The sequence below is a fragment of the Vibrio sp. ArtGut-C1 genome (genome assembly GCF_002105475.1).
Taxonomy (GTDB): domain Bacteria; phylum Pseudomonadota; class Gammaproteobacteria; order Enterobacterales; family Vibrionaceae; genus Vibrio; species Vibrio diabolicus.
Genome location: NZ_NCTH01000021.1, coordinates 57672 through 99353, shown reverse-complemented (window position 1 = coordinate 99353; position 41682 = coordinate 57672). Strand labels below are relative to the sequence as shown.

At 45.2% G+C, this 41682-nt stretch carries 41 protein-coding genes (1 of these 41 cut by a window edge); 14 read left to right on the top strand and 27 right to left on the bottom strand.

Annotated elements, in window-relative coordinates; translation table 11 throughout:
* Positions 1-303: 303 nt before the first annotated feature.
* Positions 304-1554, bottom strand: a complete 1251-nt coding sequence (locus B7360_RS17165) for a TIGR03503 family protein (RefSeq protein ID WP_085344101.1) — start codon at positions 1552-1554, stop codon at positions 304-306.
* Between the two features lie 8 nt (positions 1555-1562).
* Positions 1563-2285 (bottom strand): DNA polymerase III subunit epsilon, encoded by a 723-nt coding sequence (gene dnaQ, locus B7360_RS17160; protein ID WP_005380385.1) that lies wholly within the window; start codon positions 2283-2285, stop codon positions 1563-1565.
* A gap of 59 nt (positions 2286-2344) precedes the next feature.
* Between dnaQ and rnhA the strand changes: the two genes are divergently transcribed.
* Positions 2345-2809, top strand: a complete 465-nt coding sequence (gene rnhA, locus B7360_RS17155; protein ID WP_012841509.1) for a ribonuclease HI — start codon at positions 2345-2347, stop codon at positions 2807-2809.
* On the opposite strand, the gene B7360_RS17150 is transcribed toward rnhA, so the two are convergent.
* A complete protein-coding gene (locus B7360_RS17150; RefSeq protein ID WP_012841508.1) occupies positions 2806-3552 on the bottom strand; it encodes a class I SAM-dependent methyltransferase in 747 nt (248 codons plus the stop codon). The genes rnhA and B7360_RS17150 overlap by 4 nt on opposite strands.
* 37 nt (positions 3553-3589) lie before the next feature.
* Here B7360_RS17150 and gloB point away from each other — a divergent pair, with 37 nt between their 5' ends.
* The 3 genes from gloB to B7360_RS17135 all read left to right on the top strand — a co-directional run bounded on the left by gloB (position 3590) and on the right by B7360_RS17135 (position 6870).
* A complete protein-coding gene (gene gloB / locus B7360_RS17145; protein ID WP_085344099.1) occupies positions 3590-4348 on the top strand; it encodes a hydroxyacylglutathione hydrolase in 759 nt (252 codons plus the stop codon).
* 255 nt (positions 4349-4603) lie between these two features.
* Positions 4604-6187, top strand: a complete 1584-nt coding sequence (locus B7360_RS17140) for a LysM peptidoglycan-binding domain-containing protein (RefSeq protein WP_085344097.1) — start codon at positions 4604-4606, stop codon at positions 6185-6187.
* Positions 6184-6870, top strand: a complete 687-nt coding sequence (locus B7360_RS17135; RefSeq protein ID WP_046875508.1) for a YIP1 family protein — start codon at positions 6184-6186, stop codon at positions 6868-6870. The genes B7360_RS17140 and B7360_RS17135 overlap by 4 nt, the downstream gene beginning before the upstream one ends.
* A 1-nt stretch (position 6871) precedes the next feature.
* Here the strand turns inward: B7360_RS17135 and B7360_RS17130 are convergent, their stop codons facing one another.
* From B7360_RS17130 to rpsB, 21 genes are all read right to left on the bottom strand, one after another.
* Positions 6872-7717: an endonuclease/exonuclease/phosphatase family protein gene (locus tag B7360_RS17130; RefSeq protein WP_085344095.1), complete on the bottom strand. Its 846-nt coding sequence runs from the start codon at positions 7715-7717 to the stop codon at positions 6872-6874.
* A gap of 139 nt (positions 7718-7856) precedes the next feature.
* Positions 7857-8195: a nitrogen regulatory protein P-II gene (glnB, locus tag B7360_RS17125; RefSeq protein ID WP_005436810.1), complete on the bottom strand. Its 339-nt coding sequence runs from the start codon at positions 8193-8195 to the stop codon at positions 7857-7859.
* 187 nt (positions 8196-8382) lie between these two features.
* Positions 8383-8697, bottom strand: coding sequence for a cytochrome c (locus B7360_RS17120; RefSeq protein ID WP_074191692.1), 315 nt, complete (start codon positions 8695-8697; stop codon positions 8383-8385).
* A 70-nt stretch (positions 8698-8767) separates the two neighbouring features.
* Entirely contained in the window at positions 8768-10078 is a 1311-nt protein-coding gene (gene tilS, locus B7360_RS17115) for a tRNA lysidine(34) synthetase TilS (protein WP_085344094.1), read from the bottom strand.
* Between the two features lie 106 nt (positions 10079-10184).
* Entirely contained in the window at positions 10185-11144 is a 960-nt protein-coding gene (accA, locus tag B7360_RS17110) for an acetyl-CoA carboxylase carboxyl transferase subunit alpha (protein ID WP_005380365.1), read from the bottom strand.
* Between the two features lie 46 nt (positions 11145-11190).
* Positions 11191-14670, bottom strand: coding sequence for a DNA polymerase III subunit alpha (gene dnaE, locus B7360_RS17105; RefSeq protein ID WP_006741668.1), 3480 nt, complete (start codon positions 14668-14670; stop codon positions 11191-11193).
* 81 nt (positions 14671-14751) lie between these two features.
* Complete coding sequence (rnhB, locus tag B7360_RS17100; protein WP_005380361.1) at positions 14752-15387, bottom strand: ribonuclease HII; 636 nt, start codon at positions 15385-15387, stop codon at positions 14752-14754.
* A 9-nt stretch (positions 15388-15396) separates the two neighbouring features.
* The gene (lpxB, locus tag B7360_RS17095) at positions 15397-16536 is read right to left on the bottom strand and encodes a lipid-A-disaccharide synthase (RefSeq protein ID WP_017636041.1); all 1140 of its coding nucleotides are present in this window, start codon (positions 16534-16536) and stop codon (positions 15397-15399) included.
* Between the two features lie 119 nt (positions 16537-16655).
* A complete protein-coding gene (gene lpxA, locus B7360_RS17090) occupies positions 16656-17444 on the bottom strand; it encodes an acyl-ACP--UDP-N-acetylglucosamine O-acyltransferase (protein WP_005380357.1) in 789 nt (262 codons plus the stop codon).
* A 1-nt stretch (position 17445) separates the two neighbouring features.
* Complete coding sequence (gene fabZ / locus B7360_RS17085) at positions 17446-17898, bottom strand: 3-hydroxyacyl-ACP dehydratase FabZ (RefSeq protein WP_005380349.1); 453 nt, start codon at positions 17896-17898, stop codon at positions 17446-17448.
* A 232-nt stretch (positions 17899-18130) separates the two neighbouring features.
* Positions 18131-19162, bottom strand: a complete 1032-nt coding sequence (lpxD, locus tag B7360_RS17080) for a UDP-3-O-(3-hydroxymyristoyl)glucosamine N-acyltransferase (RefSeq protein WP_065645509.1) — start codon at positions 19160-19162, stop codon at positions 18131-18133.
* Between the two features lie 6 nt (positions 19163-19168).
* A complete protein-coding gene (locus tag B7360_RS17075; RefSeq protein WP_005391804.1) occupies positions 19169-19678 on the bottom strand; it encodes an OmpH family outer membrane protein in 510 nt (169 codons plus the stop codon).
* A gap of 13 nt (positions 19679-19691) precedes the next feature.
* Positions 19692-22106 (bottom strand): outer membrane protein assembly factor BamA, encoded by a 2415-nt coding sequence (bamA, locus tag B7360_RS17070; protein ID WP_047008880.1) that lies wholly within the window; start codon positions 22104-22106, stop codon positions 19692-19694.
* 44 nt (positions 22107-22150) lie between these two features.
* A complete protein-coding gene (gene rseP / locus B7360_RS17065) occupies positions 22151-23509 on the bottom strand; it encodes a sigma E protease regulator RseP (protein ID WP_085344093.1) in 1359 nt (452 codons plus the stop codon).
* Positions 23509-24714, bottom strand: coding sequence for a 1-deoxy-D-xylulose-5-phosphate reductoisomerase (ispC, locus tag B7360_RS17060; RefSeq protein WP_085344091.1), 1206 nt, complete (start codon positions 24712-24714; stop codon positions 23509-23511). Before ispC ends, rseP begins: the two co-directional genes overlap by 1 nt.
* A 50-nt stretch (positions 24715-24764) precedes the next feature.
* Positions 24765-25607, bottom strand: coding sequence for a phosphatidate cytidylyltransferase (locus tag B7360_RS17055; RefSeq protein WP_085344089.1), 843 nt, complete (start codon positions 25605-25607; stop codon positions 24765-24767).
* Positions 25608-25619: 12 nt separating this feature from the next.
* Positions 25620-26375, bottom strand: a complete 756-nt coding sequence (locus B7360_RS17050; RefSeq protein WP_006741661.1) for an isoprenyl transferase — start codon at positions 26373-26375, stop codon at positions 25620-25622.
* Positions 26376-26471: 96 nt separating this feature from the next.
* A complete protein-coding gene (gene frr, locus B7360_RS17045; protein WP_005380330.1) occupies positions 26472-27029 on the bottom strand; it encodes a ribosome recycling factor in 558 nt (185 codons plus the stop codon).
* A gap of 99 nt (positions 27030-27128) precedes the next feature.
* Positions 27129-27854 carry a UMP kinase gene (gene pyrH / locus B7360_RS17040; RefSeq protein WP_005380329.1) on the bottom strand — a complete coding sequence of 242 codons (726 nt, stop codon included), beginning with the start codon at positions 27852-27854 and terminating at the stop codon, positions 27129-27131.
* Positions 27855-28001: 147 nt separating this feature from the next.
* Positions 28002-28847, bottom strand: a complete 846-nt coding sequence (tsf, locus tag B7360_RS17035; protein ID WP_012841502.1) for a translation elongation factor Ts — start codon at positions 28845-28847, stop codon at positions 28002-28004.
* Between the two features lie 132 nt (positions 28848-28979).
* Positions 28980-29708 (bottom strand): 30S ribosomal protein S2, encoded by a 729-nt coding sequence (gene rpsB, locus B7360_RS17030; protein WP_012841501.1) that lies wholly within the window; start codon positions 29706-29708, stop codon positions 28980-28982.
* 384 nt (positions 29709-30092) lie between these two features.
* Here rpsB and map point away from each other — a divergent pair, with 384 nt between their 5' ends.
* From map to B7360_RS17015, 3 genes are all read left to right on the top strand, one after another.
* A complete protein-coding gene (gene map / locus B7360_RS17025; protein ID WP_005380326.1) occupies positions 30093-30971 on the top strand; it encodes a type I methionyl aminopeptidase in 879 nt (292 codons plus the stop codon).
* 108 nt (positions 30972-31079) lie between these two features.
* Positions 31080-33704, top strand: a complete 2625-nt coding sequence (gene glnD / locus B7360_RS17020; RefSeq protein WP_085344087.1) for a bifunctional uridylyltransferase/uridylyl-removing protein GlnD — start codon at positions 31080-31082, stop codon at positions 33702-33704.
* 142 nt (positions 33705-33846) lie between these two features.
* The gene (locus B7360_RS17015; RefSeq protein ID WP_005380322.1) at positions 33847-34230 is read left to right on the top strand and encodes a DUF3461 family protein; all 384 of its coding nucleotides are present in this window, start codon (positions 33847-33849) and stop codon (positions 34228-34230) included.
* A gap of 91 nt (positions 34231-34321) precedes the next feature.
* Here the strand turns inward: B7360_RS17015 and truC are convergent, their stop codons facing one another.
* Entirely contained in the window at positions 34322-35092 is a 771-nt protein-coding gene (gene truC, locus B7360_RS17010) for a tRNA pseudouridine(65) synthase TruC (protein WP_046874970.1), read from the bottom strand.
* Positions 35093-35096: 4 nt separating this feature from the next.
* Positions 35097-35411: a YqcC family protein gene (locus B7360_RS17005; RefSeq protein ID WP_005391784.1), complete on the bottom strand. Its 315-nt coding sequence runs from the start codon at positions 35409-35411 to the stop codon at positions 35097-35099.
* A gap of 76 nt (positions 35412-35487) precedes the next feature.
* On the opposite strand from B7360_RS17005, the gene B7360_RS17000 reads away from it, so the two are divergent.
* Complete coding sequence (locus tag B7360_RS17000; protein WP_085344085.1) at positions 35488-36525, top strand: DUF3549 family protein; 1038 nt, start codon at positions 35488-35490, stop codon at positions 36523-36525.
* A 13-nt stretch (positions 36526-36538) separates the two neighbouring features.
* Entirely contained in the window at positions 36539-36838 is a 300-nt protein-coding gene (locus B7360_RS16995; protein WP_012841498.1) for a DUF3301 domain-containing protein, read from the top strand.
* On the opposite strand, the gene B7360_RS16990 is transcribed toward B7360_RS16995, so the two are convergent.
* Positions 36798-37283: a GNAT family N-acetyltransferase gene (locus B7360_RS16990; protein WP_080936742.1), complete on the bottom strand. Its 486-nt coding sequence runs from the start codon at positions 37281-37283 to the stop codon at positions 36798-36800. The two genes, B7360_RS16995 and B7360_RS16990, sit on opposite strands and share 41 nt — an antisense overlap.
* A gap of 934 nt (positions 37284-38217) precedes the next feature.
* Between B7360_RS16990 and B7360_RS16985 the strand changes: the two genes are divergently transcribed.
* The 5 genes from B7360_RS16985 to B7360_RS16965 all read left to right on the top strand — a co-directional run.
* Positions 38218-38511, top strand: a complete 294-nt coding sequence (locus B7360_RS16985) for a hypothetical protein (RefSeq protein ID WP_012841496.1) — start codon at positions 38218-38220, stop codon at positions 38509-38511.
* Positions 38508-38957 carry a YaiI/YqxD family protein gene (locus B7360_RS16980; RefSeq protein ID WP_012841495.1) on the top strand — a complete coding sequence of 150 codons (450 nt, stop codon included), beginning with the start codon at positions 38508-38510 and terminating at the stop codon, positions 38955-38957. Before B7360_RS16985 ends, B7360_RS16980 begins: the two co-directional genes overlap by 4 nt.
* A 194-nt stretch (positions 38958-39151) precedes the next feature.
* The gene (locus B7360_RS16975; RefSeq protein ID WP_173670005.1) at positions 39152-40141 is read left to right on the top strand and encodes a ketoacyl-ACP synthase III; all 990 of its coding nucleotides are present in this window, start codon (positions 39152-39154) and stop codon (positions 40139-40141) included.
* Positions 40138-41124 carry an NAD(P)-dependent oxidoreductase gene (locus B7360_RS16970; protein ID WP_085344084.1) on the top strand — a complete coding sequence of 329 codons (987 nt, stop codon included), beginning with the start codon at positions 40138-40140 and terminating at the stop codon, positions 41122-41124. Before B7360_RS16975 ends, B7360_RS16970 begins: the two co-directional genes overlap by 4 nt.
* On the top strand, positions 41093-41682 hold the 5' portion of the coding sequence (locus tag B7360_RS16965; protein ID WP_085344082.1) for an MBL fold metallo-hydrolase. It continues 274 nt past the right edge of the window; the window shows 590 of its 864 coding nt (coding positions 1-590); its start codon is at positions 41093-41095; the stop codon falls past the right edge of the window. Before B7360_RS16970 ends, B7360_RS16965 begins: the two co-directional genes overlap by 32 nt.

Here is a 41682-nt window from a genome sequence, read left to right as displayed (position 1 = left end):
CAGTTTCTGTTGAGGAGTCAGTGTAATTTTCATAGTTCGTAGCATGATCCTGATTCTAAAGAAAATCAAGCATCTTCAATGATCACGGGTATATCTTTAATTGATTATTTTGAAAGTTAGTCACATTAAAAATGCAACCAATTTAGAAAGTAAAAATGATATATTATTTATATAAAATCCCAAACATATATTTGAGTACAGTAAACTTAAATATTCATAATTTATCCATTTTTCTTCTTCCAATTTGGTAACTTGAAAAAAAACGGAGCCGATTGGCTCCGTTTCTCGCTTCATGTGTTACTACTATTTCTTTGGCACTTCTAACTGCATCTCTGGCATGGCATCGCGCTTCGCTTTAATTTTGCGCCAGACTATCCATGCAATGATCACAATCAGCAGCATTATCACGTTACCCACCGCGATAATAATCATGCTGCGCTTACGCTCAGCCTCCCGCTCAGCAATAATTTGCTTTTCCATTTCAATACGGCGCTGCTCGGCTAATTCAGCTTCTTTTGCAATTCGAGCGGCTTCTAGATCAACTTCATCAACAACACTGAAGGTTTGCTCTGGAATAGGAAACACTAGTGGACGTTGCGTCGCTAAATCAGTGGCAAAGATCTCGCCGCGCCATGCGTACTTACCAAGCTCAGCGTCGTTATTGAGATTCAGCGTGGTTCTCATTCCATCTTTAGAAACCTGGCCTTGGCTGTAGCTAACAAAGCCATCGGGTGCATCTTGTTCCACCGTGACTGCGATTGAGCCTGGCGCGATCATACCTTGCTCACCACTCACCACCAATTGGTGTGGTTTGTCAGGATTGCGCGCCTGAATAAAAGTACGAGAAATTGGGTTCGGATAAACCAAGATGACTTGCTCTTGCGCTCGTAAGAATACGCCATTACCAGAGGTGATTCGCGCACGGTACTTACCGGGCTCAACGTCTATTGGTAGTTGGACAGTGAACACACCATCCCCTGCTTTTTCATCCAAGCCGCGGCCATCATCAGCAAACTCACCCACAACCATCGGCACTGGACGTGCTTCTTTGATCAACTCATCTTCATTTTCGACAAACTTGGTAAATGTCACGCGTAGATTCACGCGGTCAAGGAAGTCGCGCAGTACGAGAGGTTTGTCGTCGGAGGTTAGGCGAGCTGTAAACTTAAGCGCTTCCCCATTATATAATCGGTTTGGGAACACATCCGTGCTGAGCTTTAAGTGAGAAATTAAGCGGATGTTATTTTTAGGAGTGACTTTCCCCACAGCCTGCCATGGGCCTGGCATAGGGTTGTCAACGGAGATAATATCGAGTGAGGCTTCTTGGTACCAACGTACATTGTCGTAGGCGTCCCAAGCATAGTACTTTTTACCGTCAGGGCGCACTAAAACAACTGGCTGAGAACTTTGCTCACGATAAACTAAAAAAGTGATCTGCTCGATGGTTGGATCCACTCGAAAGCGATTGTCTAACAAAGACATAGCAGATTCACTCGATGCACTCGAGAGACTACTCCATATCGCTAAAAACGCGACCAACAAAGCCCTCAGCATAGCTTCTCCTATTGATGCCAAATACAGTCGTTCACCAACTCTAATCTTTTTTGGTGAGCTTCTAGTTCATCGGCACTTGCGCGCAAAACCTTTAGCGCTTTTCTTCCTTCAATACGGCGAATGGTTTCTACCCCACCCTCTTGTTTATTCGCGTTAAATTCTAGACTCGTTTGACCACCCGTCATAAAGAGGTAAACGTCGGCTAGAATCTCCGCATCGAGCAAAGCTCCGTGGAGTGTACGGTGCGAGTTATCAATACCGTAGCGTTCACATAAGATATCAAGGTTGTTTCGCTTGCCAGGGAAGATTTTCTTCGCCATAGCAAGGGTATCGGTCACCTTGCAGTAGTCGTCCGTTTTGCCGATGTTAGGATCGAGCATGCCAAACTCGTAATCCATAAAGCCCGTATCGAAGGGCGCATTGTGGGCAACAAGTTCGGCGCCTTTAATAAACTCAAGAAACTCTTGGTGCACGCTCGCGTATTCCGGTTTATCAACCAAGAATTCATCCGTAATACCGTGAACTTCAACCGCTTCTGGTTGGATTTCACGATCGGGTTTTAAATAAACGTGGAAGTGACGACCAGTCAGCTTACGGTTGATGATCTCCACGGCACCGATTTCAATAATGCGGTGTCCCATGTAGTGAGGACCACCCTCGCGGTTCATACCTGTGGTTTCGGTATCGAGAACGACAATGCGGTTATATTCAGAATTGCTGCTGGTATTCATAAGGTTATGTATGTCAGACTATGCTTTATTAAATGTTTCGGCTAATAGTACCAAAAAATATGACCAAACACGTTGAGATTTTCACTGACGGTTCTTGTTTAGGTAACCCAGGACCAGGTGGTTACGGCATTGTATTGCGTTACAAAGACGTAGAAAAGACGCTTTCCAAAGGCTACACGTTAACCACCAACAACCGCATGGAAATGTTGGCGGCTGTCGTCGCGCTGCAGACGTTAAAACAACCTTGCAAAGTCACTTTAACGACTGACAGCCAATATGTGCGCCAAGGTATTACTCAGTGGATCCATAACTGGAAGAAGCGTGGCTGGAAAACAGCGGATAAAAAACCCGTGAAGAATGCCGATCTATGGCAAGCTCTAGACAAAGAAACTGCACGCCATCAAGTTGAATGGCACTGGGTAAAAGGCCACGCTGGTCATCGTGAGAATGAAATTTGTGATGAGCTAGCCCGTACCGCCGCAGAAAACCCAACCGAGGAAGATACTGGTTACCAACCCTCTTAACGAGATTCTTTCCTCATAGTATTGCCCTCTCGATTCATCACCCCTAGTGGTGTGAGCTTTTTCTTCAAACGCCAATGCGGTTTGATAGGCTTGAGAGGGTATGTTCGTTTCCGTGCCACAATGTAATACAAACTCCCTGCAGGTGACGCCCAATCACCGAGACTGTTTTCCAACCATGTCCACATCGTGCGGTAACGCTTCATCGGAAACAGCGCGTAACGATCGCAATGAATCACTTGATAATTAAGTAACCCTAACCAGTCGTTGATGCGGTTCGACGTAAACATTCGTCCACTCCAAGGCAAATTATGTTTACGCCATGGAAGCAAACTCGCTAATCCAGTCAAACTTAGTGGGTTAAATCCAGTGATTATCAAATAACCATCATCCATCATCACTCTATCGACTTCCCGTAGCAAACGGTGTGGATCGCTTGCATAGTCGAGCTGATGAGCGAGTATCACAACATCAAAGCTTTTTTCCAAAAAGGGCAATTCGTAACCATCTGCAATCACATTATGCAACGGGTTCTGGATATCTACGTTGACTTGGTGTTGAATGTTACAATTACAGCTGGTTAGCTCACAGCTCAACCCGCCCAGTTTGAGCATATGGTAACCGAAGAGTTTCGGACACCATTCATCAAGTCGGGTCTGGATTGACTCAAGCACCCACGGACCGTTGTTCATTGCTGACCAAGTCGACGGGTGTGGTATAGTTTTGTTGCTGAGTGCTGGTTTCATTAACCACCTGACTAAAATGGGTGACGGAGAACGAATCGTGTTAGAGATCAAAAGCATACCCGCATTTAATGATAATTACATCTGGCTGATACAAAATAGCGATAAGCGTTGCGCAGTCGTTGATCCGGGCGATGCGAAGCCAGTGTTAGAATACTTGCAGGCTAACGAATTAACTTTAGAAGCGATTTTAATTACGCACCACCACAACGATCACATTGGTGGCGTTCCAGACTTAGTGCGTGCCTTTCCTGAAGTCGCCGTTGTGGGCCCGAAATCTGAGCCAATTCCAACCCTAACCACCCCCATGGAAGAAGGCGACAAACTGGAGTTATTTGGCGAAATCTTTTTGGTGCTAGGTTTACCAGGCCATACCTTAGGTCATATCGGTTACGTTGGAGACGGAAAACTGTTTTGCGGTGACGTGTTGTTTTCCGCAGGCTGCGGTCGTATTTTTGAAGGTACGCCAGAGCAAATGTTTGAGTCACTAAACAAGCTAACGTCTCTACCAGAAGAAACTCAAGTCTTCTGCGCGCATGAATACACCGCGAGTAACGTGGCGTTTGCTTTAGCGGTTGAGCCTGATAATGAGCAGCTCCGTCAATATCGCGATGATGTAAACCGACTGCGAGCTCTAAACATTTCGACACTTCCAACAACAATACGCAAAGAAAAGTGGATTAATCCGTTCTTGCGAACCACCAATCCTGACGTGGTTCAATCTGTTGCTAGTCGCATTAAAAATAGCGATCCATGCTCGGTTTTTACTGCTTTGCGTGAGTGGAAGAACGAATTTTAACCATTTTCTGCTTGTAAGTTTGCAAGACCCCAGTATTATCAGGGGCTGATTTTTCGAGAAGCGCCACTGGCGCTTCTCTTACGTTTGGGGTTGATATAAATCTATTTGAATTTCTCCCCATTGCATAATTTAGAAGCTCTTTGCCTCTATTAATTAGTTAGTGTTTAAAAGATGTCTATTATCTTGCGACTGCCACGCACATTGTGTTGCGCGACAGGCAGGTGAAGATAAAAAGGCCCTAAATAGGCTGAATCCATGCGTTTGAAGTATACCTGGGCGTTGGCGTTGTTATTATCTGGCTGTCAATTGACTCAGTCAGACTCAACGTCTTCTACACCAGAAACCAATAAATCTGAGCAGACTGCAAAACAAAATGCAGCGAAGGCTCAACCGGGCAACACATCGTCTTTAGCAAAAAAATCCGCTAACGACGCGCCTAAAGTTCTTTCCCCTCAGGAACAAGAAGATGTATGGCAACGTATCGCCATGCAACTTGAAATGGATATCCCAAACCATAAGAAAGTGGACTACTACCGTACGTGGTATCTAAAGCACCCGAATCACCTTTACACAGTGTCTAAGCGTGCGACTCCTTTTCTATACATGATCACAAAACGTATCGAAGAGCGTGGACTCCCAATGGAGCTTGCTTTGCTTCCTGTGGTGGAAAGCTCATTCGATGCCTTTGCCTACTCACACGGTAGCGCGGCTGGATTGTGGCAATTTGTCCCTGGCACCGGAAAGATGATGGGACTAGAGCAAAACTACTGGTATGACGGTCGCCGAGATGTGGCAGCAGCAACGGATGCCGCACTGGACTACCTTGTACAACTAAACGAGCGTTTTGATGGTAGCTGGGAGCATGCAATTGCTGCTTACAACAGTGGTGGTGGCCGTGTTTCTAGCGCAATTCGTAAGAATAAAAAGCTCGGTAAACCTACTGATTTCTTCTCATTGGACTTACCAAAAGAGACCAGCAGTTACGTACCTAAGCTGCTAGCTTTGGCTGATGTCATCGCAAACCAAGACAAGTACGGACTTAATATTCCTGCGATTCCAAACAAGCCTGTTCTAACGCTTGTCGATCCGAAAGAACAGCTTGACCTGGCCATTGCAGCAGATTATGCCGGCATTAGTGTGAAAGAGTTACAAAGTTACAACCCTGCATACAACCAATGGTCGACTGCGCCTGAAGGTCCGCACCAACTTTTGATTCCGGTAGAGAAAAAAGAGACTTTTCTCACTAAGGTGGAGAAAAACCGTGGTAAAGGGATGAAGGTCGCTCGCTACAAGGTGAAGTCTGGTGACTCTTTAAGTGTGCTAGCTAATAAATACGGCACAACCACAAAAGTGATTCGACGTGCAAACGGCCTGTCGAATAACAATATTCGTATTGGCCAATACCTACTGATTCCGACGTCAACAAAAGACGATGCGAAATACGCACTAACGGCACAAAATCGATTAAGCAAGACTCAATCACGTGCTCGTGGACAACTCAAGCTCACTCATGTCGTTCAGTCTGGAGAAAGTTTGTGGTCAATCGCACGTGAAAATAAAGTGTCGTATAAATCGTTAGCAAAATGGAATGGCATGGGCCCTAAAGATCCATTGCGCGTTGGTCAAAAGCTCGTGATTTGGAAGGACTCAGACAAAGGTGCTGTGATTCGTACCGTTTTCTACAACGTTCGCTCCGGTGACACCATTAGCGGCATTGCAAGCAAGTTCAAAGTAAAAACGAACGACATCGTGAAATGGAACTCGCTACACAAGAAAAAATACTTACAACCAGGTCAAAAACTTAAGTTGTACGTTGACGTAACGAAGGTAAGTGTATGAACCCATCAAGCAACCCACTTGTGATGCTGTTGGACATTTTTCGTTCTCCAACATCTTGCTTTCTAGCGCTTTACCAACGCGGCGGATGGGGATGGCAACCGTTCATCTTCTTGATGCTTAGTCCGTTTTTATTCTGGGGCGCTTACTTTTCGAATGTCGATTTCACGTGGCTTAGTGACCAACTAGCCGCGCAGTTTCAACAAATCGACCCAAAGCAGATTGAGCTATTAGAGCCAAACACGCTAATGGCAAGTGCGATCATCAATGATGTATTCAACCGCTTTGCCACCTTACTGTTGCTTGCGCTTTGGTTCTTTCTTGCAACGAAGGCAAGCAAGCAACAATATGGTTACTGGAAGTGGTTTGCCGCGTCGTGTGCAATCTTATTCCCAGCAGTATTGGGCGATATCGCAAGCTACGCGAGCCTGTTACTCAAGCATGGTCAGGTGATGACTTACGCAGCAGATTTAAACAGCCTCAATGGTCTATTAAAACTGCCGCTTACCAGCGAGTGGTCGCATTTTGCCAGCTCACTACCACTACTGCTGCCTTGGTACATTGTATTGGGCTACGGTGTTGTGCTTACTTGGACTGAGTTTGAACGTGGGCAAGCCTTGGTGATTGCAAGCCTGCCATGGGTATTCTTCTACGTTATTTGGGCGCTTTATATTGTAGTGACCTAAGCTAGTCATCTAACGTAAATGACAGTAACAATGGGTTATGATCGGAAGCGTCGCTCTGCGGCGCTTTCGCGTATTTGAGGGTCAGTCCTCGGTAAAATACATGATCCAGCGGTAATCCCGTTATAAATTGGACTCGATGATCAGGCGAGAACGTCACTTCTTGCAAGTCCGCGGCTTTTAAGGCCTGTCGCATCGCATTAACGCGAGATTCACTCCAACTATTGAAGTCTCCAGCGAATAGGATCGGCCCTGTATGATGCTTTAAAAGCATTTCAAGAGCCGTTAACTGAGAGACATACTCTTGCGTGCCAACCGTGAAGTTAATCGCATGTACATTCACCACAGCGAGCCTCTCGCCATTGCTTAAGTGATACTGACTGTATAGTGCAGACTTGGGTAAACGCAGCCAAGGCTCTTTAGACGTATAAGCACAGGCTTTTTCTGGTTGCCCTTTAGCGATACTAATCACACCGGCACCGCTGCCCAATGCCTTAAAGGCACTCACTTGATTGCTGACCCAGTTGCCATCCACCAACCATTGCTTAAAAGATGGTGTCATGCTGGCCTCTTGCAATAACAGCAGTTGTTTCTCAGCAGAGAATTCATTGAGTGCGCTTTGCCAATTAGTTCGGTTCTGTTTGTAGATATTCCAGACAAGTACATTGATTTCACCGCCCTGATCCAGAGCTTTTGAGCCGCTAAATTCGATGCACCTAATATCCTGCGTCAGCTCTGAACCTGTTTGAGTAATGATTTGCGGCTGATCTGGTACGGTGAAAATAACCTGGAAGCCGACCAATACCGCCATAATAAGAAAAGCTAACGCCAGAAAAAAACGCTTAAACATACGACAAACCTGAATATACGCACCCTAAAACTGGAACAACCAACCTCGGGTTATTTGATTTCACTGAAAGTAAAAAACAAAAAAGGAGCCACTTGGCTCCCTTTTAGCATAATAAATACGAGAAAGGTAACAAGAAACCTTAGATCGCGTCTTCGTCTTCTTCACCAGTACGGATACGAACCACACGCTCAACATCAGTAACAAAGATTTTACCATCACCAATTTTGCCGGTTTGCGCGGTTTCAATGATCGTCTCTACGCATTTATCAGCCACATCTTCCGTTACAACGATTTCGAGCTTCACTTTAGGCAGAAAGTCCACCATGTACTCTGCACCACGGTAAAGCTCGGTGTGACCTTTTTGGCGACCAAAGCCTTTCACTTCAGAGACGGTCATCCCTGTAATGCCAACTTCAGCTAGCGCTTCTCGAACATCATCCAATTTAAATGGCTTGATAATCGCTTCAATTTTTTTCATGTTCATCCCTTAAGCTTCAATCGATTGCGCTTATTATCGTTTAGCGTTTCGCAACATTCAATGTTTGTCTCTGATCCACCAGCGAAAATCCAGATTGAGCAAATTAACATGGCGAATATCGTGAGTTGATAAAACCCCAATGAGGACAGCTCAATGCCCAATCGTCCAAGCTTTTTCAGACTCGCGTTTACTTCAAACTTGCGTAGTAAGCCGCTAGATTTGCGATATCTTCATCAGACAACAGTGAAGCTTGAGCTTGCATAACAGCAGCAAGACCACCTGTTCGCTCTTTGTTTTTATAGGCTTTAATTGAGCTGATAATGTATTGCTCGTTTTGCCCTTTCAGGTTTGGGTAACCCGGAATGACAGCAATGCCGTCGGCGCCATGACACGCAGCGCATACTCCTGCCTTTGCTTGACCTGCTGTGGCATCTCCCGCTGCTAGAGCCTGCCCACTGAACATGGTTAGCGCCACCATTGCGCCCATGATTGTTTTCTTCATTGCTTCACCTAATCAATTATTATTTAAGGATTTTTATATTTTATAATCGACATTGTGGCATGAATTTTCATTACCTGCGCCAAATAAGTTCACAATCTTGACCATTAAACGCCAGATCAACGAACAGATCTGCCACAGCAACGACTCGGTCTTGATACATCAAAATCGGAATTTGACGACGCAGCCAGCTTGGCACATTGTATTCTTGGAATAATTTCTTCAGTTTTCGACTGTTATTACGCGTGGTTGGATGCGCTGATAAGCCTTCCGGATTGAAGGTCACGCGAAGCAATTCTGGCTGACTCGGAAGCGCAATCGTTGCGTTACTAGAACTCGTCGTTAAGGTCAGTTCCCCTAGCCGCTCTGGAAGCGATAAAACGGTATCGACTTGAATCGTACTTTGCCACTCAGTGACGTCAGCGATTTCTGTTACCCAGTAGAGACGATTTCGAAAACGGCGCACTTCACCTTGTTTAAGTTGTAGTTTGGGGTTGGCATCTTGCTGAGCTAATGCGACTTCATTCCAGATAAGATTGAGTTGTACCTGAGTCGGCATACTAGTATTAAGCTTAGCCAGCCACATACGAATCAAGCGCGCACGCGCTAATTCACTGTGCTTAGCCAGTTCTTTAATACTTAAACTTAGATCCGTTTGTAAAGCGCGTTCAAACACCGCGCTCAATAGTTCATCCAATAGCGCTTCTTGTTGAGCACATAAGCTTGCACTGCGCTGAACCGCTTGATGGATACTAGGCCAGCGACCAGACAGTTCAGGGATAACACAATGACGAAGAAAGTTACGATCATAACGAGTATCTTGGTTGCTTTCGTCTTCCACCCACTCCAAACCTAATTTAGTAGCCGCGTCTTCGATGGTCTTCCGCTTGATAGTAAGCAATGGTCGAACTAGGGATCCACCAGAAAACGGCATACTCTCCGCCATCGAAGATAACCCTTTTGGCCCGCTGCCTCGCTTAAGAGCAAGGAGAAATGTCTCTAGTTGATCATCAGCATGTTGGCCGGTCAACAGTATATCGCCTTCTTGAATGTACTTAGTTAAGGCTTGATAGCGAGCTTCACGAGCAAGAAGTTCAATACTTTCACCATTGCTGATGTCTAAGCTCACTCGCTCAATCGAGCATGATATGCCCACTTGTTTTGCCCAAAGTAAGCATTTATCGGCCCAATCATCGGCATTCGAGCTCAAACCATGGTGCACATACACAGCGTGACACTCTATCGAATGCGCTTGTTGATAGCGACTGAGTAATTCGAGTAAAAGACGTGAATCCACTCCTCCGCTAAACGCCAAGACAACCTTAGTGCCTGATTGATAGTAGCGGCCGAGAACTTGAGCAAAATGCGGGTAAAGCGATTCCATAAGCGATCCGATAGGTACAAAAAAGGGCTGGACTCTCATCCAACCCTTTCTATTTTAACTGTTATCACTTGAGATATCAGCTAACGCTTAATAGCAATCACCGAAATTAACAGTAACCGTAGCTCATTAGGCGCTGGTAACGACGTTCACGTAGCGTCTCTTCATCCAATTGTTCTAGATCTTCTAGCTGACGAAGTAGTGTTGCTTTCATATTCGCTGCCATTTGAACATGATCGCGATGAGCGCCGCCTAGTGGCTCTTCAATGATTTCGTCGATCAGTTCAAGCTCTTTAAGACGAGGAGCAGTTAGACCCATCGCTTCTGCAGCTTGCGGTGCTTTGTCAGAATCACGCCATAAGATTGAAGCACAACCTTCAGGAGAGATTACTGAGTATGTAGAGTACTGAAGCATGTTCACGTAGTCGCCTACACCAATTGCTAGTGCGCCGCCTGAACCACCTTCACCAACAACGTTACAGATTACTGGCACTTTAAGACCAGACATCACTTTTAGGTTTTTCGCGATAGCTTCAGATTGACCACGCTCTTCTGCGCCCACACCTGGATACGCGCCAGCCGTGTCGATAAATGTGATGATCGGCATGTTGAAACGCTCTGCCATTTCCATCAAACGTAGCGCTTTACGGTAACCTTCTGGTTTTGGCATACCAAAGTTACGTTTCACTTTCTCTTTGGTTTCACGACCTTTTTGGTGACCAATGATCATCACAGGGCGGCCTTCAAGGCGAGCCATGCCACCCACAATCGCTTTGTCGTCTGCAAACGCGCGGTCACCCGCTAATTCATCAAACTCCTCAAAAGCGTGTTGGATGTAATCCAGCGTGTAAGGACGTAGTGGGTGACGAGCCAGTTGAGCTGTTTCCCATGCGCCTAGGTCACTGAAGGTTTTTTTCTTCAGCTCTAAGCTTTTCTTCTCAAGCTGTTCGATTTCTTTATCCAGGTCAATCGCAGAATCACCACCGTGACGAGAGACATCACGTAATGCTTCAATTTTCGCTTCTAGTTCTGCGATTGGCTTTTCAAATTCAAGAAAGTTTAGGCTCATCTATGAATCCTTGTTTACTCAGCGTCTAACATATTGCGCTGAATTTTTAGTTAAATTCGAGTTCTACCTGGCTTTTGCCAAGCAACTGTTTTAAATCGTCGAGTAATGTATCACTTGGCGTTACTCGCCACTCGGTGCCCAATGTTAACCGCGCTCTGGCGTCGGCACGCTGGTAGTATACATTGACGGGTACGGTTCCGGCTTTGTGCGGTTCTAAAATACGGCTGAACTGCTCAAAAAACTGATCGTTGATCTGAGTTGCATCTATCGATACCGACAAACCACGAGCGTATTTCTCGCGCGCACTGCCGAGATCCATAACTTCACGCGCCGACATTTTAAGGCCACCGTTGAAGTCATCAAAGCTGACCTGTCCAGAAACGACCAAAATTCTGTCTTTTTCGAGAAGTTCAGCGTATCGATCCAGTGCATCTGAGAACAACATCACTTCCATGCGACCACTTCGGTCATCCAGTGTCATAATGCCAATTCGTGTACCACGCTTGGTCGTCATTACACGAGCGGCAATAACCAAACCAGCCACCGTGACAGATTGGTCGCGACGCGTTGGCGTTGCGTCTTTTAGTCGACAACTGGTGTATTTGTTTAGTTCCTTTACGTAGGCGTTAATTGGGTGCCCTGTCAAATATAGACCTAGGGTATCACGCTCGCCCTCTAACCACACTTTTTCTGGCCAAGGCGGAACCTGCGTATACTTATGCTCTACTTCTTCAGGCGCATCCGTTAACACACCAAACATATCCGTTTGACCAAACGCCTCAGCTTGGTGATGTTGACTTGCTGCTTTTACCGCATCATTGAGTGACGCCATCATCGCCGCGCGGTGTGGGCCTAGTCGATCCAACGCGCCCGCGTAAATCAGCTTCTCTATCACTCGTTTATTGACGCGTTTTAGATCAACTCGAGCACAGAAATCAAACAGGTCTTTAAAGTGACCACCTTTATTTCTCGCCTCAAGAATCGCATCGATAGGGCCCTCACCAACCCCTTTTATCGCACCAATACCGTAAACAATTGCGCCATTTTCATCAACATTAAAGCGATATAGGCCAGAGTTGATGTCTGGTGGCAGCACGGTAAGCTTCATACGGAAACACTCATCGACCAAGCCAACGACTTTTTCCGTGTTATCCATATCGGCTGTCATTACCGCAGCCATAAATTCGGCAGGATAATGTGTTTTCAGCCAAAGAGTTTGATAAGAAACCAATGCATAAGCAGCAGAGTGCGATTTGTTAAAACCATAACCGGCGAACTTTTCTACCAAGTCGAAGATTTTCATCGCCAACTCGCCATCTATACCGTTCTTTATCGCACCTTCTTCAAAGATAGCACGTTGTTTTGCCATCTCTTCTGGCTTTTTCTTACCCATTGCACGACGAAGCATGTCCGCACCACCTAGCGTGTAACCTGCTAAGATCTGCGCAATCTGCATTACCTGCTCTTGATACAGGATGATGCCGTAGGTTGGATCAAGCGTCTCTTTTAGCGACTCGTGTTGCCACTTTTCATCTGGATAAGAGATCGCTTCTCGACCATGTTTACGGTCGATAAAGTTATCTACCATGCCCGATTGCAAAGGACCCGGACGGAAGAGTGCTACCAATGCGATAATGTCTTCGAAACAGTCTGGCTGAAGTCGTTTGATCAGCTCTTTCATGCCTCGAGATTCAAGCTGGAATACTGCTGTCGTTTCAGAGTTTTGCAACAAACGGAAAGAGGCAGGGTCTTCTAACGGTATGGATTCAATTTGAACCGGTTCTTTCCCTTCTCGCTCTAGGCGTGGGTTAATCAGCCCTAACGCCCAGTCAATAATGGTTAAGGTACGTAAACCCAAGAAGTCAAACTTAACTAGGCCAGCGGTCTCAACATCGTTTTTATCAAATTGAGTAACCGGAAAGTGACCTTCAGCGTCTGCATAAATTGGCGCAAAATCGGTAATTGTTGTAGGTGAAATTACAACACCACCAGCGTGTTTACCGGCGTTTCGCGTACAGCCTTCCAAAATATGACACATGTCGATGAGTTCTTTAACTTCCTCATCGGCCTCATACAATTCAGGTAGTGCAGGTTCAGCTTTAAACGCTTTATCTAGCGTCATGCCTGGATCGGGCGGGATCAGCTTTGAAATACGATCAACAAAACCAAATGGGTGGCCCAATACGCGGCCAACGTCACGGATTACCGCTTTTGCCGCCATGGTACCAAACGTGATGATCTGAGATACCGCGTCGCGACCGTACATTTCCGCAACGTGGTCAATAACCTGGTCACGTTTATCCATACAGAAATCGACGTCGAAATCGGGCATCGAAACACGTTCTGGGTTCAAGAAACGTTCGAACAGCAAGTCATATTCTAGTGGATCCAGATCGGTGATTTTTAGTGCGTAAGCCACCAAAGAACCAGCACCGGAACCACGTCCAGGACCTACAGGAATTCCATTATCTTTTGACCACTGGATGAACTCCATTACGATCAAGAAGTAACCAGGAAATCCCATTTGGTTGATAACATCTAGCTCTATCTGAAGACGTTCATCATATTCAGGGCGGCGACGTTTTCTCTCTTCTTCATCTGGAAATAGGAACTCTAAACGCTCTTCCAACCCCTCTCGGGATTTCATGACTAGGAACTCAGTCTCTTTCATCCCTTCGGTTGGGAAGGCTGGTAGGAAGTACTCCCCTAAGCGCACAGTCACGTTACAACGCTTCGCTATCTCGACACTGTTTTCTAACGCTTCAGGAATATCAGCAAACAGCTCGCACATTTCTTCTTCTGTACGAAGATATTGCTGCGGACTGTAGTTTTTTGGCCTGCGCGGATCTTCTAATGTGTAACCATCGTGAATCGCTACGCGTATTTCATGAGCATCAAATAGGTCAGGACTCAGGAATACAACTTCATTGGTCGCCACTACTGGCAAGTCTTGCTGCTCTGCCAATTCAACCGCAAAGTGAAGATAAGTTTCTTCATCTGGACGACCGGTACGAAGTAGCTCAAGATAAAAGCGATCTGGAAAATGCTGTTTATAGAAATCAACACACCCTTGCACTATTTGACGGTTGCCTTTCAAAAGGCCGCGACCAATTTCCCCGCTTTTACCGCCGGATAATACAATCAGGCCTTCAGACATTTCAGCCAACCAGGCTTTATCAATCACAGGGTGGTGTTGAACATGTCCACGTAAGTACGCTTTTGATATCAATAACGTCAGGTTCTTATAACCTACATTATCCGCCGCAAGCAAAGTCACTTGTGTCAGCTCTTCACCAAACTCGTCCGACTGCATTTTAAAGTCAGCACCGATGATCGGTTTAACACCACTGCCATGCGCCGTACCGTAAAACTTCACCAAACCACATAGGTTGGTAAAGTCGGTCAACGCCATTGCGGGCATACCGAGCTCAGCAACTTTCTTTACGATTGGCGGAACTTTGTTGAGGCCATCCACCATCGAGAAGTCACTATGAACACGCAGGTGGATGAATTTGGGATCTGACATTAACAGGTACCGTGTAACTCTATTTTGTTGGGGATTCTAACCTAAAGAGGTTGGGTTTATAACACCAATTAGATCGTTTGATTATTCTATGCCTAACGCTTTTTTTACTGGCTTGAAACTCTTGCGGTGTTCACTGATCACTCCGTGTTGCTCAATCGCTTCAAAGTGCGCTTTAGTTGGGTAACCTTTGTGCTTCGCGAAGCCAAATTGTGGATGAAGTTTATCCAACTCTTCCATCTCTTGGTCACGCACGACTTTGGCAATAATTGAAGCCGCACTGATTTCGGCAACACGTAGATCGCCTTTTACTACAGCTTGAGCATCCATTGGCAGCTCCGGACAACGGTTACCATCAATCAACACCAAATCAGGTTGAACCTGTAACCCCGCCACTGCACGCTGCATCGCAACCATAGTCGCCTGTAAAATATTCAGTTGATCAATTTCTTCAGGAGAACAACGCCCGACCGCCCACGCCAATGCTTTTTCTTTGATTTCAGGAAGCAACGCCATGCGTTTCTTTTCGGTCAATTTTTTCGAATCGTTCAACCCTTCAATAGGATTGTTAGGATCAAGGATAACCGCAGCGGTGACGACGTCTCCTACCAAAGGGCCACGTCCGACCTCGTCGACTCCGGCCACAAGCTGATAACCTTGCGGATATTCAAACGGAGGGAGTTCAACTTTGGTTTTGGTCGCTTTTGGTTTAACAGCCATGATAAATCTCTATTTTTCAATCAGTTTTAGAACTGCGTTTGCGGCTTGTTGGTCCGCATCTTTACGAATCCAATGATGCATTTCCGTAAACTTATCTAACATCGGTTTATTGTCGCTTTCCAATAAGCGAGAAACCTCAGTAAACAAATTGTCTGGTGTGCACTCATCTTGTAGATATTCTTTGACGAGCTCATCATCCGCCAAGATATTCGGCAATGACACATACTTCGTTTTCAATAGACGTTTAGCTAAAAAAGCAGTAAATGCATTCACACGATAACCCACCACCATTGGACGCTTGAGAAGCATACACTCCAACGCTACGGTACCGGAGGCCAACATCACGGCATCGGATGCGGTGATGACGTTGCGTGCAGTATCATCAACTAACTTGAAGTCCAACTCTGGCGCTAGCTCTTTCCATGCTTGTTCAAACTGCTCACGGCGTTTTTGATTAACAAGCGCGACAACAAACCCCAGTTCTGGAAATTTTTTATGGAGTAACTTGCAGGTTTCAATAAATGGCTCTGAGAGCATTTTTAACTCGCTACCACGACTGCCTGGCAGGACAGCAAGCCACTTTTTATCTTGTTCTAAACCAAGCAACTCACGTGCAGGCGCTTGTTCTGATTCTAGTGGGATGGCATCAGCCAAGGTATGACCAATGAACTCGCAAGGTACATTAAATTTGTCGTAGAACGCTTTCTCAAACGGAAGAAATGCTAGCACCAAGTTCGTTGCCGCTTCTATTTTAAAGATGCGCTTCTGACGCCAAGCCCAAACAGACGGACTCACGTAATGAACGGTTTTAATGCCCGCTTGCTTGAGGTCAAGCTCCAGGCGTAAGTTGAAGTCAGGAGCATCGATCCCGATGAAAACATCAGGCGGATTCTGAGTAAAATACTGAACGAGCTCAGCTTTCACTTTAAGAAGTCTCGGTAAGCGGCCTAAAACCTCGACTAATCCCATCACCGCAAGCTCTTCCATATCAAACAGAGACTCGCAACCTTGGGCTATCATTTTCGGACCACCAATGCCTACGAACTCTGCGTCTGGATATTGTTGCTTTACTGCTTTGATAAAGCCTTCACCTAGCGTATCGCCAGACAATTCTCCGGCAATGATGCCAATACGTAATGGTCTTTCCATATCTACTTCGCTATTTTTCCTGTGCGCTATGGATAACGGTTTGCCTTATCCATAAAACACAAAAAGATCGTAACCTCAAATTTGGTCACGATCTTTTTATTTATTGGTTCATTCGCCAATTAACGAATAATGCCACGTTCCGTCGTTTCCAGAATATCTGAGAAACGCTTCACAGCCGGCCACTCTTGAGCCATTTCAGCCAGAATAGGCTTCACTTCTTCTAGCGTCTTACCTGAACGGTAGATTTCTTTATACGCTTTTTGTAGCGCACGAATCTCTGGTTTCTCAAAGCCATTACGCTTCAAGCCAACAAGGTTCAAGCCGAATGGAGTAGCGTGGTTACCTTGCGCGAGTACATAAGCTGGGACATCTTGCACCACTGCTGAGCAGCCGCCAATGTACGCGTAAGCGCCCACTGTACAAAACGGGTGAATCGCAGACAGCGCCATCACACCAGCATAATCATCAACAGTAACGTGACCACCAAGAATCGAGTTATTACCGATATGAGTGTGGTTACCAATAACAACATCATGCGCAACGTGTGCATTCACACACAATAAGTTGTCATCACCAATGATCGTGGTTGCTTTGTCTTGCACTGTGCCGCGGTGAACTTGGACCGCTTCACGAATGACGTTACGGTCACCGATAACCACAGTTGTGTCTTCACCACCGTATTTTTTGTCTTGGTTTTCTTCACCAATGACAGCATGTGGGAAAATACGGTTATCTTTGCCAATAGTTGTGTGACCTTTGATCACAACGTGAGACATCACTTCTGTGCCTTCACCAATTTCAACCGTAGAGGTGATGTACGTAAAAGGACCTACTGTTACGTTAGCACCAATTTTGGCGCCCTCTTCTACCACCGCTGCCGGGTGGATTTTAGCGGTTTCATGAATCATATTAAAACTCTCGACGAGCACACTTCAGTTCTGCAGAACATACCACTTCGCCGTCAACTTTTGCTACACCGCTAAATGCAGCAATGCCGCGACGTTCTTTCAGAAATTCTACCTCAATAACCAATTGGTCGCCCGGAACCACTGGTTTACGGAATTTCGCGCCGTCTACGCTTGCAAAGTAGTACAGTTCATTTTCTGTTGGTGCACCAAATGATTTAAATGCAAGTAAGCCTGTTGCCTGAGCCATTGCTTCTAAAATCAAAACACCTGGGAATACTGGTAGTTGAGGAAAGTGACCTGTGAACTGAGGTTCGTTAACCGACACGTTTTTAATCGCGTGAAGGTACTTCTCTTCTTGGAAGTCTATCACTCGGTCGATCAATAAGAATGGGTAGCGATGAGGTAGTAGCTCTTGAATTTCAGAGATGTTCATCGTTTTCTTTTCAGTAGTCAAAGTCGTCTTCCTATATCAATTTTTTGCCGCCAAGATGGCAAACGTGGCAACAGGTCGTAAAGCCGAATCGCTTTGCAATATACTAGCAAAATACGCACCATCTTGGAGTTAAATCTACTTAGAGCGCGTCATTATAGAAGAAAAAGACCCGCATTTCGCGAGTCTTCGTACAGAATATGGAACTAGAGCCTGTTAGCTTTCACGTTAAATACAGAGCGAAAGATAACTTGTTCTAAATTTCTTCTTTCTGTTCCAGCTGTTTTTCAACCGCTTTCAGGCGCTTATTCATCTCATCAATACGGTGAACTCGAGTTGCAGTTTTACGCCACTCTCTGTTCGTTTGTAGTGGAATACCTGATGAGTAAAGGCCTTTTTCTTCGATACTGCGCATTACCATGCCCATACCTGTAATAGCCACACCATCTGCGATAGTGATATGGCCATTCAGAACAGACGCGCCGCCAATCTGGCAGTACTTACCAATTTTTGTACTGCCCGCGACAATAGTACCACCAGGCATCACGGTACCATATCCGATCTGCACGTTGTGCGCGATTTGAAGTTGGTTATCCAGAATGACATTGTCTTCAATGATAGTATCTTCGAGTGCACCGCGGTCAATCGTAGTACAAGCACCAATCTCAACGCGGTTACCGATACGCACTGAACCAAGCTGAGGAATTTTAATCCACTCGCCTTTGTCATTCGCATAACCGAAGCCATCAGAGCCAATGACGGTGCCCGATTGAACAAGACAGTCATCACCCAATGACACTTCATGATAGATAGTGACATTAGCCCAAAGCTTGGTGTTATTCCCTAGCTTGGCGTTCTTACCGATAAAACAACCAGCGCCAACGCTTACGTTGTCGCCGAGTTCCACGCCCGTTTCAATCACGGCGTTAGCGCCGATTGTAACGTTCTCACCCATCTTAACGTCAGCGGCAATCACAGCACTTGGTGCAATATCGTCTGCCGGTTTTGGTGTGGTATCCATCGCTTGGACCACACGAGCAAATGCGACATAAGGGTCCGAAACCACTAGCGCGTTTCCAACGCATTGCTCTTTATGCTCAGCCTTTACCATAACAACGGTAGCTTGGCACTCAGAAAGGTGTTTTGCGTATTTTGGGTTAGACAAGAAGGTTACATCACCTTCTTGTGCTTTATCCATTGGGGCAACACGGCTTACAACGAGAGACTCGTCACCAAACAGCTCACCCCCGGTAATTGTCGCCAATTCGGCTAATGTTAATGTCTTCATAACTTCTTATTTTAGAGCTTTAATTACGTCTTCAGAGATATTGTATTCTGGCTTGCCGTACTGCAAAGCAGAGATATCAATCACAAGATCGTAACCATTTTTGTCTGCGACTTTCTTAACTGCATCTTGAATCGTTTTGAAAAGCTTCGCTTTTTCTTCAGCTTCACGACGCGCACTTGCTTTTTCAAGTGCTTGTGCTTTCACTTTGTACTCGCTGTCTAGCTTCGCGATATCGATACGTAGCTTTTCAACTTCGTCTTGACCCAAAAGCTCACCGTCACGTTGTAGCTTTTCGATCTTTGTTTTAGCTTGCGCTTGGATTGACTTCAGTTCATCAGCTTTGCTTTTGAAGTCTTTCTGCATTTTTTGTAGTACAACTTCACGTTGAGGAAGAGCTTGGAAAACTTGAGCTGTATTTACATAAGCAATTTTCTGTGCAGCTTCTGCCGCATTTGCAAACATTGAAGAGCTCAGTACAAGAAGGCCAATCCCAGCCGCTTTGATCATTTTATTCAAAATATTTTCCTCTTTAGAAAGTTCTACCGATAGTGAATGTGAAGAACTCTTCATCATCGCCATCAAATTTCTTAATTGGTTTCGCTAGTGAGAATACTAGTGGCCCCATTGGAGACATCCACTGCAACGCCGCACCGTAAGAAGAGCGGTAGTTGGTTGGATCTGAGTAATCGTAGTAGTAGTTAGCACCCGAAATGTTGCTATTTTCTCGATAATCAAACTCGGTATCCCAAACACTTGCCATATCAAAGAAGATACTGGTACGAATTTGGTTTTGTACTTCCTCTGATGCGAACGGCGTTGGAACGATCAACTCAATACTTGCTAATGCGACTGCGTTACCACCCACTGAATCATCTGTCGCAATATCTGTACCATTGTTAGAGCCGGATGTATCGCGGTAAACCGCTTTAGGGCCAACAGAGTTTGAGCCAAAGCCACGAAGCGATGTAAAGCCACCTGCGTAGTAGTTTTCGTAGAATGGGAACAAGTTATCGTTACCATCCGTTTGACCGTAACCATTACCGTAACCCAAGCGGCCACGGAACAAGAGGGTAAACTCATGCTTTTTAGTTAATGGTACATACTGGCGAACATCGTACTGCAGTTTAAAGTATTGAACGTCAGAGCCAGGTACGGTCATTTTATAGAATGCACGTTGGTGGTTACCTGCCGTTGGGAAGTAACCACGGTTTAAGTTATTACGTGTCCAAGAGATATTGAAGTCGAAGTCGTTCGTATTCAATGCCCCACTTGAATCTATATTATCTTTTTGCGCTTCTAAGAACTGCTCTACCTGCAAGTAAGGCGATAAGTTACCGATCTTGTTGTGCGTATAACCGACACCGAATTCAAAACGGTTCAACTCATCGAATGGGAAGCCCCACGTTAAGCTCGCACCATAGCTTTCGTTGGTATAGTCAACGATATTAGCTTCTTTCGCTTCAAATTCGTTGTAGAAGACCTTACCACCTAAGCTAACACCGTCTAAGTTCCAGTACGGGTCTCGGTAATCTAGACTGATGTTTTTCTGGTAGTCATTCATCATCGCGTTGATACCAACACGGTTACCGCTACCAATAAAGTTATCTTGTTGCAGGCCAACCTGGAAGCTCACACCCGATTCTGTACCGTAGCCAACACCGAAGTTAACGCTACCAGAGTTCGCTTCTTTGACAGAGTAAACTAGGTCAACTTGATCATCACTACCAGGAACTCGAACCGTCTGTACTTCAACATTTTCAAAGTAGCCCAAACGGTTTAGACGAGTTTTACCCGTTTCAATCGATTTCGAGTTTAACCAACTGCCTTCCATCTGACGCATTTCACGACGAAGGACTTCATCTTTGGTTGAGTTGTTACCCGTGAAGCGGATATCACGAACGTAAATTCGGTTACCTGGATCGACGTTAACGACCAAAGATACTTCTTGATTCTCATCGTCAAACTCAGGAATGGTATTCACTTGAGGATAAGCGTAGCCGGACTCACCAAGCACACGTTTAATACCCTCTTCCATTGAAGTGACCAACGAGCCGTTGTACGTCTCATTGTCTTCAAATGGTACAAGTCGTTCGAACGTCGCTTCCTCACCAATCAAATCACCACGGAACTTTACGTCCTTGACGGTATAAACCTCTCCCTCTTCTAAGCCAAGAGTAATGTATACCCCTTTCTTGTCAGGAGAGATTGCAACTTGTGTCGAATCAACGTTAAATTTTAAGTAACCGCGGTCCAGATAGAATGATTTGAGCGCTTCAATATCACCTGCAAGCACTTGTTTTTGGTACTTTTCGTCAGACAGGAAATTCCACCACGGCACATCAACATTCAAGTTAAAACGAGAAAGAAGGTCCTCATCGCTGAAAACTTCATTGCCGATAAAATTGATTTGCTGAATTTTTGCCGACACGCCTTCAGTAAAGACAAACTTTAGGTCAGAACGATTACGTGGCAGTGGAGTCACCACCGCTTTTACTGTGGCGTTGTATTTACCTACGCTGTAATAAAAGTCTTCTAAGCCTTTTTCAATGTTGCTTAGCGTGGTGCGGTCAAGCGCTTCACCTTCACGAACGCCAGATGCGTTCAGGTTTTCCTGTAGCTGCTCGTCCTTGATTGCTTTGTTACCAGAAAATGAGATGCTGGCAATAGTAGGACGCTCTTTGACTTGAACCATCAGAACGCCGCCGTCACGTAACACTTTCACATCTTCAAAGTTACCAGATGCATACAGTGCACGGATAATCTCTGCAACATCGCCTTGGCCAATGGTATCACCGACACGTACAGGCATTTTCAACAACGCAGCACCCAGTGCTACACGCTGCAATCCATCGATTTCAATATCTTGAACTACGAAGTTCTCTGCTCCATTTGCAGATACACTGGTCGCCAGTAAACTTGCAAATAGAATTCGCTTAATCGCCATACTTGTTCTAATTATTCCTTGCTACTGCTTTTGTCTCTGAACTATCACAGACGAGTAAAATCATTAAATAGCGCTAACGCCATGAGCGAGAAGATGATCGCACCACCAATTCTAAAGCCCATTTCCTGCACTCTCTCAGGAACAGGACGTCGAATGACTGCTTCAATTGCAAAAAACAACAAATGACCGCCATCCAACATTGGTAAAGGAACGAGATTAATAATACCTAGGTTAACACTAATTAGAGCGAGAAAACCTAAAAAGTAGACCAAGCCATAATCAGCCGTCGCACCTGCGCCTTTGGCTATTGATATTGGACCACTCAGATTATTCAGACCAACGTCACCAACAATCAGTTTCTTAAGCATGCTGATTGTCAAGCCAATGACTTGGCCGGTTTTGTCTACCGCCTTACCTACTGACTCGAATACACCAAACTGAAGGTCGAAGCGATAACTTTCTGGCCATTCTGCGACTTTAGGTGCAATACCTGCAAAACCAACGACTTCTTTGTTAGCTAGCTCACGGCTACCAGGCGTCAGCGTTAATGTTTGCTCATAGCCCTGACGCAATACCGTTAATTCAATCGGTGTATCAGGATTAGAGCGAACCGCTTCAACAACTTGCTTCCACTCCGTGATGCGTTGTTCACCAATAGCGACAATCTCATCACCTGGAAGCACACCTGCTTTTTCCGCCGCTCCACCTTGCGAAACCTGTTCGATAACGCGATACACCTCCGGTGTATACGGCGCAAAACCTAATGACTGCATCGCAGACTGAGTTTCAGGGTCGAACTCCCATTCGCGCAGATCGAGCGTTTTCGTTACTTCTGAACCAACTTCATTCGCTGACGTCAGTGTTACTGTCATCAAATCATCGCCAATATGAGAAATCAATCCCATATTTACCGATTCCCAATCCGGAGTTTTGATACCAGATATCGATTTAAGTTCCATTCCAGATTCAATTCCGGCTTCTGCGACGATCGAATTGGGCGTAACTTCACCAATTACTGGCTTAACTGCTGGGATACCAATAAGAAATACGAGCCAATAGGCGAAGATTGCGAAAAGGAAGTTAAAGATAGGGCCTGCCGCAACAATAGAGGTTCGCTTCCATAGCGGCTTCTTATCAAACGCTAAGTGCTTCTCATGTTCTGGCACCTCATCAACACGGCTATCAACCATTTTTACATAGCCGCCGAGAGGGATCATTGAGATGCTGTACTCCGTTCCGTCTTTGCCTACCTTACTCCAGATAGACTTACCGAAACCGATTGAAAACTTTTCAACTTTCACGCCGCAACGGCGAGCAACCCAAAAGTGCCCAAACTCGTGCACAGCGACAAGAATGCCCAGTGCGACGATAAAAGAAATGAGATTCCACAATATACCAGTCATCAGATACGCTCGCGTATGGTTTCTAGGGCAATAGTTCGTGCCATTCTATCTAGCTCTAACAAGCTTTCCAAGCTATTCGCATTCTCAGCTTTGCAGCTTGCATTGATTTTATTCAACACAGACTCATTGATGCGAGCGATATCCGTAAAACCTAGGCTGTTATTTAAAAATGCATCAACAGCGACTTCATTCGCTGCATTCAGTGCCGTTGTTGCATGTTGACCTTCATAACAAGCGTCAATTGCTAGTTTTAAACATGGGTAACGAGCAAAATCAGGTTGCAAAAACGTCAAGTCGCCAATTTGCGTGAAGTCTAGTGGCTTAACCCCAGCTTCAACCCTTGATGGGTATGACATAGTCAGTGCAATAGGAGTCGCCATATCCGGCTCACCCATTTGTGCCAAAACCGAACCATCGCGGTATTGAACCATTGAATGAATAACAGACTGCGGATGAATAATAACCTTTAGCTGCTCGCGAGCCGCATTAAACAACCATTTAGCTTCGATATACTCCAAGCCTTTGTTCATCATCGTGGCTGAGTCAACGGAAATCTTTGGTCCCATCGACCAGTTTGGATGGGCGATCGCCTGCTCAGGAGTCACCTTTTCCAGTTCTGCGATATCAGTGTAACGGAAAGGACCACCAGAACCAGTCAGCAAAATATGAGAAATGCCATGTTCTTGTAAATTACAACGACCTAAATTGGTTTGTACTTGCTGTGGTAAGCACTGGAAAATAGCATTGTGTTCACTATCGACGGGAAGTAGCTCCGCACCAAACTCTTCTACGGCATCAATAAATAACTGGCCTGACATGACCAGTGCTTCTTTATTTGCCAACAATACTCGCTTACCAGCTTTCACAGCAGCCATGGTAGGCAGTAGACCAGCCGCTCCGACAATAGCAGCCATCACACTGTCAACTTCGTCCAATGAAGCAATATGGCATAGAGCATCCACACCACCTAATACTTCGGTGCTTGGAGAAAACAAATGTAACTCAGATTGGAGTTGAACCGCTGCGGCTTTGTCCGCCATGACCGCGTATTTAGGTTGCCACTGACGACATAGCCCGATCATCTTTTCAACGTTGGTGCTTGCCGCTAAGGCAACGACAGAAAACAGCTCTGGGTTTTGTTCGACCACTTTAAGCGTGCTTGCACCAATGGATCCAGTAGCACCAAGAATCGTTAACTTTTGCATGTTGTAAGACCGTTAGAAAGCTCAGGAGCGACAATGCCGCTCCTGATAAATTAGAATACGTAGTAAAGAAGAGCAAAAACTGGGAATGCTGCGGTTAGGCTGTCAATACGATCGAGCACACCGCCATGTCCTGGGATAATGTTGCTGCTGTCTTTAATGCCTGAGACACGCTTGAACATACTTTCCACCAGATCGCCGAGCACTGATATAACAACAGTAACCAACGTAATCAACACCATATGGACAGGACTGGTGAACTGAATATCAAACCAATCAGCAAATGCCCACGCCACGATCAATGCCGTGATAATACCGCCAATAAGCCCTTCAATGGTTTTATTCGGACTGACATGTGGCGCCATTTTACGTTTGCCTAAGCTTTTGCCTGAAAAGTAAGCACCGCTATCTGCAGCCCATACCAAGAAACAAACGTATAACACGAGCTTTGCTCCGTGGTATGGATCTACCGTAATGTCATGAGCTCTAAGAATAACTACACTCCAAAGGAATGGAATTAATGTCAGAAAACCAAACACATGGCGTAAAACAAAATTATTTTGCCAAGATTTCGTTGTTTTGGGATAAGTAATCGCCATTAAGCTAGCAATAATCCACCAAACAAAACCAAGGCCCAGCACAACATAATGAGGCGTTGCTAAATGGTTGAGGCTATGTGCGTCAGGCGAAATATATAGAAAACTAAGTCCGGTAACAATGACTGCCGGAACGAGGGCAGCAAAGCGAGAGTTGCTTCCTGTAAATTGAGTCCACTCCCAAAAACCTAATAGGGTAATTGCAGTTAAAGCGGCAATAAAGCCCATTAGGGGTAATTTAAAAATGCCTAAAATAACCAGGGGAGCTAAAATTAGTGCTGTTATTATTCTCTGTTTCAAACTAACTAGTCCTTATTGAGCTGCCATCAATGCCTTTATTTGTTCACCTGTACAGCCAAAACGACGTTCTCGATTGATAAACCAAGTTACAGCTTCAACTAAGCTGTCTTCGTCGAATTCCGGCCAATACTCGGGTGTAAAGTACATTTCTGCATAAGCCATTTGCCACAACATAAAGTTGCTGATGCGACACTCTCCACTGGTACGAATCAAAAGATCCACTTCAGGTAAGTCTGCCATGGTCAAATGCTCAGTGATTAGCTGCTCATTGATATCCTCTACACGAATCTCACCGTTACGTGCTTTTAACGCTAACGTTTTGGCCGCTTCTGTGATGTCCCACTTACCGCCATAATTGGCTGCAATGTTGATCACCATCCCCGTGTTACCTGCCGTTAGATTTTCAGCTTCTACAATCTTCTTTTGTAGACGCTCACTAAATCGACTGGTATCACCGATCACGCGCAACCGTAAATTATTTTTGTGTAGTTTTTTTACTTCACTAGACAGGACCGTGATAAACAGTTCCATCAAAAGACCCACTTCTTCCTCCGGACGACGCCAGTTTTCACTACTAAAAGCAAATAGCGTCATGGCTTTAATGCCAAGCTTTGAAGCAGCAGCCACGGTCTTACGAACGGCATTAACGCCTTTTTTGTGACCAAATACGCGAGGTTTTCCTTTGGACTTAGCCCAACGGCCATTACCGTCCATAATGATGGCAATATGCTTAGGAAGGGAATCAGAGAAGGCTTGAGAATTTTGCATAGGGAGTTAATTGAGTTCCATCAGTTGGATAGACTAACATAAAAAAACGCTGAGCTGTGAGCACAGCGTTTTCCAACAGTGATGTGTGTGGGAGTATTAAACTTCCATCAACTCTTTTTCTTTTGCAGCAAGAACTTCATCGATCTTCTTAACTGCAACGTCAGTTAGTTTTTGAATTTCGTCTTGTGCTTTACGATCTTCATCTTCAGAGATTTCTTTATCTTTTAGAAGCGCTTTTAGATCGTTGTTTGCGTCACGACGGATGTTACGAACAGCAACACGACCACCTTCAGCTTCACCACGAACAATCTTAACTAGGTCTTTACGACGCTCTTCCGTTAGTGGTGGAAGTGGAACACGGATGATAGTACCAGCAGACATAGGATTTAGACCAAGATCAGACGTCATGATCGCTTTTTCTACTTTCGGAGTCAGCTCTTTATCGAAAACCGTGATTGCAAGTGTACGTGCATCTTCAGCAATAACGTTTGCTACTTGGTTTAGAGGTGTTGCTGCACCGTAGTATTCTACAGAAATACCAGATAGTAGGCTTGGGTGTGCACGACCTGTACGAATTTTAGAAAGGTTGTTCTTAAGCGCTTCAACGCTTTTATCCATGCGCTCTTGCGCGTCTTTTTTGATTTCGTTAATCACAGTTTCACCTTAAAAATGTCATCTTTCCTGAAGAAAGCCTAAAACGGTTGAGCAAAGCAAACGCCACCCTAACGCTTTGGGTGGCACCTTGGGACAAGCTTATTCGTTGATTAGCGTGCCTTCTGCTTCGCCCATAACCACGCGACGTAGTGCGCCTGGCTTGTTCATGTTAAATACGCGGATTGGCATTTTGTGGTCACGAGCTAGCGTAAACGCCGCCAAGTCCATCACTTTCAGCTCTTTATCCAGAACTTCTGCGTAAGATAGCTTATCATACAGCTCTGCGTCTGGGTTTGCTACAGGGTCAGCAGTAAATACACCATCAACTTTCGTCGCTTTTAGTACAACATCCGCTTCGATTTCAATACCACGTAGGCAAGCAGCAGAATCCGTTGTAAAGAACGGGTTACCCGTACCAGCAGAGAAGATGACAACACGGCCTTGGCGAAGCTCACGGATCGCATCAGCCCAATTATAGTCGTCACATACGCCTTTTAGAGGAATGGCAGACATAACGCGCGCATTCACGTATGCACGGTGAAGAGCATCGCGCATCGCTAGGCCATTCATTACTGTAGCAAGCATACCCATGTGGTCACCAACTACGCGGTTCATACCAGCTTCAGCAAGGCCTGCACCACGGAACAAGTTACCGCCACCGATAACTACACCAACCTGAACACCCAGTTCAACCAGTTCTTTAACTTCTTGTGCCATGCGATCAAGGACCGCAGGATCAATACCAAAACCGTCTTCACCTTGAAGAGCTTCACCACTCAGTTTTAATAGAATACGTTGATACGCTGGTTTAGGGTTCGTAGTCATGGAGTTTACCTTCCAAAGAGAGTTGTTGATTAACAGTCATGAATAGACACAAATTCAGTTATGGCTATTCATCACGGCTAATCGTTCACTGCTCATAAAAAGACCGCAGCCAAGGCTACGGTCTAATCTTTATACAGTCTCTAAGGATTAACCTTTTTGAGCTGCAGCAACTTCTTCAGCGAAGCTCATTTCTTCTTTCTTCTCGATACCTTCACCTACTTCTAGGCGAACGAATGTAGAAACTGAAGCGCCTTTTTCTTTCAGCATTTCACCTACAGTTTTCTTAGGTTCCATGATGAAAGCTTGACCTGTTAGAGAGATCTCGCCAGTGAATTTCTTCATGCGGCCAACAACCATCTTCTCAGCGATTTCTGCAGGCTTGCCTTCGTTCATTGCGATTTCAACTTGAACCGCTTTCTCTTTTTCTACTACGTCAGCTGGTACGTCTTCTGGGTTAACGAACTCAGGCTTAGAAGCAGCAACGTGCATTGCAACGTGCTTAAGAGTTTCTGCGTCGCCTTCACCAGCAACAACAACACCGATTTTCTCACCGTGACGGTAAGAAGCAATTGCAGTGCCTTGAACGTATTCTACGCGACGGATAGTGATGTTTTCACCGATTTTAGCTACAAGAGCTACACGTGCGTCTTCGAATTGTGCTTGTAGCTCTTCAACAGTCGCTTTTGAAGCTAGAGCTGCAGCTGCAACTTCTTCTGCGAATGCAGTGAAGTTACCGTCTTTAGCAACGAAGTCAGTTTGGCAGTTAACTTCAAGAAGAACAGCAACGCCGTTTTCTTCTTTGATGATGATTGCGCCTTCAGCTGCAACGTTACCAGCTTTCTTAGCTGCTTTCGCTGCGCCAGATTTACGCATGTTTTCAATTGCTAGTTCGATGTCAGCGTTTGCTTCTACAAGCGCTTTCTTACATTCCATCATGCCAGCGCCAGTACGCTCGCGAAGTTCTTTAACTAGAGCAGCAGTTACAGTTGCCATTCTGTATTCCTCGTTTGATTCGAAATAAGGTAAAAAACAGGGGCCTAACATTGTCGGCCCCCATTGCTAACTATAACTTAGTTTATGCTACACAAAGGTTTCACATAGACCAAGTGTGACACAGAGCCGCTATTATTCAGCTTCTACGAAACCGTCTTTTTCAGCAACTGCAGCTACGTCTTTGTTACGACCTTCAGATACTGCTGAAGCAGCAGCGTTCAGGTATAGCTGTACAGCGCGGATCGCGTCGTCGTTACCTGGGATTACGTAGTCAACGCCGTCTGGGTTAGAGTTAGTATCTACCACAGCGTATACTGGAATACCTAGGTTGTTAGCTTCTTTAATTGCAATGTGTTCGTGATCAGCGTCGATTACGAATAGAGCGTCTGGTAGGCCGCCCATGTCTTTGATACCACCAAGAGATTTCTCTAGCTTCTCCATTTCGCGAGTACGCATTAGAGCTTCTTTCTTAGTTAGTTTGTCAAAAGTACCGTCTTGAGATTGAGTCTCTAGATCTTTTAGACGCTTGATAGACTGACGAACTGTTTTGTAGTTTGTAAGCATACCGCCTAACCAGCGGTTGTTTACGTAAAACTGGTTGCTTGCGATTGCAGCTTCTTTAACAGCTTCAGATGCAGCGCGCTTAGTACCTACGAATAGAACTTTACCTTTCTTCTCGCCAACTTTAGCTAGTTCAGCTAGAGCGTCGTTGAACATTGGTACAGTTTTTTCTAGGTTGATGATATGAACTTTGTTACGAGCGCCAAAGATGAATGGCTTCATTTTTGGGTTCCAGTAACGAGTCTGGTGACCGAAGTGAACACCAGCTTTTAGCATATCGCGCATTGATACAGTTGCCATTTTAAATTCCTCTATGGGGTTAGGCCTCCACATTCCCCATAACTCCGACCAAGCTTCTGCTCAGCACCCCGGAATATGTGACGGAATGTGTGTGATTTAAAGATAAAAGGTTATTCGGATGAAGCTTGCTTCGCCGCTTAGCTTAGTTAAACGAAGAGAACAGTCCTCTATTCCGGCGCGCTTTATACCATATTTTAGCTCACTGTGGCTAGTAAAAATTATTTCTTCACCGTGCCACTTTCTCCTATTTATAAGCAAAACTTTAAACATACGATCGAATTAAGAATGATGCCTATTCCTATCTAACTTGGGTTAACACCCCGATGTCTGATAGAATGCGGCCATTCGCACGTTTACGTGCTTAGGAATAAGTAGAGAAAGCCAATGTCAATCAAGATTAAAACTGCTGAAGAAATAGAACGCATGCGCATTGCGGGCAAGCTGGCCGCAGAGATTCTAGAAATGATCGAACCACACATCAAAGTTGGTGTGACGACAGAAGAGTTGAACAAAATCTGTCATGAGTACGCTCTAGAAAAAGGCGCATACTCTGCTCCGCTTGATTACCATGGTTTCCCTAAGTCGATTTGTACTTCAATCAACCATATCGTATGCCACGGTATTCCAGCAGAAAAAGACGAAATCGGTAGCAACGGTCAAATGAAGCCAGCGGTACTAAAAGATGGCGACATCTTAAACGTTGATATTACCGTAATCGTTCCAAATGACGAAAATGCGGATCTGAGCGTGCGTCCTCAAGGTTACCATGGTGACACTTCTAAGATGTTCCTAGTCGGTGATGTTTCACCTGCAAACAAACGTCTATGCATGGTTGCTCAAGAAGCACTGTATGTTGGCATGCGTACCGTAAAGCCAGGTTCAACGGTTGGTGACATCGGCACAGCTATCGAGAAGTACATCAAAGAGAACAACAAAAACAACCCTCGCAACAAGTTTTCTATTGTGAAAGACTTCTGTGGCCACGGTATCGGCGATGAGTTCCATGAAGAACCACAAGTGGTTCATTACAAGAACAAAGACCGCCGCGTACTAAAAGAAGGCATGTGCTTTACTATTGAGCCGATGATTAACGCAGGTAAATTTGGTTGCTCTGTTGACGCTCAAGACGATTGGACCGTTTACACAGGCGACGGCAAGAACTCTGCGCAATGGGAACATACCATTGTTGTAACAAAAGAAGGTTGTGAAGTACTGACGCTTCGTAGCGACGATACGATTCCTCGCCTAATGAAAAACGCGTAAAGCTAACGACCACTCGTTGTTTACTATATCCCTGCTTCGGCGGGGATATTTTTTATCTGCCACAAATTTGTTAGATTGTAACTAGATTAGCTTGCACGGATGGCAAATATGACACTTCAGTCCCCTCTTACCTTTTCCGATGAACAAATCAATATCGGAGAACTCAAACAAGAGTTAGAGAAATTTAGCTCCGATCAAAACCAAGAGTTTCTCAATCATCATCCGGTAACAAGCTTGGTTTTAGCCAGAGCAGAATACATGGATCTGCTTCTGAATCGTTTGTGGCAACATTTTGGCTTCAAAGATATTTACAACATTTCCCTAGTTGCCGTGGGTGGCTATGGACGTGGCGAGCTGCATCCGCTCTCCGATATCGATATTTTGATTCTGTCGAACAATAAGCTGCCGACCGCGCTAGAAGCAAAAATCAGCGAATTCATTACGCTGTTGTGGGATTTAAAACTCGAGGTCGGACACGCAGTTCGCACCGTTAACGAATGTGCGGAAATTGGTAAAGCCGATCTAACGGTCGCGACAAATCTTCAAGAAGCGCGTCTGCTGTGTGGCAGCGAGGATACCTTTCAGGCACTGAAGAAAGTCGTATTGTCAGACTCCTTTTGGCCAAGTGAAACGTTTTACCGCGCGAAAATTCAAGAGCAGCGCGAACGCCATGCCCGTTACCATGATACAACCTACAACTTAGAACCAGACATTAAGTCGACCCCTGGCGGACTGCGCGATATTCATACATTAAGCTGGGTCGCCCGACGTCACTTTGGTGCCACGTCATTGCTGGAAATGAGCCGATACGGATTTTTAACTGACGCAGAATACCGAGAATTGGTTGAATGTCAGGACTTCCTTTGGCGAGTGCGTTTCGCTCTGCACATGGAGCTTCGCCGCTATGACAACCGCTTGACCTTTGCCCATCAAGCACAAGTTGCGGAAAATCTAGGCTACGTCGGTGAAGGCAACCGAGGCGTAGAAATGATGATGAAAGAGTTCTACCGCACACTTCGTCGTGTGGCAGAGCTCAATAAAATGCTACTCAAACTTTTTGATCAAGCGATCATTAATGGTGGGGCGACAGAAAGTGCCGAGATTCTCGATGCCGACTTCCAACGTCGTGGCTCTTTGATTGAAGCGCGGAAACCCGCATTGTTTCAAGCTCGCCCAGAAACTATTCTGGATATGTTCTTACATATCGCGAACGACTCAACCATTGAAGGGGTGAGCCCACCAACACTACGTCAGCTGCGCACCGCGCGCCGTCGACTCAACAAATTTTTGCACACCATTCCTGCTGCGCGTGAAAAGTTCATGGCGTTATGTCGTCACCCTAATGCTCTGCATAAAGCATTCAGCCTGATGCACCGATTAGGGGTTATGGCGGCCTATTTACCGCAATGGAGCCAAATAGTTGGTCAAATGCAGTTTGACTTATTCCACGCCTACACGGTTGATGAGCACAGTATTCGCTTACTGAAACACATTAATACCTTCAGTGACCCAGACAATCATGCGAAGCACCCTATTTGTTGTGACGTCTACCCACGTATGCAAAAGAAAGAACTGCTGATTATTGCCGCTATTTTCCACGATATCGGTAAAGGACGTGGTGGCGATCACTCTGTTATAGGCGAAGGTGAGGCTTACGACTTCTGTATTGAGCATGGCTTATCAAAGCCCGAGGCCAAACTTGTCGCTTGGTTGGTAAGGCATCATCTATTAATGTCCGTCACCGCACAGCGCCGAGACATTTATGATCCCGATGTGATTACCGAATTTGCCAAAAAAGTCAGAGACGAAGAATCTCTCGATTATCTTGTGTGCCTGACAGTTGCAGATATTTGTGCAACCAACCCAGAACTTTGGAATGCTTGGAAACGAACCTTACTCGCAGAGCTGTATTACTCTACACAACGTGCTTTACGTAGAGGGTTAGAGAATCCTGTCGATGTGCGTGAGCGAATTCGCCACAACCAACAAATGGCCTCTGCAATGCTGCGCAAAGAGGGGTTTGCCGCGCGCGAAATTGAAGTATTGTGGCAACGCTTCAAAGCTGACTATTTCCTTCGTCATACCCATACGCAAATCGCGTGGCACTGCGAACACTTACTTCGCATGGAAGATCCGACTAAGCCTTTGGTGTTGATCAGTAAAAAAGCCACTCGTGGCGGCACTGAGGTGTTTGTATACACGAAAGACCAGCCTGCTTTATTTGCGACGGTCGTGGCGGAGTTAGATAGGCGTAATTTTAATGTACACGACGCGCAAATCATGACTAGCAAAGATGGGCACGTGATTGATACCTTTATGGTGCTCGATCAACATGGCGAAGCGATTGATGAGTCTCGTCACGCCGCGGTGATTAAGCACCTCACCCATGTACTAGAGGCGGGCCGACCAACCAAGATTAAAACACGCCGTACTCCGAACAAACTTCAGCACTTTAATGTGAAAACCAAAGTCGACTTCTTACCAACCAAAGGTAAAAAACACACGTTGATGGAGTTTGTCGCGCTAGACACACCAGGGCTGTTGGCCAAAGTAGGCCGTACGTTTGCTGATTTAAATATCAACCTTCATGGTGCAAAAATCACCACCATTGGTGAGCGAGCAGAAGACTTGTTTATTTTAACCAGTGATGCAGGGGGAAGATTAAGTGAAGAACAACAAGATGAGCTAAGAGAGAGATTGATCGAAAAGTTATCTGATGAGGTCGCTGCTTAGATCAAACCTGCCAATCTTTTCGGTTCAGGGCGAGAGCGATCTTGCCCACAAGTTAAGCATTTTGGCTAAATATCAGCTATCTAGCTCATACATAGGCTGCTACAGTTATATCAATATCAATTCGATGTAATAGAGGTAGCCTATGTATCCCCACCTCACTGGTTTGGGTATTCACGACCCTAAGCAGATTGAACGTTATTCCCTACGCCAAGAAGCACACAAAGACGTGCTCAAGATCTATTTCCACAAGCAAAAAGGCGAGCTGTTCGCCAAAAGCGTTAAATTCAAATACCCGCGCCAAATCAAAAATGTTCTTGTGGACAGTGGCAGTCACAAATATAAAGAAGTAACGGAAATCAACCGTAACCTCACATTGGTCATTGATGAACTGAATAAAATCACTAAGCCAACGAAACAACCTGAGGTTGATGTCAAAGAGAAAATTCTTTCAGACCTTCGTCATTTAGAAAAAGTCGTTTCGAGCAAGATCGCAGAGATCGAAGCGGATCTCGAAAAACTAAAGTAAAACGTTAAGTCTTAAATATTAAAAAAGGGTTAGCATTGATGCTAACCCTTTTTATTTGTACTCAATCATTATCTAGATCTAACTGCGCCGATTATCGGTTGATCATCGATTCATCCCACTCAAATCGAGTAAACAATTGCTGCCAAGTCTCATCAATATTGGCCGTCATGACAATCTCTTGATCGGTAAATGGATGGACGAACCGTAACTCTGAAGCATGCAGTAGCAAACGATGAGAATCAAACTCTGTGCGATACAGCTTGTTGTGCTTTCCATCTCCGTGCGTTGTATCACCCACGATCGGATGGCGTAGATGTGCCATATGACGACGAAGTTGGTGCTTACGCCCCGTTTTAGGTTTCATCTCAACTAAGCAATAACGCGTTGTAGGAAATTTACCCGTCGAATAGGGAACTTCCACTTTAGCCAACGGTTTATATTCCGTCACCGCTTCTTGCGCTTCTTTTTCTTGTGAAGCGAACTTATCCGCAATCTTGTCTAACTCGACTTTGAGCGCGTAATCTAAGACGCCCTCTTCCTCAATCCAACCGCGTACTATCGCGTGGTATGTCTTTTCCATTTTATGTTCAGCAAACATCGGCATGACTTGTGATGCGACTTCACTCGACAACGCAAACACGAGCACACCAGATGTTGGACGATCCAGACGATGCAATGGGAAAACATGCTGACCAATTTGATCGCGCAAAGTTTGCATGACAAATTGAGTTTCATGCTTATCTAACCAACTGCGGTGCACCAGCATGCCGGCAGGCTTGTTAACCGCAACAAAATATTCATCCTGATAAACGATCTCCAGTTCCACTGGTTCTGAAGATCGCGCTATTTCTTGTTCTAACATTTGGTTACTTACATAGTTCATCAATGGTTCGGATTGTAACAAGCAGCTCTGCGAACTGCGGTTCCTGCTTCCACGCTTCTGAAAAATAGGGCTCGAGAGAAAACCCTCTTGGCAATGGTTGGTTGTTTTCCACTAGCACGTGCATTCTGTCTATAAAGATCCACTGCAACCACTCATGAGGATGCAACGTATCAATCGCAAATGGCTCCACGCTTTGTAAGGCTTGCTCTGAAGGCCTAGTGTGTTGCCACAACTTATGTTCTTTAAGCTGCGTTTCAAGTTGGTGAAGTAAGTCGACCAATTGAGTATTTGTTACCATTAATTCTATCTCGAACCTTGAATTAGCCGAGAATGATACCATTTCTTGTGAAAAGAACGTTAGGACGTCGTATTTAATGGAAAACATTCAAACCCTCACTCAACTGTTGAACAACAGCCGCTGTAATTATCAAATCTTCGATCTTGGTCGTCGTATCAAAACCATCGCTAAGAAAGAGTTTGCCGATGTAGAAAAAGGTCAAGCACCGTACCCATTTCCAATGCAGCGTAAAGCACACCTTGCCATCGCTTATTGGAATGAACAAAAGCAACCTTGGATTTGGTTTCTAAAGTTTGAATTGGACGAGCGCGGTTTGTTAAAGCAAGCGGATATCGGCAATTTCATTAAATACGTAGTGGAAGCCATGGGAACACGCCTCAATGATGATATCACTGAAGAGCAACAGCAAAAGCTGTCTAATAACCCATATACGTTCAAACCTTCCGAAGACAAAATGGCCGTGTTCCATAGCCAGGTCCGCGCGAATCTCGATCTTCCTACCAGCCAATATTATGAGCACACTCAGCATTACTTTTCAGGTGGCTTAGGCTGGGATAATTGGCAAACCGTAGGTCTGCAAGGAATCACCGACATGGCCGCTCGTTTGGACAAAGAGCAAAACGGGGTAATGATACGCAAAGCATTGAACCACCTACCGAATGAACCACTTTATGCTCTGTTGGGTGCGCTTGAGCATGTAGAGTTACAAGAGCGTTTAGCTGAGCGTATCGCCGACAAAGCACAACAAGAAATCGCAAGTAGCGAACCGGATCTCTTCCTACTTTCAGCGCTTATCCGAGCTTTGGCTGGCGCACCAACAGCCATTGCCTCGCCAGTGTTAGAAGCGATTTTACAAAGCCCTCGTTTAAGCCATCAGGAAGTACTGATTGGCGTGGCTGGCCGAGCTTGGCACTTACTAGCCAATGAAAAGGTAGCAGAACAGTTTTTGCTGCGTTTAGCTCAAACCGGTAATCAAGCCCTATTTAATCAGTTATTTGCCGATTTAGTGATGCTACCAGAGTTAAGAATGGTGCTATTGCCCTTGCTACATTCAAATCCATCTGAAGAACTAGCAAACGCGCTAGTAAGCTTACAACAAGCAACAAAGGGATAATAAAGGTTCAGGGATGATTGGTGATCTTTTAGCAATTTTAGGGCTATGCTTTTTCTGTTATCTGTTTTGGCAACAACGTCGTCAAGCCGAACTCGCAAAAGTGGCAATCACGCGTAAATGTGAGCAATTGGATCTCCAATTAATCAGCATCGCCTTTGGTGCCCATAAACTAAAAACGCCAGACGGAGTCTGGCGTTGGCATACGGTGTATCAATTTGAGTTTTCATCTCTTGGTGACGATTGCTACCAAGGGGAGTTAACCATGGTCGGTTTCAGGCCGCAGAACTTTCACCTACCACCGCATCGCTTGTAAATTCCATTTCAAAGTAAGGGCCATATAGATCCTTACTTTCTTTTGTTTCAACAAATCCCAGTTTTTTCAGCACCGCCATAGAAGCTTGATGGTTGCTATTCACATTAGCTTTCACCTTATGTAGCCCCAGCTCACGGCACGCCTTTGGGAAAAACGCTTTTAGAGCTTCTGTCGCTAACCCTTTACCCCAATAAGATTTATCAAAAATAAACCCTAACTCAGGCTCGGAATCGAGATGGGAAATGAACACGTGCCCCATATAGTCACGACTGGTGCTTTCTAGCACCGCCATACTATAAATATTTTCATCATCCAGTATTTTCTCAAACATCTGTTTGGCAGACGCGACAGTATACGGACCGTTCATTTCAGCACGGTTTTTCGCACAGCAATTCAGCATGACGAACTCTAGTTGCAACGACTCATTGTAGGGTAGAAGAAGCATTCTTCTGGTTACTATGGCCACATCTGTTCCTTGATTACAACAAACTTTATTTATCCGCAGATCACAAACTCGATGAGCTTGAATATGCTCAATAGCTGCGGGGCATAACACCTTGTAGAGAAGCCGAAAGTTAAACCAACTGATTGGAAAGGATATTGATCTGGATTGTTTTTTATTAAGTGTTATTAGGAATTTATAAATTTTGTGATATTGATATACCCAAGTCACCTCGAGGTGCTTAATTCAACGAGAACGACTAGGTATCTTTTTATATAAGAAAGACCCCGACACATAAGTATCGGGGTCATGGTCTTACTCGCAGCAGTCCGGCTACTAAAAGTGCTCCATGCATCATCCATAATAGTGGCTGATTCCGTCAGCTTATTCCTTACGTCGCCGTCCTAGCGGTGTCCTTATCATCCTGATAGCTAACATTCCCCGTTAGCACACATCACTTGTTCCTTGAGCGGTGTCCCTTGCATCTTCCTGACGCTGTCCATAACCTCTATCCTAGAGGGGTCCATTGTCTATCCTTAGTCATCAACATCCTATTGATGATAGTGTCCTTACAATGTCCTACGCTCCATGCTTGATTAATCATCCTGACCAACCAAATCGTCTTCCTGACGATAACCAAATCCTTGGTGCTTTCCTGTTCCATGTCTGCTTCCTGCTGACAACTCTCAATTTACGCCTTTCCTAAAAATTGACAATCTATACTAGATAAATATTTATACGCCACATTGGTTAAATAGTTGTTAAATCATTATTTATCAATAACTTGATGTTTGTAATTTCTATTTTTCCGCTCACGAAATCGTTTTCTCTCACAACCCATGTAAGAGATCTCTCACACCACACATTCCAAATTGCTATTCGCCAAATTAGGGGACTCAACGTATGATGATAGATATATCGTTGTTAAGGATTAAAAATGTTAACTCAAGACGTTACTAAAGAATTAGAAGCGGTAATGGAACAACTGCAACAACAAGGAAAAGAACCAACCGTAGCGTTAGTGAAAGCACGCTTGAAAACGCCCGTCCCAATGCCTGCATTAATCACCGCAATAAAAAGTTGGAAAAGCGCTCAGCGTGTTCCCAAGGTTGAAGTCGCAGCGCAAGCGCACACCGATAATGATCGTCTTGCAGCGCTAGAAAGCACGGTGAAAAAACTAGTCGCTCGCATTGAAGAGCTAGAAGCCAAGCTAAGTGAGAAGTCATCATGAAGTTATGGGTAGATGCAGACGCGTGTCCGAAAGTCATCCGCGAAACCATTGTGCGTGCCGCCGAACGCACGGGGATTGAATGTACGTTTGTCGCCAACCACGTTGTCCCGGTGCCCAAAAGAGACAACATCCACTCGCTGCAAGTTCCAGCTGGATTTGACATCGCTGACAACGAAATCGTTAAGCGTGTGGAGGCCAACGATTTGGTGATCACATCAGACATTCCGCTTGCAGATGAGGTCATCTCTAAAGGTGCTCAAGCCCTCAGTTCACGTGGCGAGCTTTATACGAAAGACACCATCAAAGCACGTCTAAATATCCGCGACTTCATGGAAACCATGCGTTCAAGCGGAATTCAGACTGGTGGTCCCGCTGCGCTTTCCCAAACCGATCGCCGCGAATTTGCGAACCATTTAGATCGTATTTTGGCTAAATTTAGGAAGTAATCCTCACTCTATTCATATTGAGCCAGCAAATCAAAGCCTGGCTCATTCCTGAAAATTCATTTTCAATATTGCACCCAAAGCGTGCTCTTACTCCCATTTGTTTTGTTCTGTTTATTTTTCATCTCGCTCGCCATAGCTTCAATATGCAACGTGGTTTATTTTGAACGACGTTTTTAATAAATGTATAGAGAATAATGGGCTTTAACATCGTTTCCAGTGGAAGCTACCTGCCAACGAATCAATGGTCAGATCGAGAGATGGATCGCTTCCTAAAATTGGCGCCTGGGACCTGCCGAAATAAATTCGACGTTGAATATCGTCATGTAGCCAATACAAAAGAGACCGCTATTTACATGGCGGTGCAGGCGATAGAGCAGTGTTTAGGAAACATATATACCTTGGGCTCCATTGATCTCCTTATCTACGCCAGCGGCACTCACCACCAGTCTCTGCCCTACGACGCCTCAGCGGTTCTCGCCGCGTTAGACGCTCCAACATGGCTAGAAAGTTTTGATTTGAACAGCACCTGTTTATCATTTCTTTCTGCGCTTGATCTTGCTCAGAGTCTATTCTTCGCAAAACGATACCGTCGGATTCTCATTGTCACCAGCGAACTCGCTACTGGCATCACACTGAATCGAAATTTCACGCTCAGACCAGAAGTTGCAACCTTATTCGCCGACGGTGCCGCCGCGTTTTTGCTCGAAGAACAAAACGGTGATGGATTACTCACCAGTCACTTTGAAACGCATCATACCGGATATTCATTTTGTCAGATAAAAGGCGGAGGTAGTCATGTCAACCCTCACACCTCAGAGCATCAAGCCTATTTAAAAAGCTGCCAGTTTGAGATGGAGGGCAAAGCACTGTTTAAACATGTGCGTAAAACCTTACCGGCGTTTCTAAAAAAAGGCTTTGACGCCTCTCCGGTAACGCTCAGCGATATTGATTATTTTCTTCCGCATCAAGCCAGTGCGCACGGATTAAAAAAACTGCCCTCACTCACCGGGTTACCAACCGAGAAAACAGTTAATCACTTTTCGACTTTGGGAAACCAAGTCGCAGCCTCACTCCCGATTAACTTACACTGGCTGCGTAATCAACCAGAAACAGCAGGAAAACATGTGTTATTAGCTGGCACCGCCGCAGGGTTGTCACTAGGGATGGGAGTGCTAAAACTATGAAGATATTAGTCACTGGCGGCAGTGGGATGTTGGGTAGCGCAATTCTAAGAATGTTTCACCAGCAGCATGAACTGCATTTTACAGCACGAAACACAGTCATCGCTAAACAACTCGCCGAGCAATTCGATGTTATCCCACATATAGTCGATTTAAGAGACCACTCAGCAGTTCATGCGGTATGCCAAGGTATGGATGCAATCATCCATTGCGCCGCTCTCTCAAGCCCATGGGGAAAGTGGCAGGCGTTTTATCAAGCCAATGTAGATGCCACCAAAAACCTCGTCAATGCGGCTAATACGCATCAAATCTCGCGTTTTATCCATATTTCCTCCACCAGCGTCTACTTTGACCATCAAGACCGTTGGAATATTCGAGAAACCGACGCCATTGCTTCACACTGGTGTAATGATTACGCACACACCAAATACCTATCTGAACTTGAAGCCATAAAAGGCCAAAGCAAAGCGATCATTTTAAGACCGCGTGGCATTTTTGGTCCCAACGATCGCGCGATTATCCCAAGAGTGCTTAAGGCGATAAAAAACAACACTCTGCTTCTGCCATCGGGTAGAAACCCAGTGGTTGATCTAACTTATGTCGACAACGTTGCCCATGCGGCGATGCTCGCTTGCACTCAGGCAGACCTGCTTCAGCATGGTGATGTCTTCAATATTTCCAACAACGAACCAATGCCAATTGAGACTGTTCTACAAGCTTTATGTGTGGGGTTGAACCTAAAAGTAACGTTACAATCATTACCATACGGTGTGGTATCACCATTATTAAAGCTCAGTGAGCAAATACGAAGGCGCTTACCACATCAGCCAGAGCCAAGGCTCACTTCATACAGCGCAGGATTGTTTAACTATCATCAAACTCTGGATATCAGCAAGGCGATAAAAAACCTGAATTACCAACCGCTTTTTTCAATTCAAGAAGGAATACAGCAGTATGCAAACTGGTCTAAAAATAAAAATCTTTGAGGCTGGACACTGCGTACACCCAGGCTTTGTTGTCAAACCAGGCTCTGGTATAAAGCCTAGAGCATTTCCTGCAGCCGTTGCGTTAATTCAGCACCCGACACAAGGCAACATCCTGTTTGACACGGGATATCACGAGCATTTTTTTAGCGCTACTCGTCCCTTCCCTGAACGCTTTTATGCTTGGACAACACCTTGCCGCTATAAAAAAGAACACGGAATTGTTGCGCAGTTAGCGAAAGAAAGTCTCAAACCTCATGATATTGAACACTTAGTGCTCTCCCACTTCCATGCTGATCACATTGCTGCCGTGTCTGAGTTTTCCCACTCTCAATTACATTGCCAACAAAAAGGGGTAGATGCGATTACTAAAAGTGGTCGAATTGGAGGCGTAAGAAAAGGCTACCTAAAAGCTCTGCTCCCTCCACAACTAGAATCTAACTTCATCATTCATGGTGATTTTTCTGTGCCAATCAGCCAAATTCTTCCTCAGTGCCAAGGGGTTAACTTGCTCTGTAAAGACATGTTCGACGATGAACTTATTTATATGGTTAGCTTGCC

Excerpts from the sequence above, each read along its gene's own strand:
- B7360_RS17165 (WP_085344101.1), bottom strand. The coding sequence starts at position 1,554 with ATGCTGAGGGCTTTGTTGGTCGCGTTTTTAGCGATATGGAGTAGTCTC.
- dnaQ (WP_005380385.1), bottom strand. The coding sequence starts at position 2,285 with ATGAATACCAGCAGCAATTCTGAATATAACCGCATTGTCGTTCTCGAT.
- rnhA (WP_012841509.1), top strand. The coding sequence starts at position 2,345 with ATGACCAAACACGTTGAGATTTTCACTGACGGTTCTTGTTTAGGTAAC.
- B7360_RS17150 (WP_012841508.1), bottom strand. The coding sequence starts at position 3,552 with ATGAAACCAGCACTCAGCAACAAAACTATACCACACCCGTCGACTTGG.
- B7360_RS17140 (WP_085344097.1), top strand. The coding sequence starts at position 4,604 with ATGCGTTTGAAGTATACCTGGGCGTTGGCGTTGTTATTATCTGGCTGT.
- B7360_RS17135 (WP_046875508.1), top strand. The coding sequence starts at position 6,184 with ATGAACCCATCAAGCAACCCACTTGTGATGCTGTTGGACATTTTTCGT.
- B7360_RS17130 (WP_085344095.1), bottom strand. The coding sequence starts at position 7,717 with ATGTTTAAGCGTTTTTTTCTGGCGTTAGCTTTTCTTATTATGGCGGTA.
- glnB (WP_005436810.1), bottom strand. The coding sequence starts at position 8,195 with ATGAAAAAAATTGAAGCGATTATCAAGCCATTTAAATTGGATGATGTT.
- B7360_RS17120 (WP_074191692.1), bottom strand. The coding sequence starts at position 8,697 with ATGAAGAAAACAATCATGGGCGCAATGGTGGCGCTAACCATGTTCAGT.
- tilS (WP_085344094.1), bottom strand. The coding sequence starts at position 10,078 with ATGGAATCGCTTTACCCGCATTTTGCTCAAGTTCTCGGCCGCTACTAT.
- accA (WP_005380365.1), bottom strand. The coding sequence starts at position 11,144 with ATGAGCCTAAACTTTCTTGAATTTGAAAAGCCAATCGCAGAACTAGAA.
- dnaE (WP_006741668.1), bottom strand. The coding sequence starts at position 14,670 with ATGTCAGATCCCAAATTCATCCACCTGCGTGTTCATAGTGACTTCTCG.
- rnhB (WP_005380361.1), bottom strand. The coding sequence starts at position 15,387 with ATGGCTGTTAAACCAAAAGCGACCAAAACCAAAGTTGAACTCCCTCCG.
- lpxB (WP_017636041.1), bottom strand. The coding sequence starts at position 16,536 with ATGGAAAGACCATTACGTATTGGCATCATTGCCGGAGAATTGTCTGGC.
- lpxA (WP_005380357.1), bottom strand. The coding sequence starts at position 17,444 with ATGATTCATGAAACCGCTAAAATCCACCCGGCAGCGGTGGTAGAAGAG.
- lpxD (WP_065645509.1), bottom strand. The coding sequence starts at position 19,162 with ATGAAGACATTAACATTAGCCGAATTGGCGACAATTACCGGGGGTGAG.
- bamA (WP_047008880.1), bottom strand. The coding sequence starts at position 22,106 with ATGGCGATTAAGCGAATTCTATTTGCAAGTTTACTGGCGACCAGTGTA.
- rseP (WP_085344093.1), bottom strand. The coding sequence starts at position 23,509 with ATGACTGGTATATTGTGGAATCTCATTTCTTTTATCGTCGCACTGGGC.
- ispC (WP_085344091.1), bottom strand. The coding sequence starts at position 24,714 with ATGCAAAAGTTAACGATTCTTGGTGCTACTGGATCCATTGGTGCAAGC.
- B7360_RS17050 (WP_006741661.1), bottom strand. The coding sequence starts at position 26,375 with ATGCAAAATTCTCAAGCCTTCTCTGATTCCCTTCCTAAGCATATTGCC.
- pyrH (WP_005380329.1), bottom strand. The coding sequence starts at position 27,854 with ATGACTACGAACCCTAAACCAGCGTATCAACGTATTCTATTAAAACTG.
- tsf (WP_012841502.1), bottom strand. The coding sequence starts at position 28,847 with ATGGCAACTGTAACTGCTGCTCTAGTTAAAGAACTTCGCGAGCGTACT.
- rpsB (WP_012841501.1), bottom strand. The coding sequence starts at position 29,708 with ATGGCAACTGTATCAATGCGCGATATGCTAAAAGCTGGTGTTCACTTC.
- map (WP_005380326.1), top strand. The coding sequence starts at position 30,093 with ATGTCAATCAAGATTAAAACTGCTGAAGAAATAGAACGCATGCGCATT.
- glnD (WP_085344087.1), top strand. The coding sequence starts at position 31,080 with ATGACACTTCAGTCCCCTCTTACCTTTTCCGATGAACAAATCAATATC.
- B7360_RS17015 (WP_005380322.1), top strand. The coding sequence starts at position 33,847 with ATGTATCCCCACCTCACTGGTTTGGGTATTCACGACCCTAAGCAGATT.
- truC (WP_046874970.1), bottom strand. The coding sequence starts at position 35,092 with ATGTTAGAACAAGAAATAGCGCGATCTTCAGAACCAGTGGAACTGGAG.
- B7360_RS17005 (WP_005391784.1), bottom strand. The coding sequence starts at position 35,411 with ATGGTAACAAATACTCAATTGGTCGACTTACTTCACCAACTTGAAACG.
- B7360_RS17000 (WP_085344085.1), top strand. The coding sequence starts at position 35,488 with ATGGAAAACATTCAAACCCTCACTCAACTGTTGAACAACAGCCGCTGT.
- B7360_RS16995 (WP_012841498.1), top strand. The coding sequence starts at position 36,539 with ATGATTGGTGATCTTTTAGCAATTTTAGGGCTATGCTTTTTCTGTTAT.
- B7360_RS16990 (WP_080936742.1), bottom strand. The coding sequence starts at position 37,283 with ATGCTTCTTCTACCCTACAATGAGTCGTTGCAACTAGAGTTCGTCATG.
- B7360_RS16985 (WP_012841496.1), top strand. The coding sequence starts at position 38,218 with ATGTTAACTCAAGACGTTACTAAAGAATTAGAAGCGGTAATGGAACAA.
- B7360_RS16980 (WP_012841495.1), top strand. The coding sequence starts at position 38,508 with ATGAAGTTATGGGTAGATGCAGACGCGTGTCCGAAAGTCATCCGCGAA.
- B7360_RS16975 (WP_173670005.1), top strand. The coding sequence starts at position 39,152 with ATGGGCTTTAACATCGTTTCCAGTGGAAGCTACCTGCCAACGAATCAA.
- B7360_RS16970 (WP_085344084.1), top strand. The coding sequence starts at position 40,138 with ATGAAGATATTAGTCACTGGCGGCAGTGGGATGTTGGGTAGCGCAATT.